The 53,509-nt window shown below is 55.0% G+C and carries 69 protein-coding genes, 2 tRNA genes and 2 pseudogenes (1 of these 73 cut by a window edge); 22 read left to right on the forward strand and 51 right to left on the reverse strand.

Annotated elements, in window-relative coordinates:
- The 6 genes and pseudogenes from HXY31_RS12335 to HXY31_RS01530 all read right to left on the reverse strand — a co-directional run.
- A pseudogene (locus HXY31_RS12335) lies at nucleotides 1-120 on the reverse strand (acetylaminoadipate kinase); the annotation flags it as partial.
- The gene (gene argC, locus HXY31_RS01510) at nucleotides 117-1,169 is read right to left on the reverse strand and encodes an N-acetyl-gamma-glutamyl-phosphate reductase (protein WP_292638839.1); all 1,053 of its coding nucleotides are present in this window, start codon (nucleotides 1,167-1,169) and stop codon (nucleotides 117-119) included. The pseudogene HXY31_RS12335 and the gene argC, both read right to left, overlap by 4 nt.
- A 118-nt stretch (nucleotides 1,170-1,287) precedes the next feature.
- Nucleotides 1,288-1,812 (reverse strand): nitroreductase family protein, encoded by a 525-nt coding sequence (locus HXY31_RS01515; RefSeq protein ID WP_292638841.1) that lies wholly within the window; start codon nucleotides 1,810-1,812, stop codon nucleotides 1,288-1,290.
- A gap of 56 nt (nucleotides 1,813-1,868) precedes the next feature.
- A complete protein-coding gene (lysX, locus tag HXY31_RS01520; RefSeq protein ID WP_292638844.1) occupies nucleotides 1,869-2,729 on the reverse strand; it encodes a lysine biosynthesis protein LysX in 861 nt (286 codons plus the stop codon).
- Nucleotides 2,729-2,902, reverse strand: coding sequence for an alpha-aminoadipate/glutamate carrier protein LysW (locus HXY31_RS01525; protein WP_292638846.1), 174 nt, complete (start codon nucleotides 2,900-2,902; stop codon nucleotides 2,729-2,731). Before HXY31_RS01525 ends, lysX begins: the two co-directional genes overlap by 1 nt.
- A complete protein-coding gene (locus HXY31_RS01530; protein WP_292638848.1) occupies nucleotides 2,899-4,116 on the reverse strand; it encodes an argininosuccinate synthase in 1,218 nt (405 codons plus the stop codon). The genes HXY31_RS01525 and HXY31_RS01530 overlap by 4 nt, the downstream gene beginning before the upstream one ends.
- A 77-nt stretch (nucleotides 4,117-4,193) precedes the next feature.
- Between HXY31_RS01530 and HXY31_RS01535 the strand changes: the two genes are divergently transcribed.
- Together HXY31_RS01535 and HXY31_RS01540 are read left to right on the forward strand one after the other, a co-directional pair.
- Entirely contained in the window at nucleotides 4,194-4,880 is a 687-nt protein-coding gene (locus HXY31_RS01535; protein ID WP_292638850.1) for an ACT domain-containing protein, read from the forward strand.
- 33 nt (nucleotides 4,881-4,913) lie between these two features.
- A complete protein-coding gene (locus HXY31_RS01540) occupies nucleotides 4,914-5,822 on the forward strand; it encodes a B12-binding domain-containing protein (RefSeq protein WP_292638852.1) in 909 nt (302 codons plus the stop codon).
- Here HXY31_RS01540 and HXY31_RS01545 read toward each other — a convergent pair.
- The 4 genes from HXY31_RS01545 to HXY31_RS01560 all read right to left on the reverse strand — a co-directional run bounded on the left by HXY31_RS01545 (nucleotide 5,819) and on the right by HXY31_RS01560 (nucleotide 7,927).
- Nucleotides 5,819-6,268, reverse strand: coding sequence for a hypothetical protein (locus HXY31_RS01545; protein ID WP_292638854.1), 450 nt, complete (start codon nucleotides 6,266-6,268; stop codon nucleotides 5,819-5,821). The two genes, HXY31_RS01540 and HXY31_RS01545, sit on opposite strands and share 4 nt — an antisense overlap.
- A 69-nt stretch (nucleotides 6,269-6,337) precedes the next feature.
- Nucleotides 6,338-7,303 (reverse strand): MG2 domain-containing protein, encoded by a 966-nt coding sequence (locus tag HXY31_RS01550; protein WP_292638856.1) that lies wholly within the window; start codon nucleotides 7,301-7,303, stop codon nucleotides 6,338-6,340.
- A 136-nt stretch (nucleotides 7,304-7,439) separates the two neighbouring features.
- Nucleotides 7,440-7,775 (reverse strand): FUN14 domain-containing protein, encoded by a 336-nt coding sequence (locus tag HXY31_RS01555; RefSeq protein ID WP_292638857.1) that lies wholly within the window; start codon nucleotides 7,773-7,775, stop codon nucleotides 7,440-7,442.
- A gap of 78 nt (nucleotides 7,776-7,853) precedes the next feature.
- Nucleotides 7,854-7,927, reverse strand: a tRNA-Ile gene (locus HXY31_RS01560).
- 153 nt (nucleotides 7,928-8,080) lie between these two features.
- Between HXY31_RS01560 and HXY31_RS01565 the strand changes: the two genes are divergently transcribed.
- The gene (locus HXY31_RS01565) at nucleotides 8,081-8,389 is read left to right on the forward strand and encodes a translation initiation factor eIF-1A (protein ID WP_342816310.1); all 309 of its coding nucleotides are present in this window, start codon (nucleotides 8,081-8,083) and stop codon (nucleotides 8,387-8,389) included.
- Between the two features lie 36 nt (nucleotides 8,390-8,425).
- A tRNA-Ala gene (locus HXY31_RS01570) sits at nucleotides 8,426-8,519 on the forward strand.
- Between the two features lie 21 nt (nucleotides 8,520-8,540).
- Here HXY31_RS01570 and HXY31_RS01575 read toward each other — a convergent pair.
- The 3 genes and pseudogenes from HXY31_RS01575 to HXY31_RS01585 all read right to left on the reverse strand — a co-directional run.
- On the reverse strand, nucleotides 8,541-8,798 hold the full coding sequence (locus tag HXY31_RS01575) for a hypothetical protein (protein ID WP_292638863.1): 258 nt from the start codon (nucleotides 8,796-8,798) through the stop codon (nucleotides 8,541-8,543).
- Nucleotides 8,788-8,940, reverse strand: a complete 153-nt coding sequence (locus tag HXY31_RS01580; protein ID WP_292638865.1) for a hypothetical protein — start codon at nucleotides 8,938-8,940, stop codon at nucleotides 8,788-8,790. The genes HXY31_RS01575 and HXY31_RS01580 overlap by 11 nt, the downstream gene beginning before the upstream one ends.
- A gap of 119 nt (nucleotides 8,941-9,059) precedes the next feature.
- Nucleotides 9,060-9,222, reverse strand: a pseudogene (locus HXY31_RS01585) (RNA-guided endonuclease TnpB family protein); the annotation flags it as partial.
- A gap of 73 nt (nucleotides 9,223-9,295) precedes the next feature.
- Between HXY31_RS01585 and rpl12p the strand changes: the two are divergent.
- The 4 genes from rpl12p to HXY31_RS01605 all read left to right on the forward strand — a co-directional run bounded on the left by rpl12p (nucleotide 9,296) and on the right by HXY31_RS01605 (nucleotide 11,671).
- Nucleotides 9,296-9,601, forward strand: a complete 306-nt coding sequence (gene rpl12p, locus HXY31_RS01590; protein WP_292638868.1) for a 50S ribosomal protein P1 — start codon at nucleotides 9,296-9,298, stop codon at nucleotides 9,599-9,601.
- A 103-nt stretch (nucleotides 9,602-9,704) separates the two neighbouring features.
- On the forward strand, nucleotides 9,705-10,928 hold the full coding sequence (locus tag HXY31_RS01595; RefSeq protein ID WP_292638872.1) for a hypothetical protein: 1,224 nt from the start codon (nucleotides 9,705-9,707) through the stop codon (nucleotides 10,926-10,928).
- Between the two features lie 87 nt (nucleotides 10,929-11,015).
- On the forward strand, nucleotides 11,016-11,261 hold the full coding sequence (locus HXY31_RS01600; protein WP_292638874.1) for a hypothetical protein: 246 nt from the start codon (nucleotides 11,016-11,018) through the stop codon (nucleotides 11,259-11,261).
- On the forward strand, nucleotides 11,258-11,671 hold the full coding sequence (locus HXY31_RS01605; protein WP_292638876.1) for a type II toxin-antitoxin system VapC family toxin: 414 nt from the start codon (nucleotides 11,258-11,260) through the stop codon (nucleotides 11,669-11,671). Before HXY31_RS01600 ends, HXY31_RS01605 begins: the two co-directional genes overlap by 4 nt.
- Nucleotides 11,672-11,720: 49 nt before the next feature.
- On the opposite strand, the gene HXY31_RS01610 is transcribed toward HXY31_RS01605, so the two are convergent.
- The 8 genes from HXY31_RS01610 to HXY31_RS01645 form a co-directional block, all read right to left on the reverse strand.
- Nucleotides 11,721-12,608 carry a 50S ribosomal protein L10 gene (locus HXY31_RS01610; RefSeq protein WP_292638877.1) on the reverse strand — a complete coding sequence of 296 codons (888 nt, stop codon included), beginning with the start codon at nucleotides 12,606-12,608 and terminating at the stop codon, nucleotides 11,721-11,723.
- Nucleotides 12,608-13,273, reverse strand: a complete 666-nt coding sequence (locus HXY31_RS01615; protein ID WP_292638879.1) for a 50S ribosomal protein L1 — start codon at nucleotides 13,271-13,273, stop codon at nucleotides 12,608-12,610. Before HXY31_RS01615 ends, HXY31_RS01610 begins: the two co-directional genes overlap by 1 nt.
- A gap of 12 nt (nucleotides 13,274-13,285) precedes the next feature.
- Nucleotides 13,286-14,326 (reverse strand): transposase, encoded by a 1,041-nt coding sequence (locus HXY31_RS01620; protein WP_292638881.1) that lies wholly within the window; start codon nucleotides 14,324-14,326, stop codon nucleotides 13,286-13,288.
- A gap of 499 nt (nucleotides 14,327-14,825) precedes the next feature.
- Nucleotides 14,826-15,050, reverse strand: coding sequence for a type II toxin-antitoxin system HicB family antitoxin (locus HXY31_RS01625; RefSeq protein WP_292638884.1), 225 nt, complete (start codon nucleotides 15,048-15,050; stop codon nucleotides 14,826-14,828).
- 137 nt (nucleotides 15,051-15,187) lie between these two features.
- Nucleotides 15,188-15,577, reverse strand: coding sequence for a type II toxin-antitoxin system VapC family toxin (locus tag HXY31_RS01630; RefSeq protein WP_292638887.1), 390 nt, complete (start codon nucleotides 15,575-15,577; stop codon nucleotides 15,188-15,190).
- On the reverse strand, nucleotides 15,577-15,810 hold the full coding sequence (locus HXY31_RS01635; RefSeq protein WP_292638890.1) for an antitoxin VapB family protein: 234 nt from the start codon (nucleotides 15,808-15,810) through the stop codon (nucleotides 15,577-15,579). The genes HXY31_RS01630 and HXY31_RS01635 overlap by 1 nt, the downstream gene beginning before the upstream one ends.
- Before the next feature lie 53 nt (nucleotides 15,811-15,863).
- Entirely contained in the window at nucleotides 15,864-16,763 is a 900-nt protein-coding gene (locus HXY31_RS01640; RefSeq protein WP_292638892.1) for a hypothetical protein, read from the reverse strand.
- An 86-nt stretch (nucleotides 16,764-16,849) separates the two neighbouring features.
- Complete coding sequence (locus HXY31_RS01645) at nucleotides 16,850-20,944, reverse strand: hypothetical protein (protein ID WP_292638895.1); 4,095 nt, start codon at nucleotides 20,942-20,944, stop codon at nucleotides 16,850-16,852.
- A 337-nt stretch (nucleotides 20,945-21,281) separates the two neighbouring features.
- Between HXY31_RS01645 and HXY31_RS01650 the strand changes: the two genes are divergently transcribed.
- A complete protein-coding gene (locus HXY31_RS01650) occupies nucleotides 21,282-22,478 on the forward strand; it encodes an RNA-guided endonuclease TnpB family protein (protein WP_292638898.1) in 1,197 nt (398 codons plus the stop codon).
- A gap of 189 nt (nucleotides 22,479-22,667) precedes the next feature.
- Here the strand turns inward: HXY31_RS01650 and HXY31_RS01655 are convergent, their stop codons facing one another.
- The 10 genes from HXY31_RS01655 to HXY31_RS01700 all read right to left on the reverse strand — a co-directional run bounded on the left by HXY31_RS01655 (nucleotide 22,668) and on the right by HXY31_RS01700 (nucleotide 32,150).
- Entirely contained in the window at nucleotides 22,668-23,462 is a 795-nt protein-coding gene (locus tag HXY31_RS01655; protein ID WP_292638900.1) for a S16 family serine protease, read from the reverse strand.
- 280 nt (nucleotides 23,463-23,742) lie between these two features.
- On the reverse strand, nucleotides 23,743-24,498 hold the full coding sequence (locus tag HXY31_RS01660; RefSeq protein ID WP_292638901.1) for a hypothetical protein: 756 nt from the start codon (nucleotides 24,496-24,498) through the stop codon (nucleotides 23,743-23,745).
- A 170-nt stretch (nucleotides 24,499-24,668) separates the two neighbouring features.
- Complete coding sequence (locus tag HXY31_RS01665; protein ID WP_292638903.1) at nucleotides 24,669-24,881, reverse strand: type II toxin-antitoxin system HicA family toxin; 213 nt, start codon at nucleotides 24,879-24,881, stop codon at nucleotides 24,669-24,671.
- Nucleotides 24,882-24,890: 9 nt separating this feature from the next.
- Complete coding sequence (locus HXY31_RS01670) at nucleotides 24,891-25,124, reverse strand: type II toxin-antitoxin system HicB family antitoxin (protein ID WP_292638905.1); 234 nt, start codon at nucleotides 25,122-25,124, stop codon at nucleotides 24,891-24,893.
- A gap of 126 nt (nucleotides 25,125-25,250) precedes the next feature.
- Nucleotides 25,251-25,703: an AAA family ATPase gene (locus HXY31_RS01675; protein ID WP_292638907.1), complete on the reverse strand. Its 453-nt coding sequence runs from the start codon at nucleotides 25,701-25,703 to the stop codon at nucleotides 25,251-25,253.
- 30 nt (nucleotides 25,704-25,733) lie between these two features.
- Complete coding sequence (locus tag HXY31_RS01680) at nucleotides 25,734-27,344, reverse strand: SMC family ATPase (protein ID WP_292638909.1); 1,611 nt, start codon at nucleotides 27,342-27,344, stop codon at nucleotides 25,734-25,736.
- The gene (locus HXY31_RS01685; RefSeq protein WP_292638911.1) at nucleotides 27,341-28,471 is read right to left on the reverse strand and encodes a DNA repair exonuclease; all 1,131 of its coding nucleotides are present in this window, start codon (nucleotides 28,469-28,471) and stop codon (nucleotides 27,341-27,343) included. Before HXY31_RS01685 ends, HXY31_RS01680 begins: the two co-directional genes overlap by 4 nt.
- Before the next feature lie 9 nt (nucleotides 28,472-28,480).
- Nucleotides 28,481-29,998 (reverse strand): ATP-binding protein, encoded by a 1,518-nt coding sequence (locus HXY31_RS01690; RefSeq protein WP_292638913.1) that lies wholly within the window; start codon nucleotides 29,996-29,998, stop codon nucleotides 28,481-28,483.
- Nucleotides 29,988-30,719, reverse strand: coding sequence for a DNA double-strand break repair nuclease NurA (locus tag HXY31_RS01695; RefSeq protein ID WP_366933067.1), 732 nt, complete (start codon nucleotides 30,717-30,719; stop codon nucleotides 29,988-29,990). The genes HXY31_RS01690 and HXY31_RS01695 overlap by 11 nt, the downstream gene beginning before the upstream one ends.
- A 138-nt stretch (nucleotides 30,720-30,857) precedes the next feature.
- Nucleotides 30,858-32,150, reverse strand: coding sequence for an FAD-dependent oxidoreductase (locus tag HXY31_RS01700; RefSeq protein WP_292638915.1), 1,293 nt, complete (start codon nucleotides 32,148-32,150; stop codon nucleotides 30,858-30,860).
- 128 nt (nucleotides 32,151-32,278) lie between these two features.
- On the opposite strand from HXY31_RS01700, the gene HXY31_RS01705 reads away from it, so the two are divergent.
- From HXY31_RS01705 to HXY31_RS01715, 3 genes are read left to right on the forward strand one after another with little or no spacing between them, the layout of a single operon-like run.
- On the forward strand, nucleotides 32,279-33,475 hold the full coding sequence (locus HXY31_RS01705; protein WP_292638917.1) for a transposase: 1,197 nt from the start codon (nucleotides 32,279-32,281) through the stop codon (nucleotides 33,473-33,475).
- Nucleotides 33,476-33,520: 45 nt separating this feature from the next.
- A complete protein-coding gene (locus tag HXY31_RS01710; protein WP_292638919.1) occupies nucleotides 33,521-36,208 on the forward strand; it encodes a DNA-directed DNA polymerase I in 2,688 nt (895 codons plus the stop codon).
- 31 nt (nucleotides 36,209-36,239) lie between these two features.
- Nucleotides 36,240-37,169: an arginase family protein gene (locus tag HXY31_RS01715; protein ID WP_292638922.1), complete on the forward strand. Its 930-nt coding sequence runs from the start codon at nucleotides 36,240-36,242 to the stop codon at nucleotides 37,167-37,169.
- A 135-nt stretch (nucleotides 37,170-37,304) separates the two neighbouring features.
- Here the strand turns inward: HXY31_RS01715 and HXY31_RS01720 are convergent, their stop codons facing one another.
- Together HXY31_RS01720 and HXY31_RS01725 are read right to left on the reverse strand one after the other, a co-directional pair.
- On the reverse strand, nucleotides 37,305-39,197 hold the full coding sequence (locus tag HXY31_RS01720; RefSeq protein ID WP_292638924.1) for a threonine--tRNA ligase: 1,893 nt from the start codon (nucleotides 39,195-39,197) through the stop codon (nucleotides 37,305-37,307).
- A gap of 32 nt (nucleotides 39,198-39,229) precedes the next feature.
- Nucleotides 39,230-39,436: a hypothetical protein gene (locus tag HXY31_RS01725; protein ID WP_292638927.1), complete on the reverse strand. Its 207-nt coding sequence runs from the start codon at nucleotides 39,434-39,436 to the stop codon at nucleotides 39,230-39,232.
- A 79-nt stretch (nucleotides 39,437-39,515) separates the two neighbouring features.
- Between HXY31_RS01725 and HXY31_RS01730 the strand changes: the two genes are divergently transcribed.
- Nucleotides 39,516-39,659 (forward strand): hypothetical protein, encoded by a 144-nt coding sequence (locus HXY31_RS01730; protein WP_292638930.1) that lies wholly within the window; start codon nucleotides 39,516-39,518, stop codon nucleotides 39,657-39,659.
- Entirely contained in the window at nucleotides 39,660-39,785 is a 126-nt protein-coding gene (locus HXY31_RS01735; RefSeq protein ID WP_292638932.1) for a hypothetical protein, read from the forward strand.
- A gap of 14 nt (nucleotides 39,786-39,799) precedes the next feature.
- Here the strand turns inward: HXY31_RS01735 and HXY31_RS01740 are convergent, their stop codons facing one another.
- The 4 genes from HXY31_RS01740 to HXY31_RS01755 all read right to left on the reverse strand — a co-directional run bounded on the left by HXY31_RS01740 (nucleotide 39,800) and on the right by HXY31_RS01755 (nucleotide 41,274).
- A complete protein-coding gene (locus HXY31_RS01740; protein WP_292638934.1) occupies nucleotides 39,800-40,108 on the reverse strand; it encodes a luciferase family protein in 309 nt (102 codons plus the stop codon).
- A 62-nt stretch (nucleotides 40,109-40,170) separates the two neighbouring features.
- Complete coding sequence (locus HXY31_RS01745; RefSeq protein WP_292638936.1) at nucleotides 40,171-40,458, reverse strand: winged helix-turn-helix domain-containing protein; 288 nt, start codon at nucleotides 40,456-40,458, stop codon at nucleotides 40,171-40,173.
- Nucleotides 40,445-41,074 carry a hypothetical protein gene (locus tag HXY31_RS01750; protein WP_292638938.1) on the reverse strand — a complete coding sequence of 210 codons (630 nt, stop codon included), beginning with the start codon at nucleotides 41,072-41,074 and terminating at the stop codon, nucleotides 40,445-40,447. The genes HXY31_RS01745 and HXY31_RS01750 overlap by 14 nt, the downstream gene beginning before the upstream one ends.
- Before the next feature lie 32 nt (nucleotides 41,075-41,106).
- On the reverse strand, nucleotides 41,107-41,274 hold the full coding sequence (locus HXY31_RS01755) for a hypothetical protein (RefSeq protein WP_292638940.1): 168 nt from the start codon (nucleotides 41,272-41,274) through the stop codon (nucleotides 41,107-41,109).
- A 98-nt stretch (nucleotides 41,275-41,372) separates the two neighbouring features.
- Between HXY31_RS01755 and HXY31_RS01760 the strand changes: the two genes are divergently transcribed.
- Together HXY31_RS01760 and HXY31_RS01765 are read left to right on the forward strand one after the other, a co-directional pair.
- Nucleotides 41,373-41,696 carry a hypothetical protein gene (locus HXY31_RS01760; RefSeq protein ID WP_292638941.1) on the forward strand — a complete coding sequence of 108 codons (324 nt, stop codon included), beginning with the start codon at nucleotides 41,373-41,375 and terminating at the stop codon, nucleotides 41,694-41,696.
- Nucleotides 41,697-41,734: 38 nt separating this feature from the next.
- On the forward strand, nucleotides 41,735-41,992 hold the full coding sequence (locus tag HXY31_RS01765) for a Fe(2+)-trafficking protein (protein WP_292638942.1): 258 nt from the start codon (nucleotides 41,735-41,737) through the stop codon (nucleotides 41,990-41,992).
- On the opposite strand, the gene HXY31_RS01770 is transcribed toward HXY31_RS01765, so the two are convergent.
- Nucleotides 41,984-42,472, reverse strand: a complete 489-nt coding sequence (locus HXY31_RS01770; protein WP_292638943.1) for a hypothetical protein — start codon at nucleotides 42,470-42,472, stop codon at nucleotides 41,984-41,986. The two genes, HXY31_RS01765 and HXY31_RS01770, sit on opposite strands and share 9 nt — an antisense overlap.
- Nucleotides 42,473-42,521: 49 nt before the next feature.
- Between HXY31_RS01770 and HXY31_RS01775 the strand changes: the two genes are divergently transcribed.
- Nucleotides 42,522-43,523 (forward strand): adenylosuccinate synthetase, encoded by a 1,002-nt coding sequence (locus HXY31_RS01775; protein ID WP_292638945.1) that lies wholly within the window; start codon nucleotides 42,522-42,524, stop codon nucleotides 43,521-43,523.
- Here the strand turns inward: HXY31_RS01775 and HXY31_RS01780 are convergent.
- Nucleotides 43,520-43,810, reverse strand: a complete 291-nt coding sequence (locus HXY31_RS01780; RefSeq protein WP_292638947.1) for a hypothetical protein — start codon at nucleotides 43,808-43,810, stop codon at nucleotides 43,520-43,522. The genes HXY31_RS01775 and HXY31_RS01780 overlap by 4 nt on opposite strands.
- Nucleotides 43,811-43,864: 54 nt before the next feature.
- On the opposite strand from HXY31_RS01780, the gene HXY31_RS01785 reads away from it, so the two are divergent.
- Together HXY31_RS01785 and pyrF are read left to right on the forward strand one after the other, a co-directional pair.
- Nucleotides 43,865-44,542, forward strand: coding sequence for a hypothetical protein (locus HXY31_RS01785; protein ID WP_292638949.1), 678 nt, complete (start codon nucleotides 43,865-43,867; stop codon nucleotides 44,540-44,542).
- Nucleotides 44,535-45,278 carry an orotidine-5'-phosphate decarboxylase gene (pyrF, locus tag HXY31_RS01790; RefSeq protein WP_292638951.1) on the forward strand — a complete coding sequence of 248 codons (744 nt, stop codon included), beginning with the start codon at nucleotides 44,535-44,537 and terminating at the stop codon, nucleotides 45,276-45,278. The genes HXY31_RS01785 and pyrF overlap by 8 nt, the downstream gene beginning before the upstream one ends.
- On the opposite strand, the gene HXY31_RS01795 is transcribed toward pyrF, so the two are convergent.
- The 7 genes from HXY31_RS01795 to HXY31_RS01825 form a co-directional block, all read right to left on the reverse strand.
- Nucleotides 45,256-45,678, reverse strand: coding sequence for a bis(5'-nucleosyl)-tetraphosphatase (locus tag HXY31_RS01795; protein ID WP_292638953.1), 423 nt, complete (start codon nucleotides 45,676-45,678; stop codon nucleotides 45,256-45,258). The two genes, pyrF and HXY31_RS01795, sit on opposite strands and share 23 nt — an antisense overlap.
- Nucleotides 45,679-45,709: 31 nt before the next feature.
- A complete protein-coding gene (locus HXY31_RS01800) occupies nucleotides 45,710-45,850 on the reverse strand; it encodes a hypothetical protein (RefSeq protein WP_292638955.1) in 141 nt (46 codons plus the stop codon).
- A 26-nt stretch (nucleotides 45,851-45,876) separates the two neighbouring features.
- Nucleotides 45,877-47,043: a DUF373 family protein gene (locus tag HXY31_RS01805; RefSeq protein WP_292638958.1), complete on the reverse strand. Its 1,167-nt coding sequence runs from the start codon at nucleotides 47,041-47,043 to the stop codon at nucleotides 45,877-45,879.
- Between the two features lie 83 nt (nucleotides 47,044-47,126).
- Nucleotides 47,127-47,723 (reverse strand): RlmE family RNA methyltransferase, encoded by a 597-nt coding sequence (locus tag HXY31_RS01810; RefSeq protein WP_292638962.1) that lies wholly within the window; start codon nucleotides 47,721-47,723, stop codon nucleotides 47,127-47,129.
- Nucleotides 47,720-48,121, reverse strand: coding sequence for a transcriptional regulator (locus HXY31_RS01815; protein ID WP_292638964.1), 402 nt, complete (start codon nucleotides 48,119-48,121; stop codon nucleotides 47,720-47,722). Before HXY31_RS01815 ends, HXY31_RS01810 begins: the two co-directional genes overlap by 4 nt.
- 87 nt (nucleotides 48,122-48,208) lie before the next feature.
- Nucleotides 48,209-48,577, reverse strand: coding sequence for a VOC family protein (locus HXY31_RS01820; RefSeq protein WP_292638966.1), 369 nt, complete (start codon nucleotides 48,575-48,577; stop codon nucleotides 48,209-48,211).
- 62 nt (nucleotides 48,578-48,639) lie between these two features.
- A complete protein-coding gene (locus HXY31_RS01825; protein WP_292638968.1) occupies nucleotides 48,640-50,151 on the reverse strand; it encodes a 4-hydroxyphenylacetate 3-hydroxylase N-terminal domain-containing protein in 1,512 nt (503 codons plus the stop codon).
- 154 nt (nucleotides 50,152-50,305) lie between these two features.
- Between HXY31_RS01825 and HXY31_RS01830 the strand changes: the two genes are divergently transcribed.
- Nucleotides 50,306-50,518, forward strand: coding sequence for a hypothetical protein (locus HXY31_RS01830; protein ID WP_292638971.1), 213 nt, complete (start codon nucleotides 50,306-50,308; stop codon nucleotides 50,516-50,518).
- Here the strand turns inward: HXY31_RS01830 and HXY31_RS01835 are convergent.
- Complete coding sequence (locus HXY31_RS01835; RefSeq protein WP_292638973.1) at nucleotides 50,512-51,015, reverse strand: hypothetical protein; 504 nt, start codon at nucleotides 51,013-51,015, stop codon at nucleotides 50,512-50,514. The two genes, HXY31_RS01830 and HXY31_RS01835, sit on opposite strands and share 7 nt — an antisense overlap.
- A 91-nt stretch (nucleotides 51,016-51,106) precedes the next feature.
- Here HXY31_RS01835 and HXY31_RS01840 point away from each other — a divergent pair, with 91 nt between their 5' ends.
- Nucleotides 51,107-51,640: an adenine phosphoribosyltransferase gene (locus HXY31_RS01840; protein WP_292638975.1), complete on the forward strand. Its 534-nt coding sequence runs from the start codon at nucleotides 51,107-51,109 to the stop codon at nucleotides 51,638-51,640.
- Nucleotides 51,640-52,434: an S-methyl-5'-thioadenosine phosphorylase gene (locus tag HXY31_RS01845; protein WP_292638977.1), complete on the forward strand. Its 795-nt coding sequence runs from the start codon at nucleotides 51,640-51,642 to the stop codon at nucleotides 52,432-52,434. The genes HXY31_RS01840 and HXY31_RS01845 overlap by 1 nt, the downstream gene beginning before the upstream one ends.
- On the opposite strand, the gene HXY31_RS01850 is transcribed toward HXY31_RS01845, so the two are convergent.
- The 4 genes in view from HXY31_RS01850 to HXY31_RS01865 are tightly spaced (at most 23 nt apart) and all read right to left on the reverse strand, a layout consistent with a single transcriptional unit that may run on beyond the window.
- Nucleotides 52,426-52,716, reverse strand: a complete 291-nt coding sequence (locus tag HXY31_RS01850; RefSeq protein WP_292638979.1) for a hypothetical protein — start codon at nucleotides 52,714-52,716, stop codon at nucleotides 52,426-52,428. The two genes, HXY31_RS01845 and HXY31_RS01850, sit on opposite strands and share 9 nt — an antisense overlap.
- Nucleotides 52,716-53,123 carry a hypothetical protein gene (locus HXY31_RS01855; protein ID WP_292638981.1) on the reverse strand — a complete coding sequence of 136 codons (408 nt, stop codon included), beginning with the start codon at nucleotides 53,121-53,123 and terminating at the stop codon, nucleotides 52,716-52,718. Before HXY31_RS01855 ends, HXY31_RS01850 begins: the two co-directional genes overlap by 1 nt.
- 23 nt (nucleotides 53,124-53,146) lie before the next feature.
- On the reverse strand, nucleotides 53,147-53,506 hold the full coding sequence (locus HXY31_RS01860; protein ID WP_292638983.1) for a helix-turn-helix domain-containing protein: 360 nt from the start codon (nucleotides 53,504-53,506) through the stop codon (nucleotides 53,147-53,149).
- A protein-coding gene (locus HXY31_RS01865; RefSeq protein WP_292638985.1) for a ferritin-like domain-containing protein crosses the window boundary here: on the reverse strand, nucleotides 53,506-53,509 show its end. 488 nt of this gene lie beyond the right edge of the window; the window shows 4 of its 492 coding nt (coding positions 489-492); the start codon falls outside the window, past its right edge; the stop codon is at nucleotides 53,506-53,508. The genes HXY31_RS01860 and HXY31_RS01865 overlap by 1 nt, the downstream gene beginning before the upstream one ends.

The following is a 53,509-nucleotide window of genomic DNA, read 5'->3' on the forward strand; positions in this document are numbered from 1 at the left end:
CTCCTTGCCGCCGCCGTGCACGAACACCAGCTGCTCTTTTTCTGCAATCGCCTTGATGTCGGCAAGCGTTGACGGGTGCAGCCCGTCAACGACGCTCCCGCCTATCTTTATGACTATCATACCGGGGTCAGCGGCGTGTACTTCAAGCCCTCTGTCTCCTCGTAGCCGAACATCACGTTCATGTTCTGTATCGCCGAGCCTGCGGCGCCCTTCATGAGGTTGTCAGACGCCGACAGCGCCACTATCCTCTGGTTGTCCTCGTCTATGTCAAAGCCCACGTCGCAAAAGTTCGAGCCGACGACGAACTTGGGGTCCGGGAACTTGTAGAGGCCCTTCTTGTCCCGAATCAGCCTGACAAACGGCTCGCCCTTGTACGAGTTGCGGTACATCTTCCAGAGTTCCAGCTCCTCTACCTTGCGCGTAAGGAACGTGTGGTTCGTGGTCAGGATTCCGCGGACGATGTTGACTGCGTGCGGGCTCATGCTGACCTTTATCTGCTTCTTGGCAATTATCGAAAGCTCCTGCTCTATCTCGCCCGTGTGCCTGTGCTTTGCAGGCTTGTAGGGCCTGATGACTCCGTAGCGCATGGCGTGGTGCGTGCCCGCGTTTGCCTTGGCGCCGGCTCCAGACGAGCCTATCTTGCTGTCGACCACGACGTGTTCGGTGTCTATGAGGTTGTTCTCTATGAGTGGCTTGAGCGCAAGGAGCGACGTCACTGCCATGCAGCCGGGGCACGAGACGAGCTGCGCCTTCTTTATCTCCTCGCGGTGGAGCTCCGGCACCCCAAACACGCTCTTTGAGAGCATGTCCGGGAAGGGGTGCTCCCACCCGTACCACTTGACATAGTCCTTCGGATTCTTCAGCCTAAAGTCGGCAGAAAGGTCGATTATCTTGACTCCCCTGTCGTAGAGATCCTTGACTATTTTGTTGGCTTTTCCGTGCGGCACGGAGGTGAACACCATGTCGCAGCTGTTGGCAAGCTTTTCCATGTCCATGGGCGAGAACGTCAGGTCGATGAACCCTTTCAGGCTCGGGTGCACCCTGTGCACGTACTCGCCTGCCTTCTGCCTCGACGTCACCATGTTTATTTCCACCTTGGGGTGGGTGACAAGAAGCCTCAAGAGCTCGCCGCCGACGTAGCCTGAAGCGCCAACTACTCCGACCTTCAATTACAAAGTTCCTCCATTGTCATGCTTGGTGAGAATCAAGCCTTGGAAATGCCAATTTATATTTTTTGGACATATTTGACCCGATAGAGGTCAATAATGACCGAAACTGGTCATCACGCTACTCTGCAACATGCAGCAGGTCTTGCGGACCCCTTGTGGTCTTGTCCTTGGGTTTTTCAGCAGGGTATCCTATCGGCAGTATTGCAACGGGCCTCTGGTCCGCGGGCAGTCTTGCTATCTCTGACACCTTTTGCTCGTTAAATGCGCCTACCCACACTGTCGCAAGCCCCATGGCCTGGACCGTAAGCTGTGTGTACGCTGCAGCTATGGTGGCGTCCTGCACCGAAAAAAGCTTGGATCTTTCCCCGTACTTGTAGCCCGAGCGCACGGGGTTGGCGCAGAACAGGAGCACCAGGGGTGCCTGCGAGATAAATTCCTGATCCATGGCCGCGCCCACAAGCTGCTCCTTCATATTTTTGCTGCTTATCTGGTACACCTCAAATGACTGGAACCCGCCCGACGACGGCGTCATGTCGCACACCTGCATTATTCTCTCAAGGACGGACTTGCCGACTGGCGTGTCCTTGAAAGCCCGGATGGACCTCCGCCCACGCACAACTTCAAAGAAGGACTTTTCTTTCATGACGCGATTTTGTGTCGCCGGCGCTTAAAAGCAAGACGCAGGCAGTGCATTGCAGTCTATTTTTTTGCTATTCCTACCGCATAGTCTATCATGGCGCCGGGAATGTCGTTTACAGAAACGCTTGCCGCGCCCCTGAATTCCACGGTGTTGTTCACTTCGTGAACGACAAGGCCGCGTGCCTTGTCCTCCATCAGGTCTACGCCCACTATGCCTCCGCCAACTGCTTTTGCGGCCCTCAACGCAAGGTCTTCAAGCTCCTTTGTCACCGGCGCAAGCTCGGCCTTGCCGCCCCTTGCGACGTTTGTGCGCCACTCGCCCTCGCCAGAATAACGGTAGATGGCAGTCACGACCTGCTCGCCCACCACAATGCAGCGCACGTCGCGTGGCGGCCTGTCTATCATCTCCTGGACATAATAGATCCTTGCAAGCGGGCTGTCGTTTTCCTCCCTCATCTCGACTATCATGTTTGCAGTCTCCTCATCGCGCAGCGGAAACACGCCCCTGCCCCATGAGCCTACAATCGGCTTTAGCACAAGCGGCAGGCCGGTCTTGCGTATCATCTCTATGGCAGTCTCTGCAGAAAACGCAAGCTGGGTCTTTGGCGTCGGTATGTTGTTCTTTGCCAGCGCAAGCGACGTGACAAGCTTGTTTCCGCAAATCTCGGCTGTTGAAAACGTGTTGATGACCGGGAAGTCAAGAAATTCCAAGCAGGCCGTCAGGTAGAGCCCCCGGTAATGGCTCACGCTCCTCTGCATTATCACGTCGCCTAAAGAAAAGTCGCTTTTCTTGCTCTCCGTGCTGACGGTGATGCCCTTGGCATCGACCATCTGCGCCTTGACGCCCTTTTCGAGCGCCTTGTCGTAGAGCGCCTTTTCCTCGAAGCGCACCTTGTCGTAGATTATGCAGACCTCGGCCATTACTGTCCCCAGTCTTCGCCCACTGTTTCTGCCGGCTTCAGCTCCACCTTGTCCGCGGCCTTGGTGGCTATCTCAAAGTCGCCTCCGCAGTCCGGGCAGGTGACTATCTCTCCCACCACAGCGTCTTCGGGGATGCTGATGTCGGCTCCACATTCTTGGCATTCTTTTTTCATTTTTTGTTGCCTCCTTTTTGCTGCTGTTTCTTGCTGGCCGCGTCTGCAACCGAGTTTGCGGTTATCGATTGCAGTCCCCACAGCTCAACAAATCCCTTTGCCAAACTCTGGTCAAAGGTCGACCCGGCCGCATACGTCGCCAGGTCGTTCTTGTACAGGGAATAGCGCGACTTGCGTCCAACGACGCGAAGTGATCCACGCTGCATCTTCAGTCGCACGGTACCGCTAACGCGGTTTTGCGTCGCGTCTATAAACCTATCCAAGTCTGAACGCAGCGGGTCCTGCCACAATCCTGCATAGGCAAGCCACGCCCACTGCTCGTCAACCATCTTCTTGAAAGCAAGCTCGTGCTTTGTCAGGACCATCTTTTCAAGGTCCTTGTGCGCCTCTATGATGGCAAGTGCTGCCGGCGCCTCGTACACCTCGCGTGATTTTATCCCGACCACGCGGTCCTCGATGTGGTCGACGATCCCGACGCCGTGCGCGCCGGCCTTGTCGTTAACGTACCGTATCAAATCAATAATGGGCATGCGCTTGCCGTCGGCGGCCACCGGCGCGCCGTTTTCAAACTCGATTTCAAGGTATCCTGCCTTGTCGTTTTTGAAGTTTATGAACTGGAACGCCTCTTCTGGAGGCTCAAAGTCAGGGTCCTCTATGTCGCCACCTTCAACCGCCCTGCCCCAGAGGTTCAGGTCGATGCTGTACTTTTTTGCCTCCGTGCTTATCGGGATGTTCTGCTCCTTGGCGTATTTTATCTCGACGTCGCGTGTAAGATTCATGTCGCGGATAGGCGCGATTATCTTCAAGGCAGGGTTGAGCGCGCGCATGGTCACGTCAAAGCGTATCTGGTCGTTGCCCTTGCCGGTGCAGCCGTGCGCTATGGCTGTTGCGCCCTCCTTCTCTGCCACCTCTACTGTCTTTGCCGCTATGAGAGGGCGCGCAAGGGCTGTCGCTAGCGGGTACTTGTTCTGGTACAGGCCGTTTGCCTTGATGCTTGGGATGACGTAGTCGCGGGCAAACTCTTCCTTTGCGTCGACGTAGACGTGCTTGATGGCGCCTATCGCCTTTGACCTGCGCTCTATTTCTGCAAAGTCGTCATCCTGGCCGCAGTCAACGGTTGCCGTGATGACGTCCATCTTGTGGAGCTTTTGCAGGTAGCGTATGCACACCGACGTGTCAAGCCCGCCGGAGTACGCGAGGACAACCTTTGCCATCTGACATGCGTTGCGTTTCAAGCACTACATTTATATTTTTTGGTCAGGAATGACCTAAATCAAGGTGGTATTGACCGATGTCGGTCAGCGAGAAATCCATAACAAACGCGGTCAAGGAAGTCGTCAACAACGACCTGTCGTTCCAGGACTCGCTCCAGCGCGACTACTGCAACATCAGCGCGCTTGCAAGGATAATCAAGCCCCAGATAGACCAGATGCTCGGCAAGAACACGAGCGTCGAGAGCATCGTGACTGCGCTGAAAAGGTCAAGGCGCGACTATGACGTGCCAGAGAGGCCGATTGCGGCCATCCTGGCAGGGAGCACCGTCAGCGTCAAGACAGATGTTGCAAAGCTGTCGGCCGCAAAGAGCAAGAGGAACATCGAAAAGATAGCCAGATCGCTGACCCAGAACGTCGACAACTACATCAGCGTGTCTGAAAGCATCATGTCAATCACGCTCATCTTTGACGACGCGCTCTTGGACGACGTCAAGGCGATGTTTGGACAGCACGACATACTTGAAGTGGAAGACGACCTTGCAGCAATCATAGTGCACAGCCCGGAGGAGATAATCAAGACCCCCGGCTGCGCAATCGCGTTTTACAACCAGCTTGCGCGCAGGCACATCAACATAGAGGACACCGTCAGCGTCTACACGGACACCATCATGCTCGTGAGGATGGACCAGGTAGGCAAGGCGTTTAACGCCCTCACGGACCTGATATCGGGCTCGAGAAAGCTCCCGAAAAAGAAGCACCGGTAAGGGTTTTTATCGTGCAAGGCCGAAGCTGGACTGATGTACCGGCGCTACACGCTTGACGAGGTCAAGCGCAAGATCGTCGACGCCCTGCAGAACGCCGGGACCGGGCTTTCCGGGATAGAGCTTGCCGACAAGACAGGCCTGAACCGCATGACCATTACCAAATACCTGGACGTCATGCACGCAATAGGCCTTGTGAAAAAGAAAAAGGTCGGCACAGTCAACGTGTGGTTTCTGGAAACAGGCGTCGCCGACATCGAGTTTCCTGTCAACTACAACCAGGTGCAGCAAAAGATGCTCGACTTTGCGCTTGCCGGCGAGGAGGAGCAGGCGCGCCGGCTGCTCGTGAGCGTGCTTAACTCAAACGTGGACCAGGTCAAGGTGCTGACAGACGTTATACTGCCGGCTGCAAAGACGGTCAGCGAGCTGTACAGCAGGGGCAGGATAGGCAAGACCGAGCGCATACACCTGTCAGAAGTGCTTGCCGAGCTTGTGGACCTTGTCAAGTTCAATGCCCGGCCTGCGGAGCCCAAGATGAACGCCCACGTCATCTGCGTGGCCGGCACGGACGACATGGTCCACCTTGCAAAAAGCGCCGCAGTCGCGTTCCAGGTGCTCGGGTGGGACTCGCAGTACGTCGGCAGCATCGAACAGGACATGGACCCGTTTTTCGATATAGACTTTCAGCGCTACCTCTCGCGGGTCTGGGGCAACAGGCGCGGGCTCTTGCTGGTCTGCATCCTCTCTTCAGGCGAGGGGCCCATGAGGCTGCTGGCCTCGACCACGAGGTCCATGAAGGGCAGGCTCAAGGGCGAGCTGCGCCTCGCAATAGTCGCCACGCCTGAGCTCCAGCAGGCCGGCGAGGAGGGGGCAGACCTGGTCGTGACAGACCTCCAGCAGGTCATCGACTGGGCCGAGCGCCAGTACGTGTCTGTCGCCAGTTAGAACGACGGGAAGGGCGTTATCGGCGGCACGTCGGGCACCAGCGCCTGCAGCGCGACTGTCACTATTGCCCCGATTATCACAAACACTATTGTCGCAAGGAGAGCTATCGCAAGTGCCCTGAGCCAGCCCGTGTCAAAGCCTGCCTTGAACACGCCTAACCAGGCGACAAACGCCAGTATGAAAGAGACTGCAGCGACGAAGAACCGCTCGCCGAGAGCCACAGAGAGCGCAAAGCTAGAGATGAAAAACACAATGGCATAGATTGCCGGCCCCACTGCCGTGACGAGCATCGCCCGGGTGAACCTGGCCTTTCCAAGCGTCAGGATCTTTGCCGCTATCCAGACCGGTACAGACACCGCTATCCAGAGTATGAGGAGCCCTGCAAGAAGGGCGATTACCACAAGCCCGAGGTCTGCGGCTCCTTGCAGCAGCGTCTGTTCAAGCAACACCATGTCTATTCTCTGTCAGGATTTAAGCCCTATCGGACACTTTTCTAGAAAAGAAAAAAGAGGGGGCTACGACCAGAGCCCAAAGCGCCCGGTCGCCCTGCCTACTGCCACGATGCCAACCACCGAAGCCACGCCTGCAGCCATTATCAGGGCAGCCAGCGGGAACTCGGGGACAACCGTCGTGCCAGTCACTTCAACTGTGTGCTCGCTGTGGTGGTAGTTTATCTCAAACGTCGCATCCGTCTGGGTCTGTGACTTTAGGATGACGTCGTTTGATTCCGCCGTCACAAGCTGGCCGTCGATAAGCACGGTCATCTCGCCGCTCAGCATGGCCTTTGGTATCGTCACCTCGGCCGCGCCTGTTGTGCCTGTCTGGCCCTCGACTGTGAACGAGAGTCTCTTTGCCTCCTCGTTCAGCGTGACCTCGCTCACGTTAGAGTTGCTCGTGATGTCCACCGAGAACTGCTCGCCGCCAGAGGCCTCCACGTCAAAGGAGGCCGAGCTTCCGACCACAAACTCTGCCGAGGCTTCCAGCTTGGCTATGACGTCCGCGCTGAGCAGGCCCAGGACGCTTGCGCTCACCTCGATCTTCGAGTCGGCGCTGTATTCGCCTTCCTGGGCGCTTGCAGGCAGCGTTATCGTCGCAGAGTAGTTGCCGCTGCTGTCAACCGTCGCATTCTGCGTTGCGACCACCTGGCCGCTTGCGTTTTTGACGTTGACGCTGACAGTGTCTGACTGGGTCTCTTCTCTCATCTCTGACGACATCGAGCCTTCTATCCTCACCGTGTCGCCGGGCTTGTAGAGGTGGTATTCCGACTGCACCGTGAACGAGCTGTCCGCATCAGCCTGGATCTTGGGGTACGATGTGCTGTACATTGTCTGGATTTGTCCGGTGGCAGAAGCCGATCCTGACGACTGCGCGGCAGCCGTCTGCAGCGCCGGCAGAAACGCCGTTGCTGCAAGCAGCGCGGCTATCACGGGGAGCGCCACGGCTGCCTTTGGAACATGCCTTGCCTTGTCACCGTTGTTCATGCAGTACGGCAAAGCGACATGATATAAAACATGTATGACATACCGTTATAGAATGTCGTTCTACTGCGCATGAGGAATTTTCCTGCCTGCAGGATGCTCTTGATGCTATTTCCGGGACAGGCAACCTGCGCGCAGGTCAGCCCTTCATGAAGCCAAAGACAAACGCGGCTGCAAAGCTTCCTGTGAGGGGGATGCCGATGTTTGCAAGCGCCGAGAATGTCTGGTCGGCCGCGCTCGGTATCGTGCCTGTCGCGTTCTGGATTCCTTGCAGCGCGCCTTCAGAGGTTGCGGTGAATCTGTCCCAGTTTATAGTTATGATCTGCTGCTGCCACAGGTATCCAAGTGCTGCAAAGAACAGGCCGATTATCACCAGCATGAGCTTCATCACCTTCTTTATCGCGTAGCCTATCAGAAAGCCGGCGACGCCTCCAAACCCTACCGACGCAAGCATTGAAGTCGGGTCAAAGCTCACGGCGGTACTTGGCAGGCAGGTTGATTTATACTTGATAGAGGAATTGTCTACCTTGCAGGATTAACAATTGTTGACGTATGGGCCGTAAGGGATTTGAACCCTCGACCTTTCGATTATCAGTCGAACGCTCCACCAAGCTGAGCTAACGGCCCGTTCATGCAATCTATTCCGGCGTTATTTAATTGTGTAGCACCGGGTGCTGCCGGCCTGCGACCGGGCAGTCCGTGAGGCAGGTACAGGGTGTCCAGATGGCAACACCGGTACACTTTTAACCCCATAGGTCCGCATAACCTTTGGGACCTGAAATAGGCAAGAAAAAGGTACTTTCCGAGTCAGCGCTCAAGGAGATGGTCATACCGCAGGAGGGCGAGCTTTTGGGCAGGGTGATAAAGCTCGTCGGCGGCGACAACATCATAGTCAAGTGCACTGACGGCAAGGTGCGCACCTGCAGGATCCGCGGCAAGATAAAGCGCAGGATGTGGATCCGCGACAACGACCTGGTTCTCATTGCCCCTTGGGACTTTCAGTCAGACCGCGCCGACATCATCTGGCGCTACATCTCGGCCCACGCAGAAAAGATGAAGGCCGACGGGCTTCTCCAGGGTCTCGACTGATACTTTAAATTATCATTGTTCTGGCTAGTTGGTTGTGGGCTGGTAGTTTAGTCCGGTAGAATACCTGCCTTGCATGCCGGTAAGGCAGAGGACACGTAGGTGGTCGTGGGTTCAAATCCCACCCAGTCCACTACATTTTAAAAAATGAGGGTCAGGCCTCTTTTTCCTTCTTTATGTTCAGCTCTGTCTCTTCTTCCACCTTCAGCGAGAGCTTGTACCACTTGCCGCCTATCTTGAAGCTGTACGCAGAGCTGTTGACGGCGTTGGTTCCCGAATATGCTGGGGTAAGCTTTTCCATGAGCCTGCCCCTCAGCTTCTCGACCTGATATTCCGCTATCAGGAGGTTGCCTACAATGTTCTCTAGCTCCGTGTCGCGGCGATCTATCTCCTGCCTCTTTCTAGTCTGCATTTTCTATGTACAGCCTGTTCCCTATCGTGTAGTGCACTTCCTCGATGTACCGCACGGTGTCAGTCACAGGAGTCGAGAGGTTTCCACCGCACACTGGCACCCCTTCTGTTGTTTCTTCTTCAATGAGTACCGTGTTGCTCATTGCAACTATTACGCAGAATTACCTAATAGGCCTTTATGCAAGAATTGCAAGTGTTGATGAATCGCCCTCTGGGCGGGCGGTAAAGGCTGTCGCTGGCAGAGTCCGCCGTTAGATTCAAGTCAACTACCCATCAAAGCGCGGATTTCCTGCTTCAGTGATTCCGTATTAAATCTCTACAGGCGTGACTTCCCCATGTTGCACGGGTAGTTGCAGAAGCTTCAATCCCTCCTGCAGGATATTGAGAGCAGCGTTGTAGTCTCTATCGAGTACTGTGCCACATCTGCGGAGGTGGTTGACTAACGACTATAATTTCTCGGAAAGTTCAAATATGGTGCAAGTCGGAAAGCAGACTGCAATGGAATACGTATACGCTGCTTTGCTTCTGCACAAGCTAAAGCAGAATATCAGTGAAGATAATGTCAAGAATGTGGTCAAAGCCGCAGGCGTAAGCCCCGACGACGTGAGGGTAAAAGCCCTCGTCGCCGCGCTCTCCGAGGTAAACATCGAAGAGGCACTCAAGGCAGCGCCGGTGGCAGTCGCAGCGGCGGCCCCAGCAGCAGGCGCAGCGCCTTCAGGCGGAGCGGCTCCGGCAAAGGAAGAGAAGAAGGACGAGAAGAAAGAGGAAGAAGCCCTCGAGGGACTCTCCTCTCTGTTCGGTTAAGCCTTCCCCCTCTTTTCCCTTTTCACGTTCTTGCCATCTCTAGTTTTTACCTCTAGGTAATCTTTCCACACTGCTTTTTAGCGCTTGCCAGGCAGTCTTGCACATGAACAGTAGGGTGTTGGCCATTGCGCTTGCAGCCGTGCTGATCCTGGCCGCCGTGCCTTTGGGCGCCTCGGTCTGGGCCGACGACGACAAGGAACGCAAGGCAAAAGACAAGATAGCGATAAAAGAGAACAAGCAGGCAAGGTTCGACGACGATGAAGATGAGCGAGCAAGCGCGTCGCTTGGAAGCCTCAAGGCGACCGGCAAGGGCATTGTTGTGGTAAAGAGCCCCGGCAGCGTCAAGACTTCAGACGCAACAGTCGACCTTTCAGGGACGGTGCTCAAGGACGCCGGCAAGAACGCCAAGGTGTCTGTGAACGGCACCGTCGCGTACGGAGGCGAGCAGTGGAAGGTGCGCGCAGAGGGGAAGGTGAAGGCCCAGAGCCAGTCTGACCTGGGCAGGTTCCAGCTGCACGGCAAGCTGTTCAAGGACGACGAGCGGGGCCAGATGAATTTCAGGCTCAACGCCATACTGCTCCCGGCGCAGGACGAGAACACGTGGAAGTTCGTCGGCGAGTCGCCGGTGATAGTGGGCAGGCACGCAAGGATATACGCGCTTACAGGTGAGCTTGACCTTGACAGGACGCAGCCCGCGCCGCAGCCGGCCCCGGGCGACCTTGACCACTTTGTGATAACTCCAATAGGCAACCAGGTGGCAGGGACCGAGTTCACGTTCAAGGTGACCGCCGTCGACGATGACGGCGACGTCAAGACCAACTATAACGGCACGGTCACGATAAGCACCAACGCCGGGACGTCTGCAAGCGGCCAGGCGCCCACCGTTACGCAGTCGTCCTACACGTTCACCGCAAGCGACGCCGGCCAGCACGTGTTTGCGGCAAAGATGTTCAAGGCCGAGGGCAACGTGACTTTGACTGTCGCCGGCTCTGGCAAGACTGCGACCAGCAACGCGTTTGAGGTCAAGCCCGCGGCCGTGTCAAGCGTGGCAATCTCGCCTGCCGGTGCGACCTTGAACGCCGGAGCTTCGGCGACGTTTAACGCGGCTGCCAAGGACGCGTACGGCAATTCCATAACGGGCGCCGCCTACGTCTGGGCGCTTGGCACGCCTTCGCTTGGAACGCTTGCCGTATCGTCTGACACTGCAAGCGTGCTGTTCACGGCAGCAGGGGTGAGCGCCGCGTCTTCAAGCGCGCTGAGCGTTATTGCCACGCACGGCGGGGCAAGCGCGTCCAGCTCTGTGACTGTGACGGTGAATCCGGCGTAAAGCCGGCCTCCATTTTTATTATAACGGTATTACCAAATGGTCTACCAATTAGTAGACTTTATATCAGACAACGGCGCGATGTACTGCGTGAAAGGCGACAACACAGCGGTTGTGTCGGTCAAGGTTCCAAAGCGTATCAAAGAAAAGATGCGTTCGATAGACGTACAGTGGAGTGAAGTGCTGAGAAAGGCTATAGAAGCCAAGATAAAGGAACAGGAGAGGAAGCAAGCAGTGACGAGCTTTCTTGAATTCAGGAGCAAAAGCAAGGTGCCAAAGAACAAGACGCCCTACACTTCAGAAGTCCTGGTTAGAGAAACCAGGGAAGAAAGATGAAGTACACTATTGATGCCAGCGTACTTGTCAAGGCGGTAGTGGATGAAGAACATTCCGAAAAAGCACTAAAGATTATTTCAGAACAAAAGGCAGTCCTCTACGCGCCAAACATCCTGTTCAGCGAAGTCGGGAGCGTGCTATACAAGATGAGCAGGAGAGGCATCATAGAAAGGAGCTATGCTATTAAGGCTTACGAGAATCTTGTGAAATTGCCGATAGAAATTCAGGCTGAGGATTTGAGCCTGTTTCCCAGTGTCCTTGATATGTCGCTAAAGCTCGGGCTGCATTTTTACGATTGTCTGTACATACAAACGGCCAGAAAGACAGGCTCGATGCTGCTTTCATCCGACCGGAAGCTCCTTGACATAGCCAGCAAAGAGTGTACCGTAAAGAGCCTGCAAGATATTTGACCGAGAGCTAAGCGCGAGTCGGCATATTACGCATGTGATTTATCCAAAGTTACTGGGCGGTGTAGCCCTTCTTCTTTGCCTCGCCAGCGACTGCCTGGGCCTTTGACTGCGCCCTTGGCAATACAAGGTCTGCAGTCTCGGCGGTGAGGTAGCCAGACTCGGCTGCAAGCGACCTTGCCTGCTGGTGAGCCTTGGCAAGCATCGGCTTGACGGTCTCTGGAGTCGCGTAGCCTGCCTCTGTGGCAAGCGCAAGCGCCTGCTGGAACGACCTGACAAGCTCGTTTCTGTATTCTGCCAGGTCTATCCTGAGGTCCGCCTCCTTGAAGAGAAGGCCCTCTGCTATTGCGAGGTTGACTGAAATGCCTGCCTCTATCGGCTTGATGTTGAGCTTGCTCATGAGCGACGCAAGCTGCTGGGATATCACGTCGCCCGGCTTTGCAACCACCGTGTCCTTGTTGACCCAGATGGTGCCCTGGTCTATCTTTGTCTGCACGTTTGCGACCTTGAACTCGGACAGCACGGGGCCCGGGGCGATGCCGGTGTTGCCTGCCGGGATGACTATCTCCTTTGTCGCAATGTCGCCACCCTTTGCGGCCAGCATTATCTTGTTCTGGCCAAATATCAGGTTGAGCTTGAACGGGCTGATGTTGGTGAACATGAGAGCGCACTGGCCCTCGAGGGCCTTGCTCATGTTCTCGAGCCCTGCCACGCCCTGCACCTTCTCAAACGCCCGCCTTGCGACCTGGTTCTTGACTATCCTTATCTTGATGTCGTCGCGGAACTTTTTGCGCAGGAGCATCAGCTGCGACGCGCGCACTTTTGTCATCTTGGAGAGCGCAATCACGTTGTACGACTTTGGCAGCTCCTGCAGCTCCTGGTACATCAGGCGCTTCTTCTTCGGGTAGCCCTTGCGGTGCACAACCACTGCTGTCGACATTATTGCTCCTTCTCCTTCTTGAGCGCCGTAAGCTTGGCCTTCTTGCCCATCGTGAACTTGACGTGCGCGTTGCGGATGTTCTTGTCGCCCTGCGGGAGTTTCTTCTCTACCGCCGCCACGACGGCGCTTGCGTTCTCTGCAAGCTGGTCGTCTGAAAGCTTTTCGTCGCCTATCTTGACTGAGACGTTGAGCTGGCTCTTTGCCTTGACCCTCGCCGAGCCGCGGAACCTGCCAGCGATGTTCTCTATCGGGGCGCCGTAGGGGACCGGAGTCGGCATCTTGCCCTTTGGCCCGAGGAACTGCCCGAGAGACCTGCCGACTGCCGCCATCTGGTTGGTGTCTGACAGGAAAAAGTCGTGAGCCCTGACCATCTTGCGCGCCTCGCGCTTGTTAGTGCCGAGCCTGTCAAGCTCCTGCGGGTCCATGACGTGCTCGACGCCGGCGTTCTTTGCCCTGAGCGCCATGTCGCCAGAGCCCACCACGCATATCGTGGGGAGCCTGCTCGGCTTGTGCGGCAGGACCACCACCTCGTTGAGGTTGAAACCCTTCTTTACGTCTATATCCTTCAATACAAGTGTCAATTCGGCAGACTGGTTAAAGTTGCGCTTGCCGGCCCCTTCCCGGGCCATCTTTACCAGCTCCTTCAGTTGGCTGTCGCTGACCATTTTATATAGGCATCAGGGGAACAAGCCACTTTTAATCTTTGTTCTGTCGAGTCCGTTTGGGCAGTTTGCAACTGCTTTAACGGTCAACTGACTCGGCTTCGTTGCATCGACTCTGAGGATTACTGGAAGATATTCCTCCAGATTCCCCCTCATTGCTTCATGTGCAACGCCTTTTGAATGGGCGAACATCATCCACCCTTTAAGAGACTGGTTCATTGCCGCCACTACATCACGGTCTAGCCATCTCTTGCATGAAAGACACCATAGCTGCCTGCGATGGAGTTTATCATCGCGCTTTGCCCCTTGGAGTCTCTCCCCGCATTGAGGACAAAGTGTAGATGTATGCTGGGTGTCTTTAACTGACAACTGTATAACAGGTATACCTAACCATTTAGCTTTGTATTCGATTTGCCTCTTGATCTCTCCAAAAGGCCAGGCATTTAGTCGTCGACGATAATCTCTTCCCTGGCCATTGCCACGGCGATACATTCTGCGTATGTTTGTAATGTTTTCAAATACTATGGCTTGTTCCTTAACAAGAGATCTATCCATAATGTTTTTTGATACGTTGTGAAGGATGTGGTTAATTCTGTTCTTTCTCCTCTTTCCATACTTTGAAACCAACTTTCTGCGAATACGATTATCGTTTCTCCTGAAGGATTTTACCACGTCATTAGTGGATTCTGCAATTTCAGCAGCTTGAGACAAGTCGTATTGTACTATTTCTTTGAAATTGCCGTATGTCACATTGCGGAGGTTTCTGTCAATCCCTGCAGCACTTGTGCAATTCGTCTCACCAACAGCTTTTGAGTACGATATGCTAACTGTAGTAGGAGTAAGTGTGAAAGAGCGGATATTTAGATCCGGGTCAGACGACAGTACATGTTGAGTATACTTGTTCAGAGGGATCTCAAAGCACTCCCTTTTCGCAACCGGAACCCCAAGCGTGTTGTTTGATACCTTGAAACCGTAGCATGAAATCAGCTGAGGTTTTAAGGTGTATGGACTTTTAGTCCGAACGCCCCTTTTCAGAGACTTCTTTCTAGCAGACAAAATTCCTGCTGCTCTGGAGATTGCAGAGCTTGTAATAGTTAAGCATGTCATACTTTGCGAGTTGTTTATGGGCTAATTGCGACAGCTTTTTCATGTTAGAAGTATCGTTTTCTAATCCAATACGTATGCACTCGTTGACCATCTGACGAAAGATATCGAGCATCTTCAAGATTCTTCCGTCAGGTTCGTAGTGTTGTTTCACGGACTTGATAGCTGACACACACTCGGATTTGGTCGTGGAAGCTTTGTGCACGGTCATGCAGCCACGCCAATACAGGTATTTAATGACAGCAGTACTCTTGGGAGAGGGGGTGTATGCAGTTCAAGTAGCAGTTGGGTAGAACAAGTCTTTAGGATTTGCTTCTCACTTGAAAAGGCGTAACAAGGCAGGAAATCGCATAGATGAGACCGGTTTAAGGTGTATTCTGAAATGCGGTCAATACGGACATCACGAGGTTGCTCTACAGTGCAACCGTGTCTCTGCAAAACCTTAAGAACATCACGCCAGCTGTGGTTTCGAAGGGACATCTTTTGTTGCTTTAAGGACCAACTGGATGGCTTCCTTCATATTCTTTTTCAATTCATCCATTGTCCTGCCGGCAGTGATTGCTGCAGGTAGTTCCACGCACTTTCCAGAATAGGCGTACTTTTCCTTTTTGTCATGATGGACTCGCGCGGTGTACGTCTTTTTGCCTACCTTGACTGGAATCAGTGCGTCTACCACGATCATCTATCACTTGTATCCTGACAGATTTATGGATTTGGGTTGCTGCATTGGCATCACTTGAACGACGCCAGGATGCGGGCAAAGAGCGAGATCTGAAGCCGTTGCTGAACACTTGTGATGACTGGCTTCCAGCTTTACCATCCGTCTACCGTAAGCCCGGGTACCCTTTCAAAGTGCTTGGCATTTCTGGTAATCAGGGTTTGCTTGTTTGCCAAGGCAATGCTGGCGATGAATAGGTCGAGCTCGCCTATTGAATTTGACTTTAATCTTTCTGATAGCTCGCCCCACAGCATGGCAGAGTCATAATTTAGATCGAGTATCTGGAATCTCGCCAGGTCGTCCTTTACATTCGCAAGCGCTCGCGTCTTGTTTTTTGCCCGGTTGGCACCATGGTATAACTCGGCCACCGTTATAGCGGTGGTAAGGACGTTCTCGCCATTCGCTTCGAATTCCTGCAGTTTCTCTAACGCTTTCTGATTCTTCCTACCCAAGTCGATGAGAAAATCGGTGTCAACACAAACCATCAGAGCTCGACCTTTCTGGTCTTGAAGTTCTTGCGCAGTTCGCGACTCGCCGCTTCTATTGCGTCCGCCAAGTCAGGGTTGGTTTCCCTTTCAAGAAAATAGGCACGGATAGTGGCTGGGTTGCCCTTTCCGAATTTGCGGAGTATCACATCTGAAAAGGACTCGCCTTCCTTCTTTTCGGCTTTGAGCGCCTTGTAAGCTTCATCCGAGATGGTGATCGTGGTGCTAGGCATATTCCCAAATAATACATGCACTTACATGCACTTAAATCTTTTTGGAACCGTAGCTATTTGAAAGACGCCCGGATGCGGGCAAACAAGGATATCTGCAGCGCTATGATGATTGAGATGAGTGCAAGTATCGGGATTATGAGCGAGTTTATCTGGCCCGACGCCTGCTGGAGGTCTGCCACCTCCTGCCTTATCGTCGACGTGGCGTTCACCATGGCCGACTTGGTCTCGTTCAGCTCCCGGCTCGTGTCAGCCAGCTCTACCTTCAGCGTGTTTATCGACTCCTGCACCTGGCCTATGCTGCTGCCGCTTGACACAACCTTGGAGTCGTGCGCCAAATAGCCCCTGTGGAAAGCCACCGCGTGTATGATGTACGAGCCCTCTTCGGCCAGCTTGACGTCAGAGTAGTAGATGCCTTCGTGGAGCTTGTTGAACTTGCCGGCGAGGTTTATCGTAGTGTTGCCGGAGTGTATGTGCGATGATGCGAGAAACTCTGCAGGGTCGGCGTTTACAAGCGCGCCGTCAAACGTGACCTGCACGAATATCCGAAACGTCCTGCCCACCGATATCTCTGTGGGCGAGTCGAGCTTGACCGCCAGGACGTGCTGCGGAGGCGTCGACCCCAGCACCGACTCTCTGTCGGTAAAGGTCACCTGCAGGGCGGCCTTGTCCTCCGGGAATCTGGACGAGCTGACCTCGATGGTATAGGTGCCAAAGGTAAAGTTCCTAGTCGGCTCGGGCCACTGCATGAGCTGTGTTGTAAACGAGCCGTTGATGTCGGCGTATATCGTGTCCACCTTGGCGGTCCTGCCTGCAGGATCGATTATCTTGACAAAGAGCGCGTCTGAAGAGCTGACCTTGCCGTACAGGACCAGCGTGTCTCCGGGTATGAAGAAGGACTGGTTGACTTTGACGATGAAGCGCTGGGAAGTCTGCGCAAAAGAATCAACCGGCACGGAAATTATCAGTATTGCGACTAAAAGGCCGATAACGGTTATCTTGAACATAAAAAAGGAAAAGAGAGGGGGAGTTAGGTTCCCACCTAACTCACTGTGACGTCTTGTGTTACGACTTCAGACAGGATCTGTGGGTTGTCGAGGCTCGACAGCACGAATACCCTGATCTGGTAGTCACCAGACGCAGATGGTACCCAAGAGCTGCCTATACCGCTTGTACCGCCCGCAGCTATCGTAGCTGTCACGAGGCTGTTCTGCACGGTAAAGCCGTCGGCGTCCCTCACTTCAATGAGTGCGGTTACAGTCCTGGCTATCGGGTCGTTGTTCTTGATGTTGGTGTTGATGAACACCTGGCCGCCTGCAGAGATCTCGGAGATCTGGCCGCCGGTGATGTCTGTGAATGCTGGTGCGCTTGGTGTTGTTGTTTCTGTGCTTGCAGAGAGACCCATTGTTGTCGTGACGCGGAACTTCTGTGTTGATCCTGCCAGCGTGCCGTTCTGGTCGAACTTCTGCCTGAAGGCTGCCGGGAACGCGTCCTCGTACTCAATGGTGACTATGTCGCCATTGCCTACCTGGAGTGCGCCTGTCGAGAATGTGCTCGACGTCTGGATCTGTGCCACGAATATTCCGGATGTGTTGCTGGTCTCTATCGCCTGGACGTTTGTCAGGCCGACTGCATCTGTTGTCGATGTTGCGCGTATGGTGAGTATGTCTGCTGTGTCTGGATCCCTGTTGGCGTCTGGGTCGTTGATAGTCAGCATGATCGGGTCACCGATCGAGTAACTCTCCTTGTCGAAGGTCATCGTCGGGTCGACGCTGACTACGTTGATGGTCCTTGTGACCGTTGTCCTCTGGCCTGCTGAGCCGCTCTCGTCCTCATACCTGATGGAGACGATGTCGCCCGGCAGTGCGTTGATGGTCACGTCATTGGCTGGACCTGGTGTCGGAGCACCTGCTGCCTGCGCCGGGTTCAGTCTGACCTTGCCTTCAAAGACTCCAGTGTTGGGACCTGTCTCGTCTACGTTGAGGTCTGCCCTGCTTGCCGCGCCCCTGTCAGACACTGCAGTTACCCTGCCTGCGACAGTCTGCTTGGCTGCTGGGTTGGTGTTCAGGTCGCTGTCGGTGATAGTCACGAGGATCTGTGTTCCTGGGCCTACAATCTCTGGCGAGACAACCATGCCACCAGTTGACGAGGTTGTCCTGAGTGTCAGGTCAATCTGGGTCTGGGTGCTTGTTGCTGCTGGCCATGCTGCAGAGCCGGGGATGCTTGGTGTCAGGTCGTAGTAGCGCAGCCTAAAGTCAGTGTCTGCCTGAACTTGGAGCACTACGCCGCCCACAGTCGATGTACCGATGGTCAGTGACTTGCTGAATATGCCTGTGTTCACACCTGTCTCGTCGAGTGCCTGTGCCCTGTTCTGTATTGTGCCTGTGGCATCAGTCCACCTGAGACCGACGGTTACCTGTTCTGCTATTGTAGCGTCCCTGTTGCCGTCTTCATCCCTTACGGTGATGGTGATGCTCTGGCCGTTGGCAATGATTGTTGTGTTGGTCGAGAGGATTGCGTTCCTTGCGGTGAAGCCTACGCTGACAGTGTCGGCATCATCGTTGGTGCCAAACGTGTTGTCCTGTCCTGCGTATTCAAGCTTCATCTTGGAGCCGATCCACTGTGCCGGTGTGTCGTTTGGCAGGAAGTTCACCTGTATCACGCCAGTGAACACGCCTGTGTCAAAGCCTGTTTCCTTGATTGCAGTGCTCACCTGGATGTTTCCGTTTCCTGCGAACGCGTTGCCGTTCGAGTCAAGGAAGGTGATCCTGAGCTTGTTGTTCAAGGTTAAGCCTGCCGGCGGGACTGCTGTCGCTCCCGTGCCTGCGATCAGTGTGTCTTCTGCAAGTGAGTTGTTGTTTGCGCCTGCGTCAACGATGGTCACGCTTACGAGCTGGTTGCCGAGGTTGGCAAATGCAGGACCTACGTTCAGGCCGCTGTCAGCTACTGCTGCAAGACCGCCGTTCCTTGGAACACCGATTGTCTGTCTGTCGACGCTCAGTGTTGGCTTTGTCAGGCCGATTGTGACGCTTGCGGTTGTTTCTGGCCTTACTGCAAGGTTCTGGTCAAGCTGCGACCTTACTGCGAACTGGACCGAGTCGCCGTCGATGAACGCGAATCCACCGCCGACTGCTGCAGTCAGCTGCTGCAGGTTGACAGATGCCATGAAGGTGCTCGAGTCAGTGCCGTTTTCTGTGAAGGTCACGGAGAACGGTGACGTCAGCTGCCTTTCAGCACCAGAGAACCTGATCCTAAGGTCGAATGGGCTCTGCAGAGCGCCTGGGAGGTTGACTGCTGTGTATGCAGTTGTCGCACCACCAGCAAAGTTGACAGTGTATGATTCCTGTGCTGAAGAATCATCGTTTATGTCTGGGTCAACCAGCATAAGGCCGACTACTGAGGACTTGGATGCTGTTGTCCTGTCTGCTGTGAGTGCCGCAGGTGTGTCTGTCAGCTGGAATGTGAGCTTGGAGCTTACGCCGCCAAGGTCGATTCCGTCAAGGTCGATTGATACCTGGTTCTCGGTAACGCCGCCTACTGCAGCAGCAGTAATGGCGTTGTCTAGATTAAGGTCGAACCTGACGGTTGATTCGTTGATTGCTGTTCCAGCTGCGGGTGTTTGTCCAATAGCGCCGTTTCCGGTGATGTCTATTGTGAGTGCAGTGTTCTCATTGAGTGCAAGCCCGTTGACTGTGTCAGAGAAGTCGCCGTCGCCGTTGATGTCCACTCTGATGTTGGCTTCGATGATGCCGTTGACTGTGTCAAGGATGTCGCCGTCGCCGTTCAGGTCAACCCTGACGGAGCTTTCGACTACTGTTGCTACTGGGTTGTCAGTGAAGTCGCCGTCGCCGTTCCAGTCAACTCTGACAGCGTTTGTCGCTGCTTCGTTGAATGCTGCCCTCAGGTAGTAGACATCAAGGTATTCCACTGTGATGTCGTTGCCCTGTGTTACGCCAAGGATACCCTGGCCTGCGACTGTCGCGCTGCCGAATGTCAGGTCGATGTCGTCGCCTGCATAGTCTGGGATCAGCTGGTTGCTGTTCAGGCCGTTTTCTGTAAGGTCGAACAGTGTTGTTACACCGCCAGTTGTGATCCTAAGTGCGCCGACTTGGCCCTGTGTGGTGCGCGAGTTGGTGTTCCTGTCAAGGTCGGTTACCATGAGCGGGAGTTCGCTTGCGAATGACTGTCCACTGAGTGTGTTGAAGATACCCCTCTGGCTCTGGACCGTGTATGATGCAGTGCCAGTTGCGAGTATGCCCGCCGCAATGCCATAGTTGGTCGATGTTACTGCTGGGTTGATGACTGCGCCGCCGCCTGCCGGGTCGTTGAACGCCTTGTAGTCGTTCACAACGAGCGACCTGCTGACAGAGTCCTGTCCAACTGCGAGTGTTCCAGCGGTAAGTGCGAGCGAGGTTAGCTCGAACACGGCTGTGTTCGGACCTGTTTCAGTGAATGTTGCTGCTGCAAGACCTGCAGAGTCACCAGCGTTGGTGAGTATGACGTTGCCTGCAAGCTCAGTAACCACGTTGGCTGCTGTCGGGTCGAGGTTAGCGTCCTGGTCCTTGAAGGTGGTGATTATGTTTCCACCGGGGCCGTATGCCGACCTGTCGATCGAGATTGTTGCAGTGCTATCGTCCCATGTCATTGTCTTTGTCACGCCGCTTGCAGATACCTGGACTGAAGCGCCTTCAACGATGTTGGCTGCGTTCACTGCCAGTTCTGCATTCACGTTGTTACCTGCTGTTGCACCATAGTTGGCGCCTACACCAGCCGGACCAATGTGAAGACGTGTGAATGTTGTAGCGGAGAATGGAGTTGCTGGTGTCAATGGTTCATTTGCTTCGGCCGCGTTATTGTCCACCTTGATGTACAAGAGGAACAAACCGCTGGTCGTACCAGTCTCAAGGAGCTGGTATGTGTTGGAAGCGCCAAAGGCGTTTACCGTGACCGGGAGCTGTCCCTGTGCTGTGTCAGATGCGTGCGATGATACGCTGATGAGTACTTCAGCCCACGCTGGACCGAAGAACTTGTTGCCATGGATGTCTGTGCTTGTTGTTATAGTCGTAGTGCCCTGTGCGTTGGCACTAGGTGCCAGTGGCAGAAGAGCGATGGTGCCAAGCAAAAGTATGGCAGCCAATGCTATCGAGCCTACTGACCGTTTGCTAAGGCTATTCTTACCGTCCATTTAGCTTAGGTGCCGTAACTAACAGTTAGTATATAAAACTTATGAACAATTCGTTCACAGACTCTCATTTACGCACAGAACTGCATCAATAATGCTTAATTCTTGCATTGCTTTGTTGAAGCATATAACTTTATTTCTTTTCTAAGTAATGAAAGCTCGAAATACCGTCTAAGAAATGGCCAAAAATCTATGGTTTTTGAATCTAGCAAATTATTTCGTTACTTTTGACTCCCCCTCCCCCTCGGGTGTTCCAGATTTTAAATAGCGCGTTACGACATTGCAACTTGACTTGCGGAGCTTCAAGTTCCGTCTTTACCCCAACAAAGATCAAGAAAAGCGATTTGCGAATGTTCTTGAAGTTAACCGCATTATTTACAATTATTTCGTTCTCAATAGTTTTAGAAGCAGAAATGACATGAACTATGCTCTGACAGAACTGAAGGAACAGCAACCAATTCTCTGTAATTATCACTCAAAGATGCTGCAGATGGTGTCAACGAAGGTAGAAGGAGCGTGGAAAGCACTCGCAAAGCTGAAGAAGCGCGGCCACCAGTCAGGCAAGGGCAAGCTTTTGCTCTTGAAACAGTGTAATTCATTTACATACAATCAGACGGGCTACAGCATTGATGGCAATAAATTGTATCTATCCAAAATAGGCAGAATCAGGATAGTTTTGCATCGCCAACCTATCAATGTCAAGCAGGTTACGGTATGCAGGCAGAACGGGCGCTGGTATGCAGTGGTAGCGTGTGAGAACTCCAAGCCCATATTCAAGTTCATAGACCCGCGCAGATCTGTAGGGATTGATGTTGGTATTACCAAGTTTGCCCATGACTCTGATAACTATGCGACGGAAAATCCTTTATTCCTAACAAATATGCTCAAGCCGCTAAGGCGCGCGCAGCGGAGGGTATCCCGCAGAAAGAAAGGTTCTCACAATAGAGAGAAGGCCAAGTCGTGGATAGCACGTCTTCATGAAAGGATAGCGAACAAACGCCTTAATTTCTTGCACAAGGTCTCCACCAGATATGCAACTCGGTACGACCTCATATTCTTGGAGCGGCTGCGCACACGGAATATGGTAAAGAATCATAGACTTGCACGTCGTATACTGGATTCTGGCTGGGGCACCTTCACGAAAATGCTGCAATACAAGTCCAAGATGGTGATGGAAGTGGAACCGCACAATACATCTGTGAACTGCTCCGGGTGCGGTAATCCTGTTCCAAAGACATTGATGATGCGTACGCACAGATGCGAAATGTGCTGCCTTGTCATAGACAGGGACTATAATGCAAGTCTGAACATTCTGCAGCGCGGTTTGGCGTTGCTCAACCTACCGGTGGGACGCCGGGAAGTCACGCCTGTGGAGATTGCACCTCTACTCGTCAACGGTGACGGGCATGCGCGGTCAATGAAGCAGGAAGCCTCATCATTGTGTGTTGGCAGTTCACGAACAAAATGTTCATTCTCAATGTCAGTGTGATTCCCAAGATAATGCTTATTTCTTGATTTCGTAGAAAGCTTTTCGACGCATTCTGCTGTCGAGCACACTTTTTTACAAAGCTCTTAAAATCCGAAGACCTGTGGTATTGTTAATTGCTTTTATGAGCACTATATTGCCACTTGAGAGGATTTGTGTTATTGATATTTTTCATAGTCAACCTGTGTCCTTTTACCCAAGGACGTGGCGCACAAGCTCCTCCACGTTCGATACTCCAACGACCTCTATCCTGCCGTCCTGGAATTGCTGCACCATTGGAACAAGAAGCTTGTCTGCGCCAAACGCGCTCGCAGCGTCTGCCTTGCCGGCAAGCCCTCCAACCCTCCCTATGGTGCCGTCAGACCTTATCGTGCCTGTTACAAGAACAGAACTGTCGGGCTGCTTTTCTGTCAGGCCGGCTATCATCATGGCAGTCATCGCCGCGCCGGCAGAGGGCCCGTCTACTGTTATCAGGCCGTCGCTGTTGTTGACAAGCCGTATGATAATGTCCTTGTCAGAAACTGCGATGCCCGTGTAATCTGCTGCGACTGCCGCCGCGGTCCTTACCGCCTCCTGAAAGCCCGTCTGGTAATCGACGTTGCTCACGTCGACGGATATTCGCCCATCGCCGGAGCCGATTATTTCAAGCTCCATCGGAAACACGACGCCGGCACCGTTTTCATCGACGCCAAGGCCGAAATAGGAAACGTGAACGCGCCTTGCAGACGCGTTTTCAAGGATAAGGTCGGCCAGGTCCGCGTCCTTGGCCTGTATCTCTGACCGCAGCGATGCAATGTCCTGCTCTAGCAGGATTGCCTGCGACTGAAGCTGACCAAGCTCGTCCTGCAGCTGCTCGACCTGTTTTGTTTTTTCGGCAATCTGGCTTTCCTGCGAATCTATCTCCCTGGCAAGGGCCCCAATTTCACTTTGCAGCTCTTCGAGCTGCGCGCTCTTGGTTTCAAGCTCTGTCCGCTGGCTAGCTATCAATGAGGTGTATTCGTCAATTGTCGTTTTCTGCTGTTCTGCCTGAAGCGACTTGTCGGCGAGCTCTGAGGAAAGGCTGTTTATTGTGGCTGTCTGCTGGCCGTAGACCAGAAGGCTGGCGGAAACTGATACCGCGGCAATAATGGCTAGTGCAACCCTACCTGCTCCGAGGCTCGTGTCCAGGCTACCTCTTGTATCGTATGACAGATTCTACAATTAAGTTTGCTGTAACAACGTTCTGTTGATCTTGGGTTTTGGTCAGACCTAGATATGTGAGAGAATTTCAATTATAGCCCCTGTAATAGACCTTGATGTAATAATGGTCTGTGTTGGTAGCCCATGCGGTAGCATCCTGAATTGCTGGTGTTATGGTGTACGTGAAGCTCTTTTCCTGGTTCTGGTTTGCCAGCCCTGACTGTCTCCTGAAAGCTCCAACACCATTATCAGGCAAAAACCATGCTCCTAGAATTGTGCCGCCACGTATCATGTCACTTCGTACCATGCTAACGCGCTGTACTGACGACGTTCCTGACTGTGCTGTTGCAGCTCCAAGTGCCACGTTTATGACGTTGGCTATGGTAGGGGGATTGGCGTCTACCAGATCAACACCGCATTGTACGTTGCCCGCGACTGTCACACCGTTTTTCCATTCAATCCCGGTTATCTTGTAGAACTTGTATGTGGTAGGCAGGGTGAAGAATGCATAATGGCGTATGTCGTTGCGAACTGTGGTTTGGCCATTATCAGTTACAGGTGTAGTACTCTCCTCACCTGCTTCAGGACCAAATACGATCTTGTTTGTTAATGTCTGTATGCTTGCTTCGTCGATTATCTGTTCCCAAGCGCTATTTGCAGCATTGCGTCTGTAAAGGACACCTGTAGAAAATCCCGACCCAGAAGACGTGCAAAACGCAAGCATTCCCGGCGTTGCAGCCACGCCGGCAATGTTTGCACCAGTCTCCACCAGCACCGTCTTCCTGTTCAGCCTGTCAGCCGTCAGCCTGTCAGAAACGTCAAACTTGCTGCCATCAGAGCCCATGCAGTTATTCTTCCACGCGGCTTAAAAAGAACTAATTTTCATTGTCGTTTCGGTGAAACGTCGCCATATTTTCGCATTACCTTGATCCGCCAGAGGCCATTGAGAACTTACACGGCGTCCAGATTCACTCTCACGCCTATCCTTTTGTTTCATTGCAGCGGACTTTTAGACTATAGTTTCCTAACAAAATCTTCTTTCTTTATCTCTGCTTCCAGCAGAATAGCCCGTAGAGTTCCTTCAGGGAGAGGGTCGCGCCTTGGAACTGAAACTGCCATGCCTTTCGAGTTCTTCAGAACGATATGGCTTCCTGACTGTCTTACCGGAACATAACCAAAATGACCCAAGGCCCTTATTTCACGCCAGCCGTGATTCTTCAGACTCAAGAATTCTATTCAGCTTGAAATTTCGATTACTTCTTTTCTGTACTTTCCTTTCTTTGCTTCTTCTTCCAACACATCGAGGATAAGAGATATTGCATCCTTCATATTGACTTTTAACTCTTCTATGGTTTTGCCATAGCTTACAGCGCCGCGCAGTTCAAGACATCTTCCAGTAAAACCGCCTTCAGGCTCTTCTTGCACCAGTATTGTAAACTTACGCTTACCCACTTTGTTGGTAAGTTTCATTAGTCATTACAAGATAGAGTAAAAGCGGTTATAAGGATTCCGGATTGCACTGTAGTTACGAGCCAACAGCAATTGACTGCATTAAAGAACTAATCTCCTAGCTAGTTCCACTGGAAACGCGACCCCTCACTCCCGCACCACCTTCGATCCGTCAGACGTCATCGAGAACCTGAACACGGCGTCCACTTCCGAGTCTTCGAATATGTCCGCGTCATGCGTGATTATCACCAGCTGCGCAAGCGGGCCTGCGCCTTCCCTGAACGCGTCTGATATTATCCTGACAAGGGCCTTGCGCCTCTCCTCGTCAAGGTGCGTCGTCGGCTCGTCAAGGATGACAAAATCAAGCTTGCTTGAGCCCATCATGTATGCGATCCCAAGCCTGACTGCAAGCGCAACTGCCACCTTCTCGCCGCCTGACAGCGAGTCCATGTCCACCTCGCCGCTCTTGCCGTAGCAGGTGATGACGATGTCCCGGGCCTTTTCCGCAAGCTCCACCCTCGATATGCCTATGTTAAAGAGCGACGCGTATTCCGATGCTTTTTTCGACACGGTTGCAAGCGCCCAGGAGCGCAGGCTCATGCCGACTGCCCCGTCGCGGTTGTAGACGTGCTAGCGTATCCTTTCAAGCGTGCCGACAAACTCTGACGCCTGCGAAAGACGAGCAAGCGCTTTCCGGGCAGACTCGATCGTCGTCTTGGCGTCATCTATAGCACGCTGGTGGTTGCCCATCCTCCTGTTTGCGTCAAGCAGCTTTTGCGAGAGGGTGCCCTTTTCCAGCTTGGCGTTTGTGTAAGCAGCCTGAGAAAAGCCCCTGACCTTCTCCCTCAGTGACGTAATCTCGGTAGCAAGCGACTGCGAGTGGCCGTCGACTGCAAGAAGCATCGGATCCTCGACCCTGTTCATGACCTTTGGAAGCTTTGCAAGTGTCGCCTGCATCTGTACAAGCTCTTGCCGCAGCTTTTCAAGGTCGCCTGCTGATTCTATAGAATTGTCTGAAAGGAACTTTTCTGCGGACGCTATGCGCCTGTCAAGCTCTGCCAGCCTCTTTTCCTCCCTGCCAAGCTCCACCTTGCCCACCTGCAGCCTGGACCGCTCGGCCTCCTTCCTTGCCAGCTCGGTCTTGATGTGCGACGTGTCAAACATGCTGTCCACCTTTTCCACCTGCGAGCCGCACACCGGGCACTTGCCGTCCTGTACCTGCAGCCTGCCGGCGCACTCCAAGAATCCCCTGAGCCTGCCAAAGTCGCCCTCGTTTTCCACCATCCTTGTCTGGATTTCTTCAAGCTCTGCGCCGACCATTTTCAGGCGCATCTGCGTCTCGTCCCTGCCACCTACAAGCGCCAGCGCGTCGCCTGCCTCCGCTATCGTCCTCTCTAGCTTTTTGGCGTCGGCTTCAAGCTGTAATCTCTTTTCGCGCACGTGGCGCAGGAGCAGCTCCTCCCGGGTCGCAAGCTCCCTGCTCTGCGCAATCATGGGCTCCAGGCGCTCCATCTCCTGCTCCAGGCCGCGTATCCTGCCTTCGAGCAGGATTTTCTCGTCCTCGAACTCGTGCAGGAGCGATTCTGCCTGTGCAAGCTCTTTTTCCTTGTCGGCTACGAGCTGCTGGACTCGGGGAATGTCCTCGTCGCTGTATCCGGTCTCGTCGCGCAGGCGATCGCGAAAACCAGACACCACGTCTCTCATCGTCGAAAATGCAAGGTCCAGTCTGTCTATGCCTATCAGGCCGTTCACGAGCTCCTTGAACTCCCTCGGCTGAGCCTCGACTATCCTGACAAGCTCGCCCTGCTGCACCACCGCTGCCACGCGCAGTTTTTTGTAGTCAAGACCCAGCACCTTTGCCACTTCGGCGCTTGTGGACTCGCCGTACTGCCTGCGCTCGCCGCCTGCAAGCTTTTTGTTAACAGCCGTGCCGTTTTCAGACAGGAGCTCGAGCTGCGAAAACGCGGCCGTGCCGGAAGGCGCAAGCGACCTTGTGGCCTGGAACTCTTTTGAATTCAGCGTAAAGCGCATCCGCACCATCGCCTGCCCCTGGCAGCCGCGCCTTACCAGGTTCTTGTTGGCCTTTCTTGTGTGCTCGCCAAACAGCGCGTACGTGATGGCGTCGATGACAGAGGACTTGCCCGAGCCGTTGTGCCCCACAAAGACCGTTATGCCCCTCCCAAACGCAAGCGTCGTGTCCCTGTGCGAGATGAAGTCCTTCATCTCGATATCTTTTATCACGGTCCCGCCCTCCTCTTGAACGCCTCCCAGGCTATCTCGAGCGCTTCCCCGGCGTCGCCGGCAGCGGCTGGCCCCAGCAGGTCGTTTATTGCAAGACTCGCAAGCTCGTCGGAGCCCAGCGCTTCCTTTGACAGCCGCAAGAGCTCGGCGTCAAGGTCTGCCGGCCGCTCGTCGTAAACCTGCATAGGCTGCTCCTGCTCGAGCGGCTGCCAGACGTAGTGCAGGCACGCGTCGTTGAGCCGGACAAGGTTTGCCGCAATCACCTTCGAGTCGATGTTCCTGCCGGCAATCTCCACCCTTACCACCGGCTTTTTTGCCAAGCTTTTCGCCTTGCTCACTATGCCCTGTATCCCTTCTGCTATCTTGCCGTAGTCTAGCGTCGCCTTGAACTGCGGCCGGCGGTGCAGCGGCACCCAGTTGACCGACGCCTCCTCCCCGGACATGTCCACCAGCGCAAACCCCTTTTCCACTTCCTTGATGCCCTCGCTCGGCGTCAGGTCCAGAGAACCGGGATAGACGAGCGGCCCGCCAAGGTGCTCAAAGCGCTTCTCGATGTGGTCGTGGTAGTGGCCCAGCGCGTAATAGTGGAAACTGGCAGGGATGTCAGTCGAGTTCATCTCGCCGGCAAACTTGTTAAAGTCAGACAGCCCCTGGTGCAGGACAAGCATCCTCTTGCCTGCGTGGCGCTCTGCGAGCTTGCCGGCCTGCTGCAGGTTGTTCACGAGCGAGTCGATGTTGTTCCGGCGCTCCTTGTTGGCGCCAAACACCGCAAGGCCGTCGACCACGAGCGGCTCGTCCAGCCGCAAGCGCCGTGCAAGTCCCAGGCTGCCAAACACGTAGGCAAAAGGCACGTCGCGAAGGCGGCTGATGTCGTGCTCGCCGAGGATGAACGCGGCAGGTATCTGCTTTTCCTTCAGCCTCTTCAGCCCTTCTGCGAGCTTGAAAGTGGCCCTGCCGTTTGGCCTCGGCGTGTGGAATATGTCGCCTGCAATTATCGCCAGTTTCACGCGCTCTTTAATCGAGATGTCGACTGCTTCAAGGAACGTCTCGTAGACGTCCTCCTCCCTCTCTTCGAGGTTGAACTGGGAATATCCAAGGTGCAGGTCGGACATGTGCGCGACTAGCATGGCGCTTCACTAATCGGGCGAATAGCCGGAGGGGATGTACGACTCGGACGACTCTTTTGCCATCTCCTTTGCCTGTGCAAGGCGCTGCCACTGCTCGACAGCGTCCAGGTCGCCGCCGGTCTTGCGGCCCTTGACCTCCTCTATCCTGACAAACGCCGGCAGGTTCACCCACTGGCCCGCAAGTATGGCCTCCCCGGAGTTGAGCGACGTCAATTGTTCTATCAGGTCGCGGCTCAGAGCCTCGCTTGCCGCCGCCACCTGCGCCTGGTCGTCCTGCTGGATCATGCGCATGACAGCAAGCGAGCCCATCTGGCTCAGGATGTTGGCGTCGATGCTCCTTGGCCTCTGCGACACTATGACAAGCCCGAGGCCGAACTTGCGGCCCTCCCTTGCCACCTTTGAGGCATAGTATTTTGTCTCAGTCTCTTCCCCCTTTGGTATGAACACGTGCGCCTCTTCTATTACTGCAAGCACGGGCGCCAGAAAGCGCGGGTCTACTTTTCCGCCGCTCCTGCCCTTCTTGCGGTCTTCGAGCAGCTCCTGCAGGTAGAAGGAGACGACGATGTTGGCCTGCCTCTCCGTCAGTTCCACGAGGTTGATGATGTTTATCTTGCCGTTCTTTATCAGGGCAAGCGGGTCCGCAAGGCCGGCGTCCAGGATCTTTGAAAAGCGCCTCCTTGCGTCCTGTATCTTGTCCACGACTTTTTCAGACGCCTCCTTGTAGCCCTTCTCCCTGCCGGCCTCCGCCGCGGCGTCGACAAGCGCGTTCCAAAAGTCGTCGTCCTTGCGCTTTTTCACCTCGTCTGTGAACGCCACCCGGAGCACGTGCAGCTGGTTGGACGCGTTCTTCTGGATCTCGATTACCTCTGCAAACTCCTCCGTCGCCAGAAACCGCGGGTTTATCCGCGCGTCCATCCTGTTGCTGTTTGGTATGTCAAGGTACGTGTAGTCTTCGTGGTAGTCAAACACCACCATCGTGCCGTGTATGTCAGAGACCTCCTTTGTCAGAAGCGACACGAGGTTGCTCTTGCCCATCCCGGTCATCGCAAGTATGGCCAGGTGCCGTGAGACGACCTTGTTGATGTTCACGCCCACCTGCACCTCTGGGTTGCGCAAGAGCGAGCCCACCTTTATCCAGCCGTGGCTTGAGGGCGAGAATATCGACGAGAGGTCCTCTGCCGTTGCTTCAGACACTTCGGTGCCCGGCTCCGCAGGCACGGGCGGTATCATCGCCCGGCCCTTTTTCAGAGAATCAAGATATCCAAGTATGCGCACGGTGCCCTTGTAGCTCTTGTCCCGCCTGTTCTCTGCGGCGACCTGCCTGCTTTCAAACGCTTCCTCATAATTGCCTATGTCGTCGCCAAGAGCCCCGCTTGTTATCGACGAGCGCTCTATGAGCCCGAGCACGCCCCCGTCGCCATAGTCAAGGACGACGTACTCGCCGATGCTAACCGGCCTCTTTGACTCGAAGGTGACCTCGTCTGGCCGGGCCCGGCCCACCACTATCCCGAGGCTCTCACTCGTCAAGCGCATCCCTCGCACCCTGCTCGTGCTGCAAGCTGAATATGCTCACGAGCTTGTCTATATCATCATTGCTCACCTTGCAGTTGTTGTGCGCAAGTTTCAGGCAGTAGGGGTAGCCACCGACGCTGTGATAGCTCAGTTTGTCCAAAAGGCTTTTCAGCTCCTGCTCGCTTGTACTCCCAAGCACCTCTATCCTGACCATCGGCGTGTGCTCCTTGAGCCGGGCGTAGACTTCGAATATTTTCGCAAACTCTGACTTTACTTCCACCGGCGCGCTAAAGCCCGTCGCATGGTTGCTTGCGCGGTTGTAGTAGTAGATGTCGCCGGCCCGAGAGCCCAGCGCGCCAAACTGCCCCCTGCTCTCTGAGCTTTTTGAAATGAAAACGGAATTGCCGTATTTTTTAACCATGTCGCCTGCGACAGACAGCCCTTTGCCGTTTGTCCTTGCCACAAGCGAGCCGTCGATGCAGATGACGTCGGCCTCCTTGCCTTCTGCCGCCTTCTGCGCGACCGACGCCTCCATCAGCATGGCCTTTGATTCAAGCGAGTCGCGCCGGGCAGAATCTGCAAGCTCGTCTTCAAACTCTGAAGCCAGGACTTTGTTGGCGCTTGTTACCGCTACCGCGTCTATGACATACAGGTTGAGGCCCTGAAAAGCCCGCTTGTTCCAGCTGCTGTCAACCCCGGCAGACTCGCATTTTTGCTGTACCGGCTCGTAGGGAATCCATCTGGACGACGCCTAGGCCACTATGCGCCCGTGGTTTGCATCTTTTATCTTTGAGACCTTTTTCTCCCTGTTCCTCAGGGCGTCAAGGTATACCTCTTTGAGCAAGCAAAATCAGGATACCTGAGCCGTGCTAGCTTAAAAACGATCCATCCTGCCGGCTATCTCGGCCGGATCCCAGAGCGTCCTTGCCCTGCCGGCTTCAAGCGCGCCCATCTCTATCAGCTGCGCAGATATCGCTGCCGCCACGGGAAGGGCGCCGGTCGCGCCGGGCGAGTTGTAGTTCAGCACATGTAGAGACCAGTCCCTTTTTACAACAAGGGTGTCGGGCACGAACCTGCCTGCGCTGTCAACCACCGACGACCTTATGCCGGCGGTGCCCCTTTCGGTAAACGCCGAAGGCCTGATGGCCGGCAGGAATTCCTTCACCCTGTTTATCATCGCGGTCTTTGACAGCGAGCTTTTAAGCTCGGTGCTTGCAAGGGAGACGAACTTTCTGTCAAACGCCACCTTGCGGGCGCCGGTCCTCGACGACTCTAGCATCTTTGGTATCATGTCAGCCAGGTTGCGCGCAAGGCCGTAGGCGTAGGGCCCAAAAACAGGCACCGCGTTTGGCCCCACCTCGCGCCTGCCGTCGGCCCTCACTATCCAGTGCGGGTCGAGGAACGGGTACTCGGCGTGCCTTGGCACCGAGTATATCGAAAGCTTTGTCAGGTCGTGGTATTGCTCCGGCGCCTGCCAGTACTCGCCACGGAAGTGCAGGTCGGTATATTCCTTTGCAACGCCCATCCAGTGCGCGATGTCGACCGCGTTGCCGCCGGCCGCATTTACGATGAACTCGGCCTCCAGCTCGCCGATGTCTGTCGATATGGCGTATGCCCCTCTGCGCGAGATCCTGGTCGCCTTGCGGCCCAAAAGCACGGTGCACCCAAATGACCGCAGGTCCTGCAAAAGCGCCCTTGTAAAGGCGCCATAGTCTACCGAGCCATCCTTTGAGCAGTATATCGCCGACTCGCACCTGACGTTTGGCTCCATCTCTGCCACCTGCCCCTTGTAGAGGAAGCGCAGTTCGTGCTTCTCAAGGCCGTTTGCCTCGCCCCAGGCGATGTATTTGTGTAATCGTTCAATGCCACTGTCGTCAAGCGCCACTTCAAGCACGCCGTCGCGCACAAAGGGCAGGCGCTTTTCCTTTGCAAACCTTTCCCACATTTCAAAGCCAAGGTACGCGGCCTTGGCAAACGTCTTTTTCTTTGCAGGGTCGTACAGGAAGGGGGCGTGCACCTTGCCGGTGTTCCTGCTGCTCGTGTGCCTTGCGATGTCGCGCTCCTGCTCTATCAGGGCCACCGAGGACGGGTCCTTTGCCTGACCCGACAGAAAGTACGCTATAGAGGTTCCAAGCACTCCGCCGCCTATAACCGCGACCTTGTACAAGCACTGTCATGGACAGAGCGGCGACTAATAACCTTGCGAGCTGTAAAACCGGCCTTGTTAACTTGCCTACTCCCCCTCCCCTCAAGGTGTTCCAGTTCTTTAATACAAGATGGATGTATGAGCAATAATTGTCTGCAGTAACAGTCGTCAAGTGCGTCAAGCAGCCCTACCTACCCAACGAAAAAACATTGGCTATGATGGAAACATTCAGGCAGATGGTAAACGACTGTGTTAGGATCGCACTTCAAAACAATGCTTCCACGATGAAAAAACTCTCAAAGCTCTGCTATCCACTACTCGCCAACTACGATGTCGTATCCTATTACAAGCTGTGCGCAATTTCCCATGCTGCTGGCATCCTTGCCAATAGGAAGAAATCCATCAAGCGCGGTTTGCAGCCAAGGCAGCCCTACGCGACGAGACCTCTCCTCATATCTTGCTATGGTTTCAAGATTGAGAATGATGTTTTGAAAGTTCCACTCGGCGACAGACAGTACTTTGACATTCCCCTAAATGCATACGTCAAGAACATACTGACAGATCCTTCGTTGCAGGTTCGTTCTTTCACCCTTACAACCAGCAATACTGTGAGCATCTGCTACTCCAAAGAAGTAGCAGAGATTGAATGTACAGGCGTAGAAGGAGTAGACAGGAACCTCAGAAACCTGACTGTAGGCAACAATAAGAACGTAATGCAGTACGACTTGTCAAAAGCGGTCGGCATTGCAGAAAACACCCGTTCCATAGTTAAGTCGTTCAAGCGCAACGATGTCAGAATCAGAAAGAAAATAACAAGCAAGTATGGCCGGCGGAGAAAGAGCAGGATAGGTCAACTGCTACATCATGTTTCAAAGGCGGTTGTACAAGAAGCCAAGCAGAACAAAGTGGCTATAGCATTTGAGGACATACGGCATATCCGCAGGCTGTACCAGCGAGGCAACGGTCAAGGAAAGAATTACCGCTCAAAGATGAATGGATGGTCTCTTGCCGAGATAAAACGCCTGATAACGTACAAAGCGGAATGGGAAGGCGTACGCATATTCCAGTTATCCATAAAAGAAACGAGAGGCACGTCTCAGCTCTGCCCACGATGCAGGAAGAAGATAACCCAAGTGGACAGGCGTCAGCTGTACTGTGCCGAATGCAAGAAATGGATGGACAGGGACTTGGTAGCAGCCATGAACCTTTCTATCAGAGGGCTGGCTCGGTTCGCCAGTTCACAAGGGCTTGCAGGTGAAGCGATGAGGGGGAACGTGGAGAAGGAACCACTAATCCTCAGAGTCGATGCAAGCAAGTTGACTTTCAGGCGCAAGCCCACAAGTTAACAGAGCCTAAAACCTTAATACGATATCGTGCCAGTTTCAGTCAAGTTGGCGCAGCAGGAAGTCTCTGAGAGGAGGAAAAGATATGACGACCTGCCGGAGCTCCCGGAAGGAAGGCCGGCGCTGCTGCTGTCTGCCATCTACTCTGGCGAGGAGAAGAAGGCCTACCTAAAGTTCTACGACCCGAGCGAGAACGTCGTCTACCACTGGCGCGACAGGACCGGCCACAGGCCTTACTGCTACAGCAAGGCCCAGTACGCAGACATTGTCGACGGCATTGCCGCAAAGGAGTCGAAATACACAGTCGAGCGCGTCAGGAGAAAGGACGTCATTGCAGACAAGGAGATCGACGTGCTAAAGATATCGGCGCCCGACCCGCTTTCAATAGGCGGCACCGACAACAGCATCCGCGAAAAAGTGCGCTGCTGGGAAGCCGACATAAAATACCATGAAAACTACCTTTACGACAACGGCCTGATTGCAGGGCTTTACTACATGCGCCGGGGCGACAAGATAGAGCCTCACATGTACCAGATAACCGAGAAGGTCCAGATGGAGCTAACGAGCCTGATATGGGACAAGATAAAGGAAGAGGGCGAGGCGGGCAAGGAATACCGGCAGTATGTGACAAACTGGGCCAACCTGCTCAACCAGCCGATCCCCGAGCTGAGGCGTGTCGCAGTCGACATCGAGGTCGAGACCGAGGAAGGGCGTATGCCGACGGCCAGAGAGCACGAAAAGCGGGTGAGCGCGGTCGGCTTTGCAGGAAGCGACGGGTTGCGCAAGGTACTGGTGCTTGGCGACAATGTTGTCGACAACGGACAGCCGCTCATCAAGGAAGCCGAAGTGTGCAAGACCGAAAAGGAGCTTTTGGAAAAGGCGTTTGCGATAATCAACACGTACCCGATTATCCTGACCTTTAACGGCGACGACTTTGACCTGCCGTACCTTTACGCAAGGTCGCAGGACCCCCGCATCGACACGAAGGAGGGCAAGGTTATCCCCAAGGACCAGGTGCCAATAGTTGTCAAGAAGGAGTCGTTCATCAAGCACGGCATGCAGGCAGAGCCTGTCGGGATACGCCACGGCATGCACATCGACCTTTTCAGGACGTTCCAGAACCGCTCGATACAGATCTACGCCTTCTCTAGAAAGTACACCGAGTTTACCCTGAACGCGATATGCGAGGCGCTTCTTGAAGATTCAAAGATGGAATTTGAGGGCGACATCAGCGAGCTTCCTATGCAAAAGCTCGCAGAATACTGCCTGAAAGACGCAGACCTTACCTACAGGCTGACAAGCTTTGGCGACAACCTGCTCATGAAATTGCTCGTTGTAATCGCGAGGATAGGCAGGCTGTCTGTCGACGACATCGCCCGGTTTGGCGTCAACCAGTGGATAAGGGGCATCCTGTACTACGAGCACAGGCAGCGCAACGAGCTGATTCCGCGCACAGACGAGCTTGAAGAAAAGGGCACCGCGTCTACTGCTGCCGTCATAAAGGAAAAGAAATACCGCGGGGGAGAGGTTGTAGAGCCGACTCCGGGCATCCACTTTAACGTCGTGGTGCTGGACTTTGCCAGCCTGTACCCGAGCATAATCAAAGTCCACAACCTCTCATACGAGACGATAAACTGTGTGCACGACCCATGCAAGAAGACAGGCAGGATAGAGGGCACGACCCACTGGGTCTGCCAGCAGCGCAAAGGCTTGTCGTCACTGCTGATAGGGTCGCTCCGGGACCTGAGGGTAAACTACTACAAGCACCTGTCAAAGGACAAGACGCTACCGCCGCAGGAGCGCCAGCTCTACAACGTCGTCAGCCAGGCTATCAAGGTCATTTTGAACGCAAGCTATGGCGTCATGGGCGCAGAGATATTCCCGCTTTACTGCCTGCCTGTCGCCGATGCAACAGCTGCAATTGGCAGGAACACCATCCATGCGACCATCAACAAGTGCAAGGAGCTCGGCATTGAAGTGGTATACGGCGACACTGATTCGCTGTTCCTCAAAGAGCCGGCTAAAGAGTCGATTGACAAGGTCATCGAGTGGGCCAAGGACAACCTCGGCGTAGACCTCGAGATAGACAAGCAGTACAGGTACGTGGTATTCAGCAGCCTGAAAAAGAACTACCTCGGCGTTTTGCCTGACGGCACGGTAGACGTCAAGGGGCTGACTGGCAAAAAGTCGCACACGCCTCCTTTCATACGCAGCGCCTTTTACGAGATCCTCGGGATCCTGGGCAAGGTAAACTCGCAGAAGGACTTTGAAACTGCCAGAGAAAGCATCAAGAGCATAATCCAGCGCGACGCCAAGAACCTGGAATCGCACGCAATCCCGCTGCAGGACCTGAGCTTCAACGTCATGATAAACAAGTCGCTGAGCTCGTACGGCAAGAAGGTGAACTCGACAAAGACGATGGACGGCAAGGAGGCGCAGGTGGAGACCTTCAAGGGCCTGCCCCAGCACATCAAGGCCGCAAAGCTGCTTGCAGACAGGGGCAGGGAGATAAAGGCCGGCGACATCATTTCTTTCGTAAAGACAAAGGCCGGCGACGGGGTCAAGCCTGTCGAGCTTGCCAAGGCCGACGAGATAGACACCGACAAGTACCTGGAGACCATGGAGTCGACGCTTGACCAGGTGCTTGCAGCACTCAACTTTGACTTCAAGTCGATGCTGGGCAAGCCCCGGCAGCAGAGCCTGGACGAGCTCTTTTGGAGCAAGCCTCCGATGTAGGTTTATTATCAAGCGCAATAGAAGTTGCACCGTGGAACCGGGGCTCTTGCGCCTTTTCACGGTGCCGGAAAAAACCAGGGCAGGCTACAGCTTTGCAGACACGCCGGTCAGGATTTCGTTCAAGGAAGCAAGGACAATAATGTACGGCGTGCCGCTCGATGCCACGACCAGCTTTGGCAAGGGGACGTCGCGGGGCCCGGAGGCAATCAGGATGACCTCGGCGCGCCAGATAGAGACGTTTGTCATGGACGAGGGCGCCGACATTTACGAGCTGAACTCGATATTCGACCTCGGGGACCTCAGGATTCCAAAGGCAGGCGTCGCAAAAACGCTTGCATTTCTTGACAAGACCATACCGGAAGTGGTCGGCGCGCTAAGGAAGGACGGCAAGGTGCCGGTGATGCTTGGAGGTGAGCACACGCTTTCGTATTATCAACTAAAGGCGCTTGCAGGCGAAAAGCCCTTTGTAGTGCACTTTGACGCGCACCGGGACATGAAGCCCGAGTACGAGGGCATTGAGTTCTGCCACACGACGCCCTTTTACCACCTGCTGAAATACATCCCGGGAAGGGATTTCGTGCAGATAGGCATAAGGCAGGCCGACAGGCAGGAAAACGAGTTTGCCGCCAAAAACGGCGTCACCACGTTTGACGCGTGGCAGGTCCACGAAGACATCTCGCGCGTCGCAAGCTATCTCAAAGGCGCTACTGCAGGCAGAAACATCTACATCTCGTTTGACATCGACGCTTACGACCTGCCCTATGTGCCGTGCACGGGCACACCGGAGCCGTTCGGGCTCGACCCGTTCCAGGTACTGTTTTTGTTAAAGGCGATACACCCGACCGCGCGCCTTGTCGGCATGGACATGGTGGAAGTGGGATTGAAAAACGACGACTACAGGGAAGGCGCGCTTGCGACGCAGACGCTTTTGCGGATACTGTCGCGCAGGTACGCACGCTAGAGGATCGTACAGCGACGTTAATCCAATCATTCACAAAAATTGCACCATTTTTTCGTGCTTAAAATGATACATGCTGCATCATTTTTTCCACTGGAAACGCGCGTGTATCTGGTAAGAGCCGTGCCCGTACGTAAATCAAGCCATGATCTGCGGCCTGGCAGACAAATAGCGCGGCAGGTTCAGCGGGAGGTACGGCTTGTCCTTTGTCTGCGCCTTTACCTCGCTCACGAGCTCTTCCATGGTCATCTCTCTTTGCTTTCCTTCCAGCCTGTCTCGCACTACAAGCTTGCCTGACGCCATCTCCTTGTCGCCAATGACGACGGTGTAGCGTATCCACTCTGTCTCTGACTCGCGGATCTTTTTTCCGACAGACTCGTCCCTGTCGTCAAAGTCCGCGCGTACCTGGCTTGCAGTGAGCTGCGAAAGTATGTTGTCGCAGTACTGCACGTGCTCCTTCCCCACAGAAACGACCCTGACCTGAGTGTGAGCAAGCCACAGCGGGAACGACGGCACGCCGCCTGCCTTTGACACCTTGGCGGCCTTTTCCATGAGCGCGTACATGACGCGCTCGATGGCGCCTGAAGGCGAGTTGTGCAGGATTATCGGGTTCTTTTTCGTCCCGTCCTCGTCCACGTACTCGATGCCGTAGCGCTTGCCGTTTTCCACGTCTATCTGGTCGGTGGACAAAGCGGACGCCTTGTTGAGCCCGTCGATGTAGTTGAACTCCCACTTTAGCGTGAAGTAGAAGAAGCGCTCCTTCCAGACCTCCGCAAGCACGGGCCGGCCGAACCTGCCGATTATCTCTGTTATGAACTCCTTGTTCTCGTTCCAGAAATCCTCGGTGAACCTGATAGCCATCTCGACGTCCTCGTTCTGCAGGCCAAGGGCGTTTATCACGCTTATCGAAAGCTCAAAGCGCTTGCGGAACTCCTCCTTTGCCTGCCCCAGGTCCTTGCAAAAGGCGTGGCAGTCTGGCATGGTAAAGGCGCGCAGACGGCGCAGACCGACAAGCTCGCCTGATTTTTCGCGCCGAAACGAGTACCTTGTCAGCTCGTACAATTTGAACGGCATGTGCTTGTACGACACGTTCATGTCTTTTGCTATCAGGAACTGGCCAAAGCACGCTGCAAACCGCAGGAATAGCTGTTTGCTGTCTGACTGGATGTTGTACTGCCGGGCGGGGAAGCGGTTGAAGTAGCTCTCCATCGACGGGTGCTTTGTGTCGTACATGATAGGAGTCTCGACTTCGATGCCGCCGTACTCCATGACCCTGCGCGTCACATATTGTTCTATGAGCGACTTCATGAGCCGGCCCTTTGGGTAAAAGCGCATGTTGCCGGCGTCAGACGCCGGCTCGTAATCTGCAATGGCCATCTTTTTCATCAGCCTGACGTGCTCTGGCTGCTGGTTTACCGCCCTGTTCTTTGATATCTCGTAGTTTGTAAGGATCTGCAGGTTTGCGTCCTGTTTCTTGAACTTGTATTCTGCCACCGGAGTGAGCACTCCGCCGGGCTGCAGGATGTACCACGTCGATTTCAGTTTCTCCTCGTTCTTCAGTGCAGTAGATTCCTTGCCCTCGTCGTGTCCATGCTCGTGCAGGTGGACCTCGCCGGCCTGCTTTGATATCTCCTTGGCGTTTTCAGCAAGCGGGTGACCCTTTACCTTGATGTTGAAAGCCTTTGTCCAGCCAAACGGGGAGCGGTGGACCTCGGCCACCGATTCTTTAGCAAACTTTTCCACCGCCCTGACCACGCCTGCCGCCACGTCCGGCGGCGCAAGGTCGGAGCTGAGGTGCGCATAAGGGTAAATCAGAAGGCGCGGGCACTTGACCGTGTCCATGTACTTCTTTATCTCGCCGGCAGCCTCTTTTGCGACTGTCTCGTCGTCGCCTGACTCGACTGCCACAAATGCAACCACAAGATCGTCGAGCCTTACCTTTTGCTTTGACGCTATCTCCTCGGCGCTTTTTATCTCCTTTTCAACCGGCTCGTACTCGATAAAGTCGGAATGAAGCTGCAAAAGGCGCATGCTCTGTCACTCTGTCCATGCTAATTTATGGATTAGCCCCATCTTGCCCGCTCGTTTTCCCTGTCTTCCTTGGTAGCCTTTTTCCACTCTTTGTAGTGCACGTGGCAGAGGTAGACGCGCTTGGCGCCACCGAGGCCCATGTCCGGCGCCATCGACGCCTTGGTTCCGCTCATCGAGCGCTCGGCAGGGTTCTCGCACCCGCTCACGCTGCAGGAAATGCCCTTTTCGACCCGTCCCATGACTGCAGGATCAACCTGTCGAGAATATAAAAAGCCTACTTCAGCTATCTTAATACCAAGCTTTTGCCCATCAACGGCATTGCCGTACAACGAGCCCCTGTGCAGGAAGTGCCTCCACCCGATGGAACTTCATTCGTACGTCCTTGCGCGCGTCGACGGCAAAGAAGCTCGGCGCTGCTCCATCGGAACGTGCACCTGCATAGTGATGGCCCAGGTCGAATAGTTGCACAATCTTTATAGCAAACGTTTTTTCGGTATAGGTGGGATGTCTGAAGACGACGACTTTGAGGACGAGTTCGAAGACGAGGACGACGACGAGTCGGCTGACGACGACAGCGACGACGAGTAGCCGGCTTTTACTTTTTATCGTTTCAGCCTGTCGTACTGCATCTTGAAAAGTTCCAAGAGCGCCTGCACGTCATCGTCGCTTTTGATGTAAAATGTCACCCAGCCTGATTCCGGCAGGACGTGGTGGGGCGACGCCCGGCCTTTTTCCACAAGGTCGTTTCTCTGGCCCATGGGAAACGGCAGGTCGGCCCAGCTCGAGTCGTGAATGTGGCCCATCTCCCGGCCGGCCACCCGGAACTCGACTCCGCCAAACCTGTGCGCGCCGGCAGTGACGCCGGGCCACGCCATCAGCTCCTTCTTTATCTTCTCAAAGGCGCATGCCATACAAGATATTCCATGCCGGCGTATTTAACAGTAGCAATACCTGACTTGGCTTGTAATCCCTACTATACCCTCAGCCCAAAGCCCTCGGCAAAGCCCTTGAACTGCCGGTAGGTCTTTAGAAACTCCATGCCCTTCTCGCTTATCTGGTACCTCGATTCTTCCGGGACCTCTTTGAGGAGCCCCGATGCCTTGAGCTCTGACACAAGCGACGAGAGCCTCCTGTGCGGGACGTTTGCGCGCCTGATGAGGTGCGTCACCGTTGCGCCCTTGTCGTGCCCCTCGTAGCTGTATTCCCTCGCCGTGTCCAGAATGTCCGCTATTATGCTGATATGAGTCCTATACCCCGTCAACTTTTTCAACCCTTCCAAGCCCCAGTCTCGAGAACGGCACGACCATGAGGCCGAATCCTGCCACCTTGGCTAAAAGGGCGGGGAGCGCAAACGCGCCGGGAAAGATAAAACCGTACCACGCGACAATCTCTGCCGCCGCCAGGGTGCCAAGACCAGATCCAATCATGAGTGTACTGCTCTTCCTGGTCTGCATGTACGATGCCATTGTCTCTATCGACACATATACTAATAGAATAAAAGAAATTGACCTGACAAGATGTTCTATTGAATTACCCGGGATTATGAAGGGTGCTGTCGTGAACGGTATGAACAGCAGTGCCGTCCCGCGCTTTGAAGGCAGGAAATCAAACGACGACTTTAGCCCGTGGGACATGGCAATGAAAAAGTAGCCCACCGCCTGGGCGGTCAGGCCGGCAGTATTGATGGCGACTGAAAGCCCGGGGCCGGCGAAAAGCGCCGAGGCGAGCATGACAAAGCCCGCGGATATAGAAATGAACGCGATGGTGAGCCGGAGCAGGTTGGGGCTCCCGACGGCAGCATAGCCGGCGTACGCAAACCTCCCTATGAACACGGAAATCGCCAGGCCGACGAGGTTTGCCGCAAGCTCGATCTCCAACTGGAAAAATGCACGGTTGCAGAGTTAATAAACTAGCGCTTGTAGTCGCTCAGGATGTCCTTGTACCTGGCGTCCTTGTAGGCGATGTGCTTGACATAGTCGCCGTAGGTCATGTCAAAGCCGCATGCAGAACACCTTACATAGGAAAAGTCGTCAGCCAGCTCGGCTATCTTTTTGCAGTCCGGGCAGGGCACCTTCATCGCATGTTCTTTCCTTAAAAGATATAATAACTTTCTTGGGCGCGATTCTGGTGCATTCTGGAAAAAGGTTCTTAAGCGCAGCATGCGAAGTTTACCCGATGGACAGCAGCCTCAAGCCGGTCATAAAAAGGCAGGTCATATTCGTCGGCGCAAGCCTTGGCGCCGGGCTTTTGCTCACCTACTTTTTCGGCTTTTTCGTAGGCATGGCTGCAAACGTCGCGATATTTGTGGCGGCGATATTTTTCATCAGGTGGCGCCAGCAAAAGGCGCTCAGGTCGCTTGGGCTTGGTAGCCAGACTGCCGGGCGCGGCTTTGAGCAGGAAGGCGTCAAGCTGAAATACGTCTGCCTGTCCTGCGGCGCAGAAGTCAAGGGCACCAAGTGCGGAGCATGCGGGTCACAGATGAAAAAGCCTCTCTTTTAAGCCAACTTATAATAATGGCAAGCGCGAAAGAGCCGCAGATGAGCAAGACCTGCCTGAAATGCGGCAAGGGCATCGAAGAGCCACACGACGACCCTGCAGCAGAAAAGTACCCGGCATGCAACGCGTGCTGGAAGGAGTGGACAACCTACGCCATCATGGTGATGAACGAGCTTCGGCTCGACATGTCGCTTCCCGAGCACAGGAAGGCGCTGCGCAAGTACGAGCGGGCTTTCTTTGGGCTTGAAAAGGGCGTCGGCGAGGTACAGAAGAACCCCGAGCAGCCGCCGTCACACTAGGCCCAGGGCCTTTTTCGAGGGCTCTGGTATCAGCGCTATGAGCGCATCCCTCTTTGGCAGCGAGAAAAGCACTTCTTTAAACGAGTCTGCCAGAATCAGCCGCTCGCGCCCTTGAAGCGACAGAAATGTGGCTGTCAGCGCCTGAAAGTTCAGCTTTTGGAGCGACTCTGGCTGCAAGAGTATCTGTTTGCAGTATACCGAAAATATCACCGTGCGCTGGGCCGCGTCAAAGCCTGCAAGCACCTCAAGCCATGTCTTGACAAGCACCGAGAGCTTGGCTGGCGCTATGGTGGGCGCCGCAGATAGAGCGAGTGCAATCGTGTCCTGCCTGTCGCGCTCGCTCATGCCGAAAAACTCGGTCAGCCTCTTTTGCAGCATCGGCCTGCGCAAAAAGTCCGGCAGGTTTGCCAGTATCTGGATGATGTTGCCTGCCGCGCCGTTCAGGTCCTGGCCCACGGCGCCTCTTCTGCGCCGGCTCAATTTAATCGCTCCCGGATGAATTAAATAGCAACGCAATGGAATGCAAGCCATGCCGTGCCTTGTGACAGTGGGTGGATTCTTTGGTGACGAGGGAAAGGGCAAGATAGTCGCGTACCTTGCCAAGCGCGACAACCCGACAATCGCCGTGAGGGGCGGCGTGGGCCCTAACGCCGGCCACACGTTTGCGTTTGAGGGCAAGGAATACAAGGTGCGGATGCTCCCGAGCGCCGCGCTCAACCCGTCCACGCGGCTTTTGATAGGGGCTGGCGTGCTTGTCAACCCCAGGATCCTGCTAAACGAAATAGCGATGTTCAAGGCAGACGACAGGACGTATGTTGACGCCCAGTGCGGCATAATTGAACAGCAGCACATCGACCGCGACAAGTCTGAAGACCATCTGAAGAGCAAGGTTGGCACCACTGGAACCGGCACCGGCCCGGCAAACGCCGACAGGGCGCTCCGAACGCTCAAGCTGGCAAAGGATATCCCCGAGCTTTCGCTCTACATAGAGGATGTCAGCAACTCGGTCAACTTTGCGCTTGAGGCCGGCGAGAAGGTGCTGGTTGAAGGCACGCAGGGCACGTATCTCTCGCTGTTCCACGGCGGATACCCGTACGTCACCTCTAGGGACGTGACAGCGTCCGGGATATGCTCAGACGTCGGCATCGGACCAAAGAGGGTCGACGACGTTCTTGCGGTGTTCAAGGCCTACGTGACAAGGGTGGGCGGCGGTCCCCTTGAAAACGAGCTTTCAGAGGAGGAGGCCAAAAAGCGCGGCTGGCTCGAGTTTGGAAGTGTGACTGGCAGGCAGAGGAGGGCCGCGCCGTTTGACTTTGAGCTTGCAAAAAAGGCAGTCAGGCTGAACAGCGCGACGCAGATAGCGGTGACAAAGATGGACGTGCTGTTTCCAGAATGCGCCAGGATGCGCGACTGGAACAAGCTTTCGGCAGGCGCCAAAAAGTTTGTCGAAGAAATAGAGGGCGAGCTTGGAGTCAAGGTCACGCTCATTGGCACGGGTCCCGAGCTTGACGACGTGGTCGACAGGCGCTAGGATTTTGCAAGGGCTGCCTTGAGCGCGTCGCGGCAGGCGCGAAGATCGTAGAGTAGTTTTTTCTTGTCACCTGACACATCAAGGCGCGACAGGCGCGACCTTGCGTCTGCAAGCAGGTCGTCTTTTTTTGCATTCCTCTTTGGAGGCGCCGGTGGTTCCTCAAGCTCGAGGGCGTGGCGCATCTTGACGTCCAGTATAGCCGACTCGACTGCCACGTAGGCGCGCCAGAGCGAGCCCTTTTCAAGGTGCTCCTGCGCAGACTGGATAAGCCTGCCGAGCCGGTCCAACGATGCGGTAACAGCGGATGGCTTTAATACTCTATTCTTTCAACCTATGGCGATTTGCGGCTCAAGGCGCCCTGCTACATCGCGCTGGCAGGCCTGAAGGACTTTGGAAGGCTCGTGTGCGCGCTCGAGCGCGCGCCTATGCCGGCTTTCTCGCTCAAGCTCGGAGGCAGGATGGTCCTTGCCGCGCAGCATGACATTATCGACGGAAGGCCGGTCATATACTACGCAGAGGCCGACGCCGGCAAGGCGCAGTACCTCGCCTACAGGGCGTCGGGCGGGACGGAGGAAGTGATGCTTGCAGATTCCGTCGGCAACCCGACGTTTGTATACTCGCCGATTCTGCGCGTAGAAAAGTTCCCGGCTGTGCTTTCCAGGTCTGCCAAGATAGAGAAAAAGGCAGGGTATACCGTGATAAAGCTGTCAGACCTGGCGTCTCTCGCCAAGGTGGCAGCATACAAGACGATATACGAGGAAGCCCCGCTCCCGCTGTTTCTGTCCAAAGAGCGCGGCAAAGTCATAATCGGCACCCCCATGAGCGTGTCTGACAACGACTCGCCGGCGTACTATTACTACGTGCTACTTGGAGATACCGTGCAGGAGCCGTTTTTGCGCTATTCAAGCCAGAGGGCGGAGCAGCCGGTGTTCACCACCTCGCTTGAAGAGCACGGCTACATCTACCTCAAGGTGGTAAGGCTTGCGGGCGATCACCCGCTGGTAAAGGCCTATGACTAGCTTTTCAGAGCGCATGGCAAAGGCTGCGAAAAAGAGCAGGATAGTGCTTGCGCTTGACCCCGTGTCGCGCAAGAGCAACCTGAAATACGCTACCGGCAACATCAGGGCAGTCGCCGAGCACGTGTGCGCCGTCAAGATAAACTTCCACCTGCTCCTGCCGCTTTCAACAAGCCAGATAAAAGAGATAACCGAGCTTGCGCACGACAAGGGTCTGCAGTGCATAGCCGACATCAAGCTGAACGACATCGACAACACCAACGAGATAGCGCTCGAGCAGCTCCAGAAGATGGGCTTTGACGCGGTGATCGCAAACCCGTTCATGGGCACGTCCACCCTGACGGCGCTCGTGCAGGCGGCCCACAAGAAAAACATGGGGGTGATTGCGCTCGTCTACATGAGCCACCCCGACGCGTCCGAGGGCTACGGCCTTGAGACAAGCGAGGACATGATGTACAGGATATTCTTTGGCCGGGCCATCACGGCCCGGGCAGACGGCATCATAATAGGCGCGACCCAGTCGGAGATCCTAAAGGAGATATCCAAGAAAAAGAAGGAGCTGGGGGTCCCGCTTGACGTATACTCGCCCGGGGTCGGGGTGCAGGGCGCCGACGCGGTGACAGCTGCAAAGAACGGTTCTGACTATTTGATAGTCGGCAGGGCGATAATAGAGGCAAGGGACCCGGCAAAGCAGGCCCGGCAGATGAACGAGGAAGTCATGCGGGCATTTTCTGCATGAACGCCCGCGCAGCTGCGAGCAGGTTCTTGGCGTTTTTGAATGTGAGCTGCTTCATCGCGTCGTCGTATTTCCTCCACGCATAGCCGGTGTGCTCGTGCGATATGACCACGTCCTTGGCCCGAGTCTGCGCAAGGAAAAGCGCGACCTCCTTTGTCACCAGGCGCTTGCCCTTCCTGTACCTGTACGACACGACCTGCCTGAACCCCTCTATGAACGTGAGGTCGGTGATGCCCGTCTCCTCTCTTATTTCCCTGATTGCAGTCTGCCTCTCGGTCTCGCCGGCCTCGATGTTGCCCTTTGGAAAGTCCCAGTGGCCCGCCCCGTAATGCAGGAGCAGGTACTCCGGCTCGGGGCCGTCGGCATTGAAGATGACCGCCCCTGCTGACCGCTCGTCGACCACACAAGTGTGTTGTCAGGCTTGTTTGTATATTTTATCCCTCAAAATCCCCGGGGGATTCGGGCTCTGCCGTCGCCGGCGCATAGTCGTGCACGTCCTCCCACTCCTGCTGGGTCATCCAGTAGCCGCAGAACCATTTCTGCGCCTGCGCGTCGTACTGTCCGTGCTCTGGCATGGCTCTTTTGGAAAAGGGCGCGCTATTTAGTGTTTCACAGAGTCGCGCGGGTGCCTGTGCCTGTAGCGCTGGTAAAAGAACGCGGCGGCTACGAGCGACACTGCAAGCCCTATGAGGAGAGACGAGATGAGTGTGAACGGGCTGGTACCTTCGGTGAGCACCGAGGCAAACTGGACCATCGGTATGTACAGCAGGCCCAGCACGACGAGCCGCAGTATGTCTGACATCTCCCGCGAGCTTCCCTTGAGCCAGTTGCCCAAAAACACGCCGCCAAGCACTGTGGCTATGCCTATCCAAAGGAGCGTAATCGTGCCCTTGGCAAAGCCGCCCACCACGTCCTTGTTGGCAAGTATCTCTAGCACCGTCATGTCCCGCACGGGGATGTTTGGAGGTATGCTCGATATGCCGTTTGCAATTGCGGCAAGTATGATGAGGACGCCTCCGATGACAGAGAACAGCTTGATAAAGTCTGTCGGGCCCATCTTGCTTACAGAGCTCACGGCCTTGTCGATGTCAAACGCCCTGACCACGAACGCGCCGCCAAGGATAGCAAGTATCATTACTGTGAGCCACTTTGTCTGCTCAAACGCGACTGCAAGGCCGCCTGCAAGGAGCAGCGCGCCGGGCACGCCCAAAAAGAACTTGGAGTACTGCGGGTCGTACATCATGGCCTTTACGTACCTGCCAAACACCGCGTACGAGTATTCGACGCTCCTGCTGTGCCTGATTATTATGCGCTGTACCGAAACTACGGGAAGCCTCGACTGGATGACAGGAAGCACCGTCTCGTCGTCCTCGCCGTCTGACACGATGACAGCGCCTGTCGCGTCGTACTTTTCAAGGATCGCCTTGACTTCGCGGCTTATCTTTTCGTCGGCTTCGATGCCGCGGTTGAACTTGCCTGCCACTATGGCGACTTCTGCCGCGTAGCCCTTGCTGACAAGCTCTTCATAGTGCTTGACTGCCGCAAATATGGCGTTTGCGTCGGCGTCCTCCGGGTCTTCTATTGCAAGCCGGGTGCCGGCGTTGATGCACTGGTCGCGGCCGACGACGGGGGTCTCTATGCCGCCCTTTGAGCCTATGTCGTCGTCCCTGTCGATGCAGAGTACAAGAAGTCGGCTCTGGGAAGCTTCTGTGCCCTTTGGGACCTCCAGTTTATGGTTCCGCTCATAGTCTACGGGCTGGTGTGGCATTTGCCGCGTTTTACAAGTTGGCCGTACAGCTTAATTAATTTAATCAACCGATGCCGAGGGGAGACGGTTTGTTTCAGGGCGTCTCACGATGGACGGAAGTTGAGGCAGACGAGGTACATCTCGCTGCTCTCCTGGCGGCTTGCCTGAGGCTTGCTGACAAGCACCTTGCCAAAGCTCTTCCTCATCTCCTCTTTCAGCTCGCTCAGGAACTCGCCCTCGAACACCTTGAACACCGCGCTGCCGCCGGCGCCAAGGACCTGCCTTGCAAGCGCAAGGGCGCTCCTCGTGAGGTCCATCTGCCGGGCGTGGTCCACCTCCCACATGCCACTGACGTTTGGCGCAAGGTCCGACAATACGACGTCGGCGTGGCCGCCAAGTGCCTCGACCAGGCTCTTTACAGACGCAGGGTCGTCGATGCTGCCCTGGAGGATGGTTGCGCCAGCTACGGGCTCGACTGCCTTGAGGTCGATGCCTGCAACCTTGCCGGCGCTCCCGACGATGCCAGCGGCCACCTGGAGCCACCCGCCGGGGGCGCAGCCGATATCGGCCACCTTCTGGCCTTTCTTGAGAACGTGGTAAGAATCGTTAATCTGCTTGAGCTTGTATGCGGCCCTGCTCCTGAAGCCCTGGTCGCGTGCAAGCTTGCGGTAGTGGTCCCGCCGGGCGTCTGCGAGCCTCATTTCGAGGCTTCTGCGTCCTGCTTCTTGTGGTTTACAAGGTCAAGGGATGAAATAAGCCAGTTTTCGATAAAAGTGCACGTAATCGGGCTGTACGAGCCGTCAAGGGAGCACATGTGCTCCACCGGGCACGTCAGGCACGGGGCGTTCTCGACGCTTGCGGTGTCGATGGGCAGTTTTGTGGCGAACAGCTTGTATGTCCACCTGCCGTTTTCCAGCATCTTCTCGCGCCTTATAAGAGACCTGCGTTCCAGCCTTATGGCGACCCTCGAGCCATCCCTGCTGGTGAGATCGAGCTCTTTCCACAGCTCGGACTGGAGTATCCCGTCCTTGCCGTTTGAGACAATGGTCCGAAAGACCTTGCCGGTAAGGTCTTCAATCTGTGCTTCATCAAGTTTCAACCAGCAACAACCCCGAAGATGCTATTTTTACGTTAAACTGATAAATAATCCTTTTCGGCAGGCGCACTCAGGCGCCTGCCTGGGCGCCTATTTGGCGTTCTTGTCGTCCTGAATTATGCCAAATATGTTCCCCTCGGTGTCCTGGCAGGTCGCAAACCAGCCCACGCCGGGTATCGGGGTCTTTGGCTGGAGTATCTTGCCACCGTTGCTCTGGATCTTCTTGGAGAATTGTTCGACATCGGGGACGCCTATCGTGTTCATGTTGGGCATCCCTGACTCGCCCTTCTTCGAGATGCCGCCGTTTATCCCCGGCTCCTTGTCGCTGCCGGTAGTAGCCATGTAATATTCCATGGGACCGTCCCATTTCTGGAACTTCCACCCAAACACAGTCTCGTAGAACCTCATCGCCCTCTTCGGGTCGTCAGCCGTCAGGTCAAAATGAATTGGTCGAGGCATGGAGCTAGATGGGGTCCGAGCTATTTAAAGATGCTTACAAAAAGTAAGTAGGAGAAAGGAAGTTACTTGCCCTTTGTCCCGAATATCTTGTCGAAATAGTCCGAGTTCTCGGTTGCCATCTCGGCGGCCTCGCCCTCGTTTATGTTGGCAAGGTTCTTGGCAAGCCTCTTCTTGTACTCGAGCTGCATCTGCCTCGCTATCTGGATGCGCTGGGCCTGCGGCGAGCCGGCGCCGTGCATCGACTCTGTCAGGTAGCCCACGGCGTTTCTGCCAAGCGTCATGTTCTCTATCAGCCGCAGTATCCTCATCCTGTTCTCGGTAGAGACGCCCTTTCTGCCCTTCAGGTACTTTTCAAGGAGCGGCCCCGTCGCCGGGCTCCTGAAATCGCGCTCTGACGGCATGGTGACCATGAGCCCGCCAGCGATATCCTGCGCGAGGCGGCCTATCTCGTACGGGAACCTGGTGACGTTGTGCTTGCACACGTTTGCCAGCATGTCGTCGCACTGCCAGTTGCCAGACGCCGTCTTGTGCGCCTGGTACGACGATGCGATGCCTGCAGCAAATATCGTCTCGTTGAGGTGCGTCATTTCCACCAGCTTGTCCTTGATGTGCGACGCGCTTGTCACGCCGTTGTAATCGGCGATAGCAGCAGCTGCTCCAATGAGCACGTCACCAAGGCCGGTCTTGCAGACGTACGAGCGGCGGTGGTAGCACGTGAACCTTTCAACGAGCATCGCCGCAAACTCGTACTCGCCGTCCATGAATATCAGGTCGTTTGGAATGAACACGTTGTCAAAGATTATCATGGCCTCCTGGCCTGCAAACTTGCTGTTGCCTGCATCCATGTCGCCGTCGTCCATGCTCCTTGTGTCGCACGACTGCCTGCCGTAGATGTAGGTGATGCCGGGTGCGTCCACCGGGACTGCGCCGACTATTGCATAGTTCTTGTCCTCGGCCTTTAGCCTCATGGTGGGCATGACAAGTATCCAGTGCGAGTTGATGCAGCCTGTCTGGTGCGCCTTTGCGCCCGTGATATAGACGCCCTTTGCGTCCCTCTTTGTTATGTGCACGAACATGTCCGGGTCGGGCTGCTGCGACGGCGAAAGGCTGCGGTCGCCCTTGACATCGGTCATCGCGCCGCCTATGACATAGTTTTCCTGCTGCATCTTTTTGATGAACTCTTTGAGCCTGTCGTGGTATTTCGTCTTGTGCTTCTGGTCGATTTCAAAAGTGGTAGAATAAAGCGAGTTGAGCGCGTCCATGCCGACGCAGCGCTGGAAGCACGTGCCTGTTAATTGCCCGAGCCGGCGCTGCATCCGGTTCTGGTTGACAAGGTCCTCGGCGCTCTCTGCCACGTGCAGGAATCGGTTGACTGAAATGCTTGAAAGCGATGATTTTGCTGATGCAAGCTCCGGGTCCTCGACTGCCAGGTCATAGGTTGCCGCCACCGCGTTGATTGATGGCCGGATCATTGGGTGATCCACCGGTTCTTTTACCAGCTCTCCAAAAAGGTACACCTTTAGGTTCCTTCCCCTGAGGCTCTTGATGTACTCGGCCCCATTCTTTATTGGCATGATGACGTACTTCGGCATGTTCTTATTTATACGTTCAGCACCACTATTCTGGCAAAAAGTTGCGTATTTCGTCGGCTTTTTGGCGGAAATTTAGTACAGACTAATGGACAAGATCTGGACTAAAGCTTAATGCAGAGATGACGCACGATTGGTTGTGGACCGCGAAAAAATCATAACGGCCGCAATAATGGCAGGGCTGTTTGGCGGGCTCGTCGGCGGGCCGGTGGCAAGCCTGTCCGATTACTATGCGCCACCTGAAAAGAGGTTTTGGCTTTTCATCATCCCCGAGTTCATCGGATTTATCTGCATGGGGCTCATGGTCTACTACGGCAGGTCCAGGAAAAAGAAGGCAGACCTTGATCATTGAATGTAGGACTGGCTCGACTTGTCAAAATCCTTGACCACATGGAATTCCCGGCCAAACTGCGTCTGCACCATCGTCCGCAGCTGCGGGAAAAGCGACGACGGGTCCTCCTTTGCCATCCTGGTAGAGCTGTGGTCGTCGCCCAGGGCATCCTTGCAAAGCTCGAAGGTCATCTGCCTCACTCTGTTCTCGTCGGTTATCCCTAGGCTGTGCAGGTACTCGTGCGCAAGCACCATGAAGAGGTAGGCGTTGTATTCCCCTTCCGAGCCTGAGAGCTTGCGTATCGCCGCCAAGACGTAGCTGTTCATGACTATGACGTTTGAGCCAAGGATGTGGTACGCCCCTAGGTTTGTGGGCATCACCTGCAAAATCAGGCTCAGTCCGGCCCTGTGCATCTTGAACTTGTCAAATACAGCAGACTTGACCATCTCAAAGGCCTCGTCAAAGTTCTTGATGCCTGCCACCTTTGCCTGAAACGCCGCCTGCCTTTCTGTGACCACGATTATCTTCCGCATGCCAGCCGTATAAAGTGGCCGGTAAGCCGGGGCTGACTTCGGAATCTTTTTTACCGCCAAAAAGCGCCTACTTTTCGTGGCGCCCAGACTCAACCTTGACAGGATAATCACAAAGCACCCGGACTTTCCCAAGCCGGGCATACTGTTTCGGGACATCAACCCGGTTTTCAGAAACGCCGACGCGCTCAAGTACGTCGCAGGCGCGTTCTCAAAGACGTTCCCGAAGTCGAAATTCGACTCTGTCGCCGGCATCGAGTCAAGGGGCTTCATAGTCGCCACGGCGCTTGCAATGAAGGCCGGCAAGGGCGTCGTCATGATAAGGAAGGCCGGCAAGCTTCCAGGCAACACGATAAAAAAATCGTACGACATCGAGTACGGTAGCGCGACTATGGAAGTGCAGAACGGCGCGGTGAAAAAGGGCGGCAGGATACTCGTTGCCGACGACCTCATCGCCACCGGCGGCACTGCGGTAGCGGCGGCGCAGCTGGTCGAGGAGCTGGGCGGCAAGGTGGCCGGCTTTGCGTTTGTGATAGAGCTTGCAGGGCTAAAGGGCGCGGACAGGCTGCGCGACATGGGCTACAAGGTAGAGTCGCTGGTGGTGTACGACTGATGGAAAAGGCAGACATCGGCATCATAGGCGGAACCGGCGTCTACGACGCGGGGCTGTTTTCTGACAAGAAGGAAATAAAGCTGCACACGCCGTACGGCGAGCCTTCTGACACTATAACTATAGGCGAGTACGCAGGCAGGAAGGTCGCGTTCCTGCCAAGGCACGGCAAGGGCCACAGAATCCCCCCTCACAAGATAAACGCCCGGGCAAACGTGTGGGCCCTCAAGCAGCTTGGCGTAAAGCGCATAATAGCGCCCTCGGCGGTGGGCAGCCTACAGGAGGGCTACAAGCCCGGACACATCGCGCTTCCAGACCAGTTCATCGACTTTACAAAGGGGCGCGACTACACCTTCTACGACGGCGGGCAGGTCGCTCATGTTTCTATGGCAGACCCGTTCTGCTCGGAGCTTCGCGACGTTGCGGCAGCGACAATCAAAAAGCTCGGCTTTGAATTCCACGTCAAGGCCACGTACGTCTGCGTCGAAGGCCCGCGGTTTTCCACAAGGGCAGAGTCAAAGCTGTTCCGCGACGTGATGAAGGCAGACATCATCGGCATGACGCTCGTGCCCGAGTGCACCCTTGCCCGCGAGGCAGAGATCTGCTACCTCTCGATAGCGACTGTCACCGACTATGACGTGTGGGCTGACATACCCGTCAGCTCCAAGGAAGTGATTGAAACGCTGCACAAAAACGTCGAAAAGACGAAAAAACTGGTGGCAGAGCTGATACCTGCCGTGCCGCTAGAGCGGACAAGGTGCGCCTGCGGGAGCGCGCTTGAAGGCGCGCTACTCTGACGGCGGCTTTATCCCTTCGGGGAGCGTCACGTCGCCTTCGACTATCTTGCGCTGGATCGTCATGACAAGCGCGTCCGGGTCAAAGCCCATCTTTGCCACTTTTGCTAGCGTAGTCTTTGACACTGTGACGCTTGCGTTGTGGCCGCCGATGCGCCCAAACGCAATGGCGGAAAAGCGGAATTCCTGCCCCTTGAGGACGAAATAGCCTGTCAGCTTGCTTGCAATCTCGCTTCCCGACGCGTTTTTGACAAACACGGTGACAGGGATGTCGTCAGAGTGCATCACTTGCCGTCCACTTCCATGTTGCGGTTGACGTTTTCCTTGACAGAAAAGCTCCACCATTCAGGGTCTTTTATGGCATAGTCCCTGACGTCGACTTCGACTGCCTTGTCGTCGGCGTCTTCAAATCTGAATCTCCCTTCCTTTGGAAGTTTCACCAGCCGCCAGCGCAGGTGGCCCTTCCTTGACCTGCTGACTGCGACTGCCCACTCTTCCTCCGGCTTTTTCTTGGGCATGCCGATGTAGTCGACTATCTCGAGTATCCCGAGGCGCTTTTCTTCGCAGAACATCTCCTTCGTGAGGAGGCTGCGCCACACGTCGACAGAGCCCAGCGTCCTGCCGGCCTCGTTTATGTTGATGACCCCGAAATACACGACCTTGTCGCCGCCTGTCGGGTCAGAAGTCGTCATGATGTATTTGAGCGCCTGCAGGCCTATTTAGTTCTTGCATCCTCGTACGGCTTTTCAAGCACTATTCCGATGTTGTCGACCCGAAGGTTCTTCTTGAAGGGTATGCCGTCCTCTGCGCACCGGCGCCTGTAGCGGTTTGTTATCGCAAAGCGCGGGTGCAATGATTCGAATTCTGTTTTCGTAATCTCGATGGCCATGCCCCGGCCCACAAGCGACTTTGCTATCTCTTGCGCGCGTTGCTCGCCGCAGGAAAGCGACTTTGCTATCTTGGCCGCATCCATCTTGCCGTTCTTCACTATTGCCACAAACGCCCGGGCCTCCTCTGCGCTTATCTTTAATTCTTCTACGATGGCCTGCTCGACGTTTGCTAGGTTGACTGCCATTAC

It is taken from the genome of Nitrososphaera sp. (genome assembly GCF_013388945.1).
Classification (GTDB): domain Archaea; phylum Thermoproteota; class Nitrososphaeria; order Nitrososphaerales; family Nitrososphaeraceae; genus Nitrososphaera.

Bases quoted from the DNA above. Each gene is read 5' to 3' on its own strand.
- HXY31_RS01515 (WP_292638841.1), bottom strand. From the start codon at position 1,812: ATGAAAGAAAAGTCCTTCTTTGAAGTTGTGCGTGGGCGGAGGTCCATC.
- lysX (WP_292638844.1), bottom strand. From the start codon at position 2,729: ATGGCCGAGGTCTGCATAATCTACGACAAGGTGCGCTTCGAGGAAAAG.
- HXY31_RS01525 (WP_292638846.1), bottom strand. From the start codon at position 2,902: ATGAAAAAAGAATGCCAAGAATGTGGAGCCGACATCAGCATCCCCGAA.
- HXY31_RS01530 (WP_292638848.1), bottom strand. From the start codon at position 4,116: ATGGCAAAGGTTGTCCTCGCGTACTCCGGCGGGCTTGACACGTCGGTG.
- HXY31_RS01535 (WP_292638850.1), top strand. From the start codon at position 4,194: ATGTCGGTCAGCGAGAAATCCATAACAAACGCGGTCAAGGAAGTCGTC.
- HXY31_RS01540 (WP_292638852.1), top strand. From the start codon at position 4,914: ATGTACCGGCGCTACACGCTTGACGAGGTCAAGCGCAAGATCGTCGAC.
- HXY31_RS01550 (WP_292638856.1), bottom strand. From the start codon at position 7,303: ATGAACAACGGTGACAAGGCAAGGCATGTTCCAAAGGCAGCCGTGGCG.
- HXY31_RS01575 (WP_292638863.1), bottom strand. From the start codon at position 8,798: ATGCAGACTAGAAAGAGGCAGGAGATAGATCGCCGCGACACGGAGCTA.
- HXY31_RS01580 (WP_292638865.1), bottom strand. From the start codon at position 8,940: ATGAGCAACACGGTACTCATTGAAGAAGAAACAACAGAAGGGGTGCCA.
- rpl12p (WP_292638868.1), top strand. From the start codon at position 9,296: ATGGAATACGTATACGCTGCTTTGCTTCTGCACAAGCTAAAGCAGAAT.
- HXY31_RS01595 (WP_292638872.1), top strand. From the start codon at position 9,705: ATGAACAGTAGGGTGTTGGCCATTGCGCTTGCAGCCGTGCTGATCCTG.
- HXY31_RS01605 (WP_292638876.1), top strand. From the start codon at position 11,258: ATGAAGTACACTATTGATGCCAGCGTACTTGTCAAGGCGGTAGTGGAT.
- HXY31_RS01610 (WP_292638877.1), bottom strand. From the start codon at position 12,608: ATGTCGACAGCAGTGGTTGTGCACCGCAAGGGCTACCCGAAGAAGAAG.
- HXY31_RS01615 (WP_292638879.1), bottom strand. From the start codon at position 13,273: ATGGTCAGCGACAGCCAACTGAAGGAGCTGGTAAAGATGGCCCGGGAA.
- HXY31_RS01630 (WP_292638887.1), bottom strand. From the start codon at position 15,577: ATGGTTTGTGTTGACACCGATTTTCTCATCGACTTGGGTAGGAAGAAT.
- HXY31_RS01635 (WP_292638890.1), bottom strand. From the start codon at position 15,810: ATGCCTAGCACCACGATCACCATCTCGGATGAAGCTTACAAGGCGCTC.
- HXY31_RS01660 (WP_292638901.1), bottom strand. From the start codon at position 24,498: ATGGGCTCTGATGGCAGCAAGTTTGACGTTTCTGACAGGCTGACGGCT.
- HXY31_RS01670 (WP_292638905.1), bottom strand. From the start codon at position 25,124: ATGAAACTTACCAACAAAGTGGGTAAGCGTAAGTTTACAATACTGGTG.
- HXY31_RS01675 (WP_292638907.1), bottom strand. From the start codon at position 25,703: ATGAGCCTGCGCTCCTGGGCGCTTGCAACCGTGTCGAAAAAAGCATCG.
- HXY31_RS01685 (WP_292638911.1), bottom strand. From the start codon at position 28,471: ATGCTAGTCGCGCACATGTCCGACCTGCACCTTGGATATTCCCAGTTC.
- HXY31_RS01720 (WP_292638924.1), bottom strand. From the start codon at position 39,197: ATGCGCCTTTTGCAGCTTCATTCCGACTTTATCGAGTACGAGCCGGTT.
- HXY31_RS01725 (WP_292638927.1), bottom strand. From the start codon at position 39,436: ATGGGACGGGTCGAAAAGGGCATTTCCTGCAGCGTGAGCGGGTGCGAG.
- HXY31_RS01740 (WP_292638934.1), bottom strand. From the start codon at position 40,108: ATGGCATGCGCCTTTGAGAAGATAAAGAAGGAGCTGATGGCGTGGCCC.
- HXY31_RS01755 (WP_292638940.1), bottom strand. From the start codon at position 41,274: ATGAAGGTGCCCTGCCCGGACTGCAAAAAGATAGCCGAGCTGGCTGAC.
- HXY31_RS01760 (WP_292638941.1), top strand. From the start codon at position 41,373: ATGGACAGCAGCCTCAAGCCGGTCATAAAAAGGCAGGTCATATTCGTC.
- HXY31_RS01765 (WP_292638942.1), top strand. From the start codon at position 41,735: ATGAGCAAGACCTGCCTGAAATGCGGCAAGGGCATCGAAGAGCCACAC.
- HXY31_RS01775 (WP_292638945.1), top strand. From the start codon at position 42,522: ATGCCGTGCCTTGTGACAGTGGGTGGATTCTTTGGTGACGAGGGAAAG.
- pyrF (WP_292638951.1), top strand. From the start codon at position 44,535: ATGACTAGCTTTTCAGAGCGCATGGCAAAGGCTGCGAAAAAGAGCAGG.
- HXY31_RS01800 (WP_292638955.1), bottom strand. From the start codon at position 45,850: ATGCCAGAGCACGGACAGTACGACGCGCAGGCGCAGAAATGGTTCTGC.
- HXY31_RS01805 (WP_292638958.1), bottom strand. From the start codon at position 47,043: ATGCCACACCAGCCCGTAGACTATGAGCGGAACCATAAACTGGAGGTC.
- HXY31_RS01810 (WP_292638962.1), bottom strand. From the start codon at position 47,723: ATGAGGCTCGCAGACGCCCGGCGGGACCACTACCGCAAGCTTGCACGC.
- HXY31_RS01820 (WP_292638966.1), bottom strand. From the start codon at position 48,577: ATGCCTCGACCAATTCATTTTGACCTGACGGCTGACGACCCGAAGAGG.
- HXY31_RS01825 (WP_292638968.1), bottom strand. From the start codon at position 50,151: ATGCCAATAAAGAATGGGGCCGAGTACATCAAGAGCCTCAGGGGAAGG.
- HXY31_RS01845 (WP_292638977.1), top strand. From the start codon at position 51,640: ATGGAAAAGGCAGACATCGGCATCATAGGCGGAACCGGCGTCTACGAC.
- HXY31_RS01850 (WP_292638979.1), bottom strand. From the start codon at position 52,716: ATGCACTCTGACGACATCCCTGTCACCGTGTTTGTCAAAAACGCGTCG.
- HXY31_RS01855 (WP_292638981.1), bottom strand. From the start codon at position 53,123: ATGACGACTTCTGACCCGACAGGCGGCGACAAGGTCGTGTATTTCGGG.
- HXY31_RS01860 (WP_292638983.1), bottom strand. From the start codon at position 53,506: ATGGCAGTCAACCTAGCAAACGTCGAGCAGGCCATCGTAGAAGAATTA.